Origin of the sequence: Clostridioides sp. ES-S-0010-02 (genome assembly GCA_020641055.1) — a bacterium.
In the GTDB taxonomy this organism is placed as follows: Bacteria; Bacillota; Clostridia; order Peptostreptococcales; family Peptostreptococcaceae; genus Clostridioides.
Genome location: CP067345.1, coordinates 3,253,698 through 3,311,368 on the forward strand (window position 1 = coordinate 3,253,698; position 57,671 = coordinate 3,311,368).

The window sequence follows — 57,671 nt, forward strand, 5'->3', positions numbered from 1 at the left end:
CCTTATACTTATCCTTTCTAATTACCTCTAATCTTTTAAATCTATAATTTTTATATCCTTCTATAATAATCAAGTCCATATCTTCATAAAACTTAATCATTTTATATAGTGGATTTTTATCTTTTAACTCTTCAATATATGCTAACCTCTTATTTGATATTATACAAACTTTCCTCGCACCTGATTTTCTATGTTTATAAGTATCTTTCCCTTCCTCATCTATCTCAAAATCATGGCATGTGTGTTTGATAACTCCAACATTATACCCTTCTTTACTTAATTCTCTTACTATACCTTCAATCAACGTAGTTTTACCTACTCCTGAATAAGAGACAATTGATAATACATTATACATAAAACCATATCCCCTTCATAAAACTATATAACAACAACATCTACTAATTGATTTTCTTTTATTATTTCTCTCTTTTTTATCTTAATCATGCAATTGCTTCTCAATGTTGCAGATAATCTAGCCTTGGCATCTTTTTTATCATTTAATGTAACATATAATTTACCTTCATCTGTATATAATTTTCCACTTACAAATCTATCGTTATTTGAGACTTTGTTAAATTCTCCTTTAAATATAGCTTTTATATAATGATTGCTGTCCTTATATGTTAAATACTCAATCACAGGAACAACTACATTATCAAATACCACAATTGCCGCATGTGGATTGCCAGAAAGCCCAAACAATATTTTTTCTCCCAATGTAGCTACATAACAAGCTCCTCCAGGTTTAATATTTATCTTCCAAAACAATTCTTTTGCTCCTATGTTTCTAAATACATCTGGTATTAAATCTTTATCTCCAACAGATACACCACCTGTAGTAATTAAAAAATCTACAGTTTCTAGCATATCCTTTACTTTTTTTTCTAATTCTTGTATATCATCAGTACAATTACATATTGTATCTGCTTGTATTCCAAGCTTTAAAAGCTTTGAATATAATGTATATCTATTGCTATCATATATTTTGCCATCCTCCAAAGTTTCATTTATATCTTGTAATTCTGTTCCTGTATTTAAAATACCAACTTTTAAATCATCATATACAGTTAATTTAGATATTCCAAGACTCGCTAATACTCCTATACCATCATACCCTATATTTTGATTTTTACTAATAATTAATTGACCTTTTTTTATATCCTCACCTTTAAATATATAATTGTCATATTCCTTTAGTTTTATATTTAAAGTTATCATGTCTTCTCTAGTTGTCACATCTTCTTTCTTTACTACACAGTTTGCTCCCTTTGGAATTTTTCCACCAGTCATTATCTTCACTGCTTCATTTTTATTTAATATACCATCAAACACTTCTCCTGCATATAATGTTCCTATAACCTTTAAATTTTTATTTTCAGAATTTGCATCATATGCATAACCATCATATGGTGACCTGTCAAATGGAGGACTATCAATTGTTGAATATATATCTTCTGCAACTACTTTATTTACTGCTTCTATAAGATTAACTCTCTTAATCCTACTTATTGGTATAACATTTTCTTCAATAATTTTTATGGCATCTGCTAATCCTATCATTTTAAATACACCCCAATATATTTTTTATTTAAAAACATTCTTAATGTAGTATAATTGTAAATTGCAATAAATCATTTTAGCTTATATTTAATTATAACTAATTGTTATCTATAATTGCAGTTTAAATTTAATAAATCTTATAAAATTATCATTAATTGTATTAATTTCAATTTTATACATTTTATAAAAAAAAACTGCTTCAAGTTAGAAATTTACTTCTACCTTAAAACAGACTTGTATGCTTTAAAATTCATTATTCTAATAAAGCTCCTTTTATTATTTTTACAACTTTATCACTCTCAATAGTTTTTATAGACTTTATTTTATTATCTACTATACTTATTGTAAGTATTTCTTTGTCTAATAATTTATTATCTTCTTTTAATCTATAACTCTTCACTACCCTATTTCCTTCATGGTTATATGCTGTTAAATTATAATTGGCATTACCCACGATTTCATTTATCCTAGATTCTTCAACTCCAATATACTCTCCCAAGTCAATGTTTTTATATTCCTCTAAGGATACAGCTGATTTTTCATTATCATTTGTTTCAATCATAATACCATAGCTTTCATCTATAGCTGTTATACTTTGTGATGAAAAGGAATTTGTTTCAACATTAACAACTTTATTTTTATTAATGTTAATGTATAAAGCACTTCCATCTAATTCATTGTTTCCAGTATATTTAGGGTAAACTAATGTCATATAACTTGATGTATTTATATCTTGCATTGTATTTGATTTTTTTAAATTCTTATTTTTTATATAATAAATTGTGTTATAAGGTATTCCCATATTTTTTATAACATATTTATAATCTTTATCCATCATTTCATTAACATCATTTTGAACTTTTGTCATAGTTTTTTGCTGTGTTGCTTTACTTGCTACTTGATTTTTCTCTTTAGTAGTTTCTTTATGACATCCAACAAGTACAATCCCTAAAATAGTTACACAAACTAATGACCTTTTTAACTTCATAAATCAATCCTCCTTTCTTAAATTTTATAATATTTATCTATATCTCATTGTGTGATTATCTTTTTTTTCAATAATTACGTTTATTATTTTATAAAATAATTATATAATATTTATTTAAATTTAATAAGATTAAGAAGCTATCTGTAATTTTTTTGTAACAAAACACATTTTAAAGTTGAATTTTGAAAATTCAATTTACAAGATACTTGTGGTAAATATCCTTATAACATTATACCAAATTATTCCTAAACAATCAAAAACTCCATAAACATTTTAAGGTTTTCTATTTCAAAAAATCACCTTTAACTATTAATTTATCAAATATGTTATAATAGTTTTAGATAATTTAAGGAGGATTAAATAATGGATTTTAAACAACTTGAAGTATTTGTTGCTGTTGCAAAACATCAAAGTTTTTCAAAAGCTGCAAGAGAACTTTTTTTAACTCAACCTACTGTAAGTGCACACATACAAAATTTAGAAAGAGAGTTAGAAACTGTACTTATAAACAGAAGCAACAAAGTTATTACACTCACAAAATCTGGTGAAATTCTTTATGAGCATGCCATATATATATTAAATAACTGCAAACGTGCAATTTATGATATAAAAGAATATTCAGGTAAAATAGAAGGCATTATAGATATAGCATGTAGTTCTATACCTGAAACTTATATTTTACCTGATTTTATGAAGAATTTTTCTATGAGTTATCCAGATGTAAAATTTTCCATAAGCCATTATGATTCTCAATATGCTATATCAGAAATTTTAAATGAACGGATAAGCTTTGGATTAGTTGGTTCTAAAATTAACAATCCTCAAATCGAATATCTAGACTTATTAGATGATGAACTTGTACTTATTACTCCTTCAGATTTTAAAATTGATAACAATAACAATTACATTGATATAGAAGAATTGGCTTCTGTCAATTTTATTATGAGAAAAGAAGGCTCTGGTACTAGAAACTTAATACTAAACACACTTAGCAAAAATAACTTTCCGGTAAACAAATTAAATGTAATAGCTCATGTAGAATCAAATGAAGCCATTAAAGAAATGGTTAGATTAGGCCTTGGTGTATCTTTTATATCATATATTTCAGCTATTGATTATCTAAATGCAGGCAAAATAAAATGCTACAAAGTAAAAGATGTTGATTTTACAAGAAAATTTTTCTTTATTTATTCTAAAAAGAAAACTTTTTCTCCATTGGAAGATAAATTTCTAAACAGACTATGTGAGTACTTTGAAATCATAATATAATAATTTTAATACACGACACTCAAATTTAAATTATAAGCTGTTAAATAATAAAATAATAAATAGAGTAGTATTATACTATGTTCATTTAATTAATGAGCATAGTATAATACTACTCTATTTGCTTATTACTTATTACTTATTACTTATTACTTATTACTTATTACTTATTACTTATACTATTGTATATTAAACTTATAAATTTATATTAAAAAACGATTTATATCCTTTGTACATTTCATATATATCTACTTTAGAAACAATCTCATGCGGTGCATGCATATTTAAAACACCAACACCACAATCTATAACCTCTGCACCTTGATTTGCTAAGATATAGGCTATTGTTCCACCTCCACCTTGGTCCACTTTACCAAGTTCAGCAGTTTGCCATACTACATTACCCTCGTTAAAAATTCTTTTTACTTCTGATATAAACTCAGCATTAGCATCATTACATCCACTCTTACCTCTCGAACCAGTATACTTATTTAAAACTATTCCATTTCCCATATATGCAGAGTTTCTTTTTTCATATGCCTCATCAAAATTTGGGTCATATCCAGCTGCAACATCAGCTGATAATACTTTACTATTTGCTAAAGCTCTTCTTACCTTAATATCACAGTAATCGCCTTCTAAAGCTATTAACTCAGCCACAGTATTTTCAAAAAACTTTGAATGCATACCTGTATTTCCTTGGGAGCCAACTTCTTCTTTGTCTACACATAATGTAACTGAAGTAAATTCTGGTTGTCTAGTCTCTAGTATAGCTTTTACAGCAGCATATGAACATACTCTATCATCATGACCATATCCTAATACCATTGACCTATCAAACCCCAAATCTCTTGCCTTCCCAGCTGGAACTACTTCAATCTCAGCGCTTAATAAATCTTCTTCAACTATACTATATTTTTCATTTAAAATTTTTAATATATTTGCTGTTATAGGTTCTTTTTCTTCGCCATCCAAAGGCATATTTCCAATTAATACATTTAAAGCTTCACCACTGATTCCTTCTGACAATTTCTTTTGCATTTGGTTTCCAGCTAAATGAACTAATAGGTCAGTTACACAAAACACTGGGTCACTGTCTTCTTCACCAATAGATACATCCACCTTTGTACCATCATTTAATATAACTACTCCATGTAAAGCAAGAGGAATAGCTGTCCATTGATATTTTTTAATTCCTCCATAGTAGTGAGTCTTAAAAAAACCTAGATTAGCTTCTTGATACAATGGGTTTGGTTTTAAATCTAATCTTGGAGAATCTATATGACTACCTATAATCTTCATACCTTTTTCTATATAGTTTTTACCTATTACAAAAAGTGCCACTGCTTTTTCTTTATTTATAGCATAAATCTTGTCCCCATGACTTACACTTCCATTTTCCATAGCTTCATCTATTGAAATATAACCATTTTCTTTAGCCAATTTTATAATTTCTTTTACTGAAAGTCTTTCAGTTTTTGATTTACTTAAAAAATCCATATAATTGCGAGCATATTCCATAACCTGTTCAATAGCATTCTCTTTTTTTTCAATTTCCCATGCATTCTTAAATTTATGCTTTAAGTCCATGTTTTCCTCCTATTAAGTTTTAATTTTTATTATTTTTCATATATTGTTCATATTCTTCTGGTGAGACTACTTTAACACTATCAAGTCTTGATTTAAAATGAGCTCTAAAATTTTCTAAATATTCCTTTCTTAAAATCTCCCTTTCTTTGATTTCATCATCAGAAAGAGCTCCCTCTTTATTTTTCTTTGCTAATTCATTAATCCTATCTAATTTCTTCTTGTCAAACATTTTTTCCTCCTAAAAAACTTCTATTTATTAATAAAATAATTTATTACTTTTTATATCTAACTTATTTTTATATTCACAGAAAAACTCTTCTATATTATCACTTATTATAGATATTCCCTTTTCTAACTCTTCCATACTTGGACGAGCTATATTTATTCTAAAAAATCTATCATCCACTAGATTATCAAAAAAATAAGTCCCTGGAAGCATGGATACTCCTTTATTTAACATAAAACTTGTAAAGCTTTGTGATGTATACCCTCTTGGCAATTCTAAAAAAAAGTTTATACCTCCACAAGATTTTCTAACTTTTAATTTACCACTCAATTTATCATTAATCAAGTTTTTTGCTAACTTGTACTTATCAGTATATATCTTCTCTATATGACTTAGATAATTCTTCCAATTGAAATTCTCCATATAGTAATACATTGATTTTTGAATAAGACCTGGTGTTGATATGTCTGATGAATATTTAGCCCACAAAACTTTTTTTAATAATTCATTTGGCATTTCTACAATTCCTATTCTTAAGCCTGGCATAAGTATTTTTGAAAAACTCTTTATATATACTACCCTATTTTTATCATCATAGCTCCTGACTGTCCTATTATCCTCTGAATCAAATATAAAATCACTGATAAAATCATCTTCAATTATATAAAAATCATGCTCTTCTGCCAATTCTATTAGCTTCTTTTTTTTATATGTAGAATAAGATATACCTGTTGGATTTTGAAAATTAGGCATAATATATATAAGTCTTGGTTTTATTTTTTCCAATTTTAATTTTAAAATACCTATATCAATTCCATCATCTAACATAGGTATAGATATTATTTTTGCACCTCTACTTTTAAATACTTCAATTGCTCCATTGTAAGAGGGTTCTTCCATAAAAACAACATCAGAATAACTTATAAGCCCTTTACAAACTATATCTATACCTTGCTGTGCTCCTGAGATTATTTGAATGTTTTCTTTAGTAGTATTTATATTTTCATCACTTAAATACTCTACCATCTTTTCTCTTAACTCCTCAGAGCCTAGCCCTTCATCGTAATCAAATATTGAACTTCCATCTTTAGATAATGCCATGTTTACAGCATTTTTAAATGAATCTATAGGAAACATATCATTAGATGGATTTCCATTATCGAAATGAATTAAATCATCTCTTTGTCTAATATTCTTGTTTTTCCCTTTATCTATACCATTTTTATAAGAATTTGAATTTGATACAAAAGTTCCACTTCCTATAATTTTATATACATATCCTTCATTTTCCAAAAGCTCATATACTTTAACTATAGTAGTATTATTTACATGTAAATAATCTGATAACTTTCTTATTGGTGGAAGTTTTTCATGCTCAACTAGTTCTTTGTTTATTATTAACTGCTTTATATGATTAAATATTTGTATATATTTAGTTGACTTCCTTTCACTTAAATCTATTTTGTATTTTTCCACATTTATCACCGCTTATTGTTTTTATATTTTATTGATGCCTTAGCATATATTTGATATTATTTAGTATGTATATATAATACCAAAATTTTTATAAAAAGGGGAAATATTTATGTTTTACGACTATCACATGCACTCAAGTTTCTCTACTGATGGAAAATCTACAATGGAAGAAATGATAAAAAAATCTATAGACCTTGGTATAAATGAAATTTGTTTCACAGACCATGTCGATTATGATGTTTATGCGGATGATTCTTTTTCGATTGTTTACGAAGATTATTTTAAAAGTCTAGAAACTCTTAAAAATAGATATAAAGATAAAATATCAATAAAAAAAGGGATTGAATTTGGAGTTCAAACTCAATTAATAGATACATATAGAAAAGAAGCTCATCAATATCCATTAGATTTTATAATATGCTCTATTCATGCTATAGATAAAATGGATTTATACCTTGGTAGCTATTTTGAAGGTAAGACTCAACATGAGGTCTATGAGAACTACTACCTTTATTTGTATAATATTGTTAAAAACTACAAGGATTACTCTGTTTTAGGTCATTTAGATTTAATTAAAAGATATGCACCTTATGATACCATCCTAGATGACAGACTATTTTCAGATATAATTGAAGAAACTCTCAAGCAAGCTATCTATGATGGTAAAGGTATCGAAATAAACACATCTTGCTACAGATACAACCTGCCAGATTTAACTCCATCTAGATATATCCTTCAGATGTATAAAGATTTAGGAGGAGAAATCATAACCACAGGCTCAGATTCACATCATGTAAGTCAAGTTGCATATGAATTTGATTACATATATTCATTACTAAAAAACATGGGATTTAAGTATGTATCTAAATTTAATAAAATGAAACCAGAATTTATAAAATTATAAATTTTTACACCTCCTTATGAATATATTTAAAAGATAAGGAGGTGATTTTTTTTGAAAGTACCTTATTTAGTACTATCAACAGTTATTTTATTTATGTCTAACTTTGTCGTAAGAATATTTGGATTTTTATATAAAATATTCTTATCAAGAGCTTTAGGCGAAACAGGTCTAGGTATATATCATATGATTTTTAACTTTTTAATGATTTGTTTAGCTGTTACAACAACTGGAATACCTACTGCACTTAGTTGTCTAGTTGCAAAAAGAAAAGCTTTAAATGATAAGCACAACACTAATGCTTTGTTTATATCAACTTTATACATATCATTTTTTGTAGCATTAATTATATCTATAGTTGCATCTTTCAATAGTTCTTTTTTATCACTTAAGTTTCTAAAAGACCCTAAATTGAACTTATTTATACTAGCAGTTTGTCCTGCCATAGTTATAATAACACTTTCAAATGTACTTAGGGGGTATTACTACGGCATAAAGAACGTAAAAGTTCCTGCTATTGGACAAATTATTGAACAGATGGGTAAAATTCTATTTGTTTTTTTACTCGTTATGTATGTAAATGATAAGTCTATGAATTGTTATATTGCTCTTTTAGGTATATCTATTGGTGAATTGAGTAATATCATATTTATGCTCATATGTTTATGTCGAGATTCTTCATTTGACAATAAATATATTATAAGTATAAAAGATTTTTATAATTCCTCTATGGAAACATTGAAAATGTCCATACCTATAACTTGCAATAGAATGTCAAATATACTTTTACAATCTATTAGCTCTATGATGATACCATCAAGATTAGCATTATCAGGCATGACTTATCAACAATCATTAAGTATGTATGGTGTCGTCAGCGGGATGGTAATGCCATTTATATTTTTACCATTTACTGTTGGCTCAGCACTTATTGTAAATTTGATACCTACTATATCACAAGAAATGGCCTTAAGAAAACGTAAAAGTGTCCTAAAAAAAATAAAGTATTCTGTACTCCTAACTTTATTTGTAGGTATACTATCATCAGTGTTTTTTTATTTCTTTGGAAAAGATTTATGTATACTAGTATTTAAAAATAAACTTGCTGGAGAATATTTAAAAGCTATGTTTTTAGTACCACTATTTATGTCACTAAATCAAACACTATCTGGTATTTTACATTCAATAAGAAAAGAATTAGCTTCAAGTATAAACACTATCATTGGTATGTTAATTCAGCTAGTAGCTCTATATGTATTTCTTCCCATTCCAGGACTTAATATTTATGCATACATATACACAATGACAATAGTATCAATATTTACTTGTTTATTACATACTATAGTACTTTTTAAATCTATAAAATCTATACATTAGTTATAAATAACGTGAAGGCTACCAATGTAAATCATCTACTATTGGTAGCCTTCCTTAAATGATTTTTATTTATAATTTAAACTGTCTATATATCTACCTATCTATCTGTGGCAACCTGAATTTCCACTTCCATGATTAGGTCCACATTGCGAAAAATCACATACTTTAGAGAAAGTATCAACAAGTCTTGGTTGGATTGGGTTTGGTGATGCTAAAACTACTATTTGTTCACTTATTAATGTGCTAACTGTTTCTTGTAAGCAAAGTACTAAATCTATATCATTTGGTATAATTAATTCATACATAGGTTCACAACATTCATTACATTCTAATTTTAATATAGATTTTCCTATACAATCTACAGTTAAGTTAGTTTGGTATTCTTGTCTTAAAGTGACAGCTCTTCCGTCAGCTGGCAAGCATATTGGTGCTGAAAGTGTGTTAAAAGTAAATTCTACAAAATCAACTCTTCTCTTACATCCACCTCCTGCTCTAACTGCTGGGAAAGCTAATGCAACGAATTCTGTACATCCACATCTACCTCTTAGTTCTAATACTAGATTACGAACTGCTACAGTTAAGCCTCTTTGTTTATAAGCTACTGATTTGCCTTTTCCTTGTCTACAACATTCAGCGTTTCTTTCTCCACATACTGCATATTCAAAAGTTGTTTCACAGTTTCTTCCTATTATATCTCCTAATGGATCTAAATCGAAATCTTCTAAAGTTGTCATTCCTGTGTCTATAACTATTCCATCATTACTTAAGCATATTTTATCTATAGTTACACTTGCTCTACCTGCACTTGGAACTGAACCAAATACTTCTACTACTTCTGTTTCAAAAGTTAATGGTTCTCCATTTGGTCCAGTTGCATCTGTAAATGTTTGGAATTGCATAGTATCAAAAATTCTATTAGCTTCTATTGCAAATGGAACTGCATTTGCTACAGAAAAGTTTCTTGGAGATATAGGATTACAGCAGTTTGGTCCACATTTGTTTTCAAAACATTCATCTGAATCCATTTGGCATGGTTCACAATCACATTTACAATTATCATGGCATCCACAATTGTCATCACATGGATTAGGTTTGCATGGATTAGGTTTACATGGATTGCATGGATTAGGTTTACAATCATCATGACAATCACAATTATTATCATTGTTACATCCATTATGATGATGTGATTTTTTGAATCCTCTCATCTCATCTGAACTTATTTCATCTGTATACACTTCTTCTTCATTCATTGTAGACATTGGCTGATTTAGCATTCTTCTTTTATTTTTTTTGTAATCTTGCATTTTTCATTGCCCTCCCTGTAAGCGATTCTTATTAAGTCTTCGGCTTTTTATAGCCTAATTAATACTATGCACTTATAATCCTAATTGTTACTTAGCTTTTTAAATTTATCAATAATTAGGTATATTTGGTAGAAAAATGCATTTTAATAAAAAAAAGTACTACTATTTAAAATAGTAGCACTTTTTTTGTCCCGAAACACCGGTGGCTAAGTAAATTCACACCCTAGGCACTCCCAGGTGGGTGACTTGCCAGTAACCTTTAACGTCCAAACTAAACAGGCATGTTATAATTTACTAGACACGGTCTCCCGTATTTCATTTGTAGGTTGAATTTAAAAAAGCCTTATCGTATGTTTCAGGATTTCATATTATTATTATATAATAAATTTTGAATTTTTTAAAGTGGTTTTATATAGTAATTAAGATAATCTTATTCTAGTATTACTTTTTCTTCCTTTTCTCTTTATGTATTTAGTTAATTATTACTTTCTCTTAGCTTTACTTCTAGTATTTTTTTCATTACGATTATGTTCATGCTTTTGTTCATTAACATCATATAATTCTTCATCATATACTATATTTTCATCATTTTCTGCATACTCATGGTCTGTTTCTTCATCTTCTGTTAATTCTTCTTCATTATCATCTATCTCATCTTCATATGTTGACTCTTCATCTTCTTCATTATTATCTTCATATTCATCTTCTTCATTATTATCTTCATATTCATCATCATCATTATTACTATCATCACCTCTTAAAAGATTTCCTAGCAGTTTAAGATTATTCATACTACCTAGATTATTTATATTTGCCAAAGAACTTAAACTAAATCCACCTTCACCAAAATCATCAGGTAAAAACAATTCTGCAAATAAATCTATCTTTTTTTTCATTCCTATAGCCTTTTCAACAGAATTTTTTCTCTTTTCTGGAAATACATCTATAATTTCTTTTATCATCATATTTTTTTTGTCTTCACTATCCATTTTTCTAAAAAAATCTGTTTCCTCTTCAACATCTACCACATCTATATTGTTAAGTTTCTTTATGCCTCTAACTAAGTCTAAAATACTTTCTATTTTTACTAGTATTTTCCTTTCATCTCTTGACATGTATTTTTTAGTTCTTGTTATTATTTCCATTCCCATTTCTAGGTCTTCTTCACTCAAATCCATAAGTCTTAGACCTCTTTTTATATCATTTGCATCAAACCTTAAAGTTTCATGTATAGCTTTTGATAATTTCTCATTTGAATTTTTTTTGTTTTTTCTGGCTCTATTATTTTTCTTTGATTTATCTTTATCATCAAATATAGAGATATTACCATTACTCAATGCAATCACTCCAATCAAAAATAGTAAGTTATTCAAGACAATTCCCCCTTATATTATATAATTGCCCTATATTAAAGTATGTTTTTCATATTTTAATGTTCCATTTTTAAAGCTCAGTGCATATATATTATCTATAAGAATTTTTATTTATATTATATATCACTCACAATTCACCACTTCAATATTATTTCTATATATAAATAGTATGAATATAATTCAATATATATTTATAGAAAGGGGTTTTTTTATGAAAAAAATAGATACAGATTCATTAGAAAAGATGGCTAAGCAAAAAAATATTGACAAGGATAAGATAGAAAAGATTGCTGATAATTACAAAGGGAAATCAGAAAGTGAACTTATGGAGGAACTTATAAAGATAGGTAAGAACCTAGATGGAAGAGAGGAAGTAGTATCAAAATTCAAAGCATTTTTAGATGACAATCAACGTAAAAAATTAGATACTATAATGGATAAAATATCAGATGCAGAGACTCAAAGAGATACTAAACCTGCTAAAACTAAAAAGACTAAACAACCAACTAAAGGTAAATCAAATACACCTGCACCAAAAAATACACCAAATAATCAACAAAAAAAATCTAAGAGTATATTTAAGAAAACTAAAAAATCCAATCCTCATGAATAAACAAAAATAAACTACTTTTAAGGCTTAAAGTTATTATTTTTAACTAAAATATTTTAATTGCATATTATTTAAACTAAAAATCAGGTAGTGTTTTAAACACTACCTGATTGACTTTAATAACTTTATTTCTTTCTCTCTATAACACTTTCTCTATCAACAATTTGATAAGGTAATTCTATTTTCTTGTTTTCAATTAATTCTTTATTGATTAATTTAATAACCATTCTTATTGCTACTGCTCCCATATCATATAAAGGCTGATAAACTGTAGTAAGCTTAGGCCTATACATCTTAGCTATCTTAACATCATTAAATCCTGCAACTGATATGTCTTCTGGAACCTTATATCCAGCATCACAGATAGCATTTATAGCTCCTATAGCAGCCTCATCACCCGTAACAAAGGCTGCATGAGGTATTATTCCTTCATCTAATAATTCTTTCATACTATGGTATCCACTTTCATAATCAGTTCCACCATATTTGATTAAACTCTTGTCCAACTCTATATTATTACTTGAAAGTGCTTCTTCGTAGCCTGAAAGTCTTTCCATTTCTAAAACAGTATCATCTTTACTTGTCATTATAAAAGCTATCTTTTCATGACCTTTCTTTATAAGATGTTCTGTCATATCAAAAGTAGCTTCTTTATTACTAGTGCTCACTGTGTATATATCATAATTTCTAGCAGTTTTACTTATATATGTTGCTGGTATACCACAATTTTGTATATAGTTGATATGCTCTTGTTCAACTACCCATGAAATCATAACTATACCTTCTACTTGTTTTGCTCTTAATAGATTTATACTCTTTAACTCTTGTTCTTTATCAGAGTATGTATTAGCTAAAAGAATATCATAATCATACATTTTAGCAACTTCTTCTATTCCATTTAATATCTCATTAACAAAAGAATCTGAAACTTCTGGAACTATTACCCCTATTAATTGACTCTTTTTAGTTACTAAGCTTCTTGCAAGTGGATTTGGAATATATCCAGTTTCTTTTATAACCTCTAAAACTTTTTGTTTGACTTCATCAGTCACAGGTTTTGAATCATTTATAACTCTAGATACTGTAGATATTGACACGCCTGCTTGTTTAGCAACATCTTTTATCGTTATATTACTTTTCATTTTCATCCTCCTAATTTTGCTAAATTTATCTAAATCTGAACCAAATTTATACAGGTTCTTATTTTAACTATATTTATATAAGTTCTTATTTTACCATAAAATCAAGTACATTTAAATACATTATATTTTATATTATACCCTATATTCAACAATTTTAATAATATTCATTCTTAATTTAAATTACATTAAAAAATAAAATAAAAAAATGCTGGTATAAAACATACCAGCATTTTTTCACTTTAACAGTTTAGTTTTAGCAGCCGCAGCCACAACCATCATCACCATCAAAGAATCCACCACATGAACAAGTTATTAATAATAGTATTAAGAATGGTATCCATGACATTATATCGATATCTCTCCAACAATCTTCAAAAGCTAAGAATAGGAAGAATAATACGATTATCCACCATCCTCCCCCACCAAAACATCCATCGTTTCCAAAAAATCTATCTAACATAATAAACTCCTCCTTTTTTAATAATTACTACTCTTATTCTAAGCATCCACTACAGCAGCAAAGTATTAATAAAACTATTAGGAATGGAATCCATGCCATTATGTCAAATTCTGCCCAGCTCTCTCCAAAAGCTAAAAATAGGAAGAATAGTACGATTATCCACCATCCTCCTCCACCAAAACATCCATCTTCTCCAAAGAATCTATCTAACATTCCACGTTACCTCCTGTTGATATTTTGTTGAGCTTTTCGCTCCTAACATATACTATGCATTTGGTTTCCATTTTGCTAATGTATTTTTATTATTTTTTTAAAATTTTTTTATCTTAACTAAAAAAGGCAAAACCATAACTTGTATAAGTTACTGGCTCTGCCTATTTAATAATCAATATTTTTTAGCAACAACAACCATCATCGAAGTTAAATAACAACAATACTATTAATATAACCCATATCCATATATTGTCATCGCATAATAAGTCTTCTAAAATGTCTGTACATAATAATAAGAATACTATAACTATTATTATCAACATTTTATTACTAAAAAATCCTTCGCATCCTCCAAAGAAACGTTCCATATTGTCTTCTAATTTTGTCATAACTAATCCTCCTTGAATCATTAAGAGACTAACTTTTGTCTCTTTAATTAAATATATGTAGTAATAGACAGATAAGTTACTTCTAAAAAGTTTTTATTGATTAATTTATTTATTTCTTTTTCTCCCAGTTTATTGTATCTATCAACTTCATCTAAATAATCCTTTTTTTCTTCTGATATAGTATAAATTAAACTTTCTATTGATTTTACTTTGTATTCTTTATATCTTTCTATCAAGAAGGATGTTTTTGAATTTTCTATGCCTTTCTTTACATGCATTAATCTTGATATATAATCGTCCTTTTCATTAGATACATAGCTTTCCTTCTCTGCTACATCTTCAAGAATTAAATTGGTTTCCATTACATAGTCCTCTATTCGTTGCATATCTAAAGTTATTGAATTATAATAAAAATTTACTGCTATAAGTAAAAATATTCCTACAGATGTTAGTAATAAGCCTACATATTTCATAGCATTTCCTCCTAAGTTATATTTGTTATCAATAAAGTTTATTCATCAAATAAGACTTTATTACTACCTTTATAAAATTTTATTATTTTTTACTAATTGCATATTGAAAAATTTTTGATATTATATTAAACTAACATTAAAATTAATTAAAACTGCTGTAGGAGGCTTAAAATGTTTGAAAAAATAAAAGAAATAATAGCAGAACAATTAGGGTTAGACAATTTAGATGAAATAACTATGGAAGCATCTTTAATGGAAGATTTAGAAGCTGATTCATTAGATGCTGTTGAGATTATAATGGCTCTTGAAGATGAATTTGGTATAGAAATACCAGATGAGGAAGCTGAAAACTTTAAATGTATTGGTGATATATGTAAATATATCGAAGAAAATAAATAACATCATTTTGTCTACAAATATAAATAGTCTGTGTATACTTCTACTTAATATTTCTATTAGAAGTTTACACAGACTAATCTACATTTTATTTATAACTATATTAACTATACATTTCTTCTAACTTAATTTATATCCAATCATATAAATTACTCAAATTAAGATTACTTTTCTTCATAAAATGTTACATTCTTTATTACTATATCTATAGTTCCATCTTGATTTTGCTTTACAGTATATTTCATTGGGTCTTCAAAATCAGTTAGGTTCCCTTTTATATCAAAGCCATTATCAGTTTTTATACTTCTCTTTTTGAGCTTTTTCTCAACCCATTTTTTATCTATGCTAAAACCTTCATCAAGACCTTTTTCTTCCATATGCTCTTTAAAACTACCTTTTAATTCTTCATCCTTAATTGAATTATCAACAAAATCATTTATATCAATTTCATGTTTTTCTTTTAATGTATAATTTAATATACTTCTTACATCTTCTGCTTGTTTTATATCATTACTAAGAGCATTAGTTATCCAATTTTCGGCTGTATTTTTAAATACTTTTGTCTTATACTTATCATCATCTATTTTTTTAGCATGCAAAAATTCTGTTACAAACTTTGATTCTGAACCCTCTTTTTCTGCATCTTTGTCTAAGAGTCTTAGATGAAACTCATCATTCATTCCACTTAATCCAATTAAAGCTCCTTGTTTTTGTCTTAAAGTTTCTGGAATACCAATTTCATTTGATACCATTTGAATATTAAATTTATCATCTACAAACTCAATTGAATGAGTATACAATTTTTTATAATCTAATTTCAATATAGCAACACTCTTTTCATCTTTTACAGTATACAAGCAAATTGCCAAATCACAAGATTCTAATGCTACATTAATCTTCATAACATCAAACAGATAAGATGCTATTTCTTTAGAGTTTTTTAAAAATGAACTTTCATCATATATTATTTGTTCACAACAATTTTTAATTAAATTGTCATTATAATCTTTAAAAATCCCTTTTCTTAAATCTTCATCCTTTGAAATTCTCTTTATTGCTTTTTGAAAAAATCCATCTACTTCTTGATTAACTTTACCTTCAAAATCATTTAATATTGGAACATCACTATTCTTATCCAAAACATGTATTATAAATTTATGTATTATCATATATATCACCCCATCTATCTTAATTTCGATATTAACTCTTGCATATCCTTTGGTATATCTGTTTTAAATTTTAAAATTTCTTTTGTTCTTGGTTGTTCAAACTCTAAGCTATATGCATGAAGAGCTTGCCTATTTATAAGATTTCCATCTATATAACCATATAACTCATCACCTATTATTCCATGACCTATATGAGCCATATGAACCCTTATTTGATGTGTTCTACCAGTTTCTAGCTTTACTTCTAGTACAGTTGCATTTTTTAATCTTTCTACTACTTTATAATGAGTAACAGATGCTTGCCCTCTTTCATCTATTACTCTCTTTATTGAATCCTCTTCAGGTCTATAAATTGGTTCATTTATAGTTCCCTCATCTTCATCTATAATCCCATTCACTACTGTTATATATGTTTTTTCAACTTTGTTTTCACTCATTGATGTAGACAAAGTATGGTGGGCATAAGCATTTTTTGCTACTATAACAAGTCCTGAAGTGTTCATATCAAGTCTATTTACAAATCGTATTTTTACATTTTCTTTATGCTTCTCTATATAATAACTAATACCATTTGCTATTGTATTATCATAGTGACTTTTAGTTGGATGAACTACCATAAATGGTGGCTTATTTACCATAATTATATCAAAATCATCATATATTATTTGTAAATTTAAATCTTGTGGCTCAAAATTTGCTTTTTCTTCTTCTATTTTTACCTCTATTAAATCCCCACGAGACACTTTTAAACTTGGCTTTTTATATACACCATTTACTAATACACTTTTTTCTCTTTTCATTTTTGATAGTGACCTAACCGAAAAATTTAGCTTGTCCAGCAAAACTTCTTTTAGAGTCATTTCTTCTTCATTTGTATAGGATATAAGATTATATTTTTGATTTTCTTTTTTAAACAAACTTTTACCTACTTTCTTTTATATCTTCAAAACCATGATATTATATATTTTACACTATTTTTGTTTAATAGATAATAATTATTTTTTAACCATAAAAACCTGTAAGAATAACAAATAGTTACTCTTACAGGTTAAGTTCATGGTTAAATGTTTAATTTTTAAAAATTATAATCTAAAACTATCTTTTAACTATTAAAGTAGTTCCCATTCCACCACCTATACAAAGTGTAGCTAAACCAGTTTTAGCATCTCTTCTCTTCATTTCATATAAAAGTGTAGTAAGTATTCTTGCTCCTGAGCATCCTATTGGATGTCCTATAGCTATTGCTCCACCGTTAACATTAACTTTAGCCATATCTATGTTTAAATCTTTTACTACGGCTATAGATTGAGCAGCAAATGCTTCATTAGCTTCAACTAAATCTATATCTTCAATAGTCATATTAGCAGCTTCTAAAGCTTTTTTAGTTGCTGGAACTGGTCCATAACCCATTATTGTAGGGTCAACACCAGCTGTTCCATAAGAAACTATAGTTGCAAGAGGTTCTATTCCTAATTCTTCAGCTTTTTCTTTAGCCATTACTACTAACATAGCAGCACCATCATTGATTCCTGATGCATTACCAGCAGTAACTGTTCCATCTTTTTTAAATGCAGGTCTTAATTTAGCAAGTTTTTCTATTGTAGTACCAGGTTTAATATACTCATCTTTGTCTACTACAGTGTCACCTTTTCTTCCTTTTATAACCACTGGAACTATTTCTTCGTCAAATTTTCCTTCAGCTTGAGCTTTTTCAGCTTTATTTTGACTTGCAAGGGCTAATTCATCTTGTTCTTCTCTAGTTATATTCCATTGCTCTGCTATATTTTCAGCAGTTATACCCATGTGATAGTTATTGAATATGTCTGATAATCCATCTTTTATCATTGAATCAACAAAAGCAGTATCACCCATTCTTGCACCATATCTAGCACTTGGTACTAAATAAGGAGACATACTCATGTTTTCAGCTCCACCAACTAGCATTATATCAGCGTCCCCTAATGCTATAAGTTGAGATGCCATTGAAACAGATCTTAATCCAGAACCACAAACTATATTTATAGTCATAGCTGGTTTTTCTACTGGTATTCCTGCACCTAATGCTATTTGTCTTGCTATATTTTGACCAAGACCTGCTGTAAGTACTCCTCCTAAAAGTGATTCATCTATCATATCTGGAGTTATATTAGCTCTTTTTATAGCTTCTTTAGCTGCTGTTATACCTAAGTCTACTGCTGAAACTGATTTAAATGCTCCTCCAAAACTTCCTACTGCTGTTCTAGCTGCACTGGCAATTACTACTTCTCTCATATTCATTACCCCCATTAAATTAGATTTTTATCAGATTTTTGAGATTGTTTTTTTTTAGACAATATCAGTTAAATTTTTTAGATTTCAGTTCTTATTTATTATAATCATAGAATCCTATTTTAGTTTTTCTTCCTAATTGATTAGCTCTAACCATTTTAGCTAAAAGTGGATGAGGTCTATATTTAGTGTCTCCAAATTCAGTGTATAAAACGTTCATTATAGCTAAAACAACATCTAATCCTATTAAATCACCTAATGCTAAAGGTCCCATTGGATGGTTTGCACCTAGTTTCATAGCCTCATCTATTTCTTCTTTACTTGCAACACCATCTGCATATATACCAACAGCTTCATTTATCATAGGTATAAGTATTCTGTTTACTACAAATCCAGGAGATTCAGATACATCTACTGGTACTTTATTGATACTCTTAGATAATTCAAATACTGTATCAAAAGTAACTTTTGATGTTAATTGACCGCTTATAACTTCAACTAATTTCATCATAGGAACTGGATTGAAGAAATGCATTCCTATAACTTTATCTGCTCTATTAGTAGAAGAAGCTATTTCTGTTATAGATAATGATGAAGTATTTGTTGCTAAAATAGTATCGTCTTTACATAACTCATCTAATAATTTAAAAACATCTTTCTTTATGTTCATATCTTCTACAGATGCTTCTATTATTAAGTCCATGTCTTTCAAATCTTCATAGTTAGTAGTTGAACTAACATGACTTAATATTTCTGCTTTTGTAGCTTCGTCCATTTTTCCTTTAGTAACCAATTTAGTTAAATTTTTATCTAATAAGCCTAAACATTTATCTATAGCACCTTGAGTTCTACTCTTTAAACATACATCATGACCACAACTTGCAAAAGTTTGTACAATACCACTTCCCATAGTTCCACTACCTATTACAGCTAATTTCATAGTTATAACCTCCTGTTATTTTAGTATTTATATTCTGTTAACTAGATTAAAGTATTTATTCAATCTAGTTAACAGCAAATATATTTTTAATTAGATTTGTTTATCCTTTTATAAAGTTAGCTTCTCTTTTTTCAATAAAAGCTGACATTCCTTCTTTTTGGTCTTTAGTTGAAAAACAAAGTCCAAAGAAATTAGATTCTATATCTATTCCAGTATCTATATCAGTTTGAGCACCAAGTTGTATAGCTTCTTTAGAGTATCTAACTGCAAGTTGAGCATTTTTAGCTATTGTTTTAGCTAGTTTTTCAACTTCTTCCATTAAAGCTTCTGGCTCGACAACTTTATTTACTAGCCCTATTTTTTCAGCTTCATCAGCTTTTATAACTTGACCTGTAAAGATTAATTCTTTTGCTTTTGCCAGTCCAACCAGTCTTGTAAGTCTTTGAGTTCCTCCATACCCTGGAGTTATTCCAAGAGTTACTTCTGGTTGCCCAAATTTAGCTTTAGCAGATGCAATTCTTATATCACAAGCCATTGCTAGTTCGCATCCTCCACCTAAAGCAAATCCATTTACAGCTGCTATTATTACTTTTTTACTATCTTCTATTTCTCTAAAAGCTTTAGCTCCTAGAAGACTAAAATCTTTAGCAGCTACGGCATCTAAATCTTTCATATATGCAATATCTGCTCCAGCTACAAATGCTTTTCCTTCCCCTGTCAGTATTACTACATCAATAGTTTCATCATTATTAATATCAGCAAATACTTCATAAAGTTCTTCTAAAGTTTTTGAATTTATTGCATTAAGGGCTTTAGGTCTATTCATTTTCACTGTACATATATTTTCATTTACTTCAACAGCTATATTCTCATAAACTTTAACATCGCTTGTACTCATAATACCCTCCCCAAGAAATTAGTTAGCTAAAACTTCACCTTTTTCTTTTGCAACACTTAATTGACTTATAAGTTCTGGAAGTACTTTGTGAACATCTCCAACTATACCAACATCAGCATATTTAAATATTGGAGCTTCTGGATTTTTGTTTATAGCAACTATAAACTCAGCATCTTCCATACCAGCTATATGTTGTATTGCTCCAGATATACCACATGCTATATAAAGGTCTGGTCTTACAGTTTTACCAGTTTGACCAACTTGTCTTGCTTTATCTAACCATCCTGCATCTATAGTTGCACGAGAACCAGAAACTTCTCCACCTATAACTTCAGCTAATTCATAAAGTATATCTAAATTTTCTTTTCCGCCCATTCCACGTCCAGCAGAAACTAATATTTTAGCATCTTCTATTTTAACTTGTTTTTTAGCTTCTTTTATTATTTCTACAACTTGAACTAATTTGTCAGCCTCAGTAAATTCTACTTTAAAACGATTAATTACAGCTTCTCTAGTTTCATCAACTTCATTTTTCTTCATAACGCCTGGTCTAACTGTAGACATTTGAGGTCTGAAATCTTTGCAAACTATTGTTGCCATTATATTTCCACCAAAAGCAGGTCTTGTCATTAATAATAATTTTGTATCTTCAGCTACTGCAAGTCCTGTACAGTCAGCAGTAAGTCCTGTATGTACTCTAGCAGATACTCTAGGTGCTAAATCTCTACCTATTGAAGTTGCTCCAAATAATACAACTATTGGGTCCGCTGCTTTTATTGCTTCATATGCAGCCTTTGTATATGGTTCAGTTGTATACACTGCTAAAGCTTCATCATCTACTACTATTACTTCATCAGCTCCATAATGTGCTAATGTATCTATTAAATCTTCTACCTTACTACCTAAAAGTAATGCAGAAACTTTTGTATCATAATCTTTGGCTATTTCTGTTGCCTTTCCTAATAATTCTAAAGAAACAGTTTGAATTACATTTTCTCTTTGTTCTATTACTACTAAAACATTACCCATTCTTTATCCCCCCTTAATTATATGATATATTTTTCTTTTAATTTATCTATAATAATTCCAGCTGATGCTTTTGCATCTTCGTTGTATATTGTACCAGCTGGTTTAACTGATTTCGTAAATGATTTAAATACGCTAGTTGGAGAACCTTTTAGACCTAAGTTAGAAGGGTCAACTTCTATATCTTTTACAGTCCAAGTTTCTACTACATCATTTTCAAAAGAATCATATATTCTTCCAACCTTCATGTATCTTGGTGTGTTCATATCTTTAAGAGTTGTTATAAGGCATGGCATTTTAACTTTTAAGTCATGACAACAATCTTCAAATTGTCTTTTTACTAAAACATATTCGCCTTCAGTTTTTATTTCTTCAGCATATGTTATTGATGGAAGTTTTAAATGTTCAGCTATTTGAGGTCCAACTTGTGCAGTATCACCATCTATAGCCTGTCTTCCAGCTATTATAATATCAAAATCTATATTTTTTAATGCTCCTGCTAATGCTGATGAAGTTGCCCAAGTATCAGCACCTGCAAAGGCTCTATCTGTTAATAATATTCCTCTATCTGCACCCATTGCTAAAGCTTCTTTTAAAGCCATATCTGCTTGAGGAGGTCCCATTGTTATTACAGTTACATGAGCTCCCATTTCTTCTTTTAATCTTATCGCTTCTTCTAAACCTGCTTTATCATCAGGGTTTATTATACTTGGTACTCCATCTCTAATTAAAGTACCTGTATTAGGATCTAGTTTAACTTCTGTTGTATCTGGAACTTGTTTTATACAAACGACTATCTTCATAAATCCTTCCTCCATATCTATTTTAATATCGACCTATTGTGTATATTTTAATATCTCTATTTTAATAATTTTCCTGAAATAACCATTCTTTGAACTTCACTAGTTCCTTCATATATTTCAGTTATCTTAGCATCTCTCATCATTCTTTCTACTGGATAATCACGAGTGTATCCATATCCACCATGAAGTTGTACAGCTTTTGTAGTAACTTCCATAGCTGTTTCTGCTGCAAATAATTTTGCCATTGCTGCTTCTACTCCATAAGGTTTTCCTAAGTCTTTATTTATAGCTGCTTGATATACAAGATGTCTAGCCGCTTGTATTCTAACTTCCATATCAGCTAATTGGAATTGTGTATTTTGGAATTTTGATAGTGGTCTACCAAACTGTACTCTTTCTTTTACATATTTAACTGTTTCATCAAGAGCACCTTGTGCTAAACCTAAAGCTTGTGCTGCAATACCAATTCTACCACCATCAAGAGTAGACATTGCTATCTTAAATCCTTGGCCTTCTTTTCCAAGTAAATTTTCTTTAGGTATTCTACAATCTTCAAATATTAATTCACTAGTAGCTGAACCTCTTATACCCATTTTCTTTTCTTTAACACCAAAGCTAAATCCAGGAGTTCCTTTTTCAACTATAAATGCTGAAATTCCTCTATTACCTTTAGATTTATCAGTCATTGCCATTACTACATATATGTCACCAGCTATTGCATTTGTTATAAATATTTTTGAGCCATTAAGTATGTATTCATCTCCATCTAAAACAGCAGTAGTTTGTTGTCCAGACGCATCTGTACCAGCATTAGGTTCAGTAAGACCAAATGCTCCTAATTTTTCACCACTTGCTAATGGTCTTAAGAATTTTTGTTTTTGTTCTTCATTACCATATTGATATATAGGCCATGAACCAAGAGATGTATGAGCCGATAATATAACTCCTGTAGTTCCACAAACTCTAGACAATTCTTCAACAGCCATTATATAACCTACAGTGTCTCCACCTTCTCCACCATACTCTTTTGGATACGGTATACCCATCATTCCTGCCTTTGCCATTTTTTCCACTGTTTCATAAGGAAATCTTTCTTCTTCATCAAGCTCTGTTGCTAAAGGTTTAACTTCATTTTCAGCGAAGCTTACATATAACTCTTTAAGCATCTGATATTTTTTAGAATTTAAATCCATAATAGCCTCCTCAGTATTTTATAAATATTTTATTTTCATTTATTAATTAAAATCTCGGCAACATCTATAATAAAGTATTTGAGTATACGTCGAGAAATTTATAACCTTAATTAAAGTCCGCCCTATATTTATATGCAATTATATTAACCGATTATGACATTAATTTAATTATAAATTGTTAATTTAAAGTCAACTGTTCTTAAAAAAAATCTCGCTTTTTGGAATTTTGTGAAATTTCAAGCTAGAATAAGACTTCTCTCACAATGGTTATAGATAAAATAATTTGTTTATGATGTTCATTCTAGGGTATATCAATAGTAAATGTTATGTATATTAGTATTTCAACCCATATATAAATTTTTTCTATCATATCAAAATTATTTTAATAGAGCTAAATAATCATATTTTTTCGTGATTATTTTTGTTTTTTAAATATCTTACATTTATAATAGTATCACTCAAAGGATAATTTTTCAATAATTTCTAATTATTTTTTTAACAATATTTACTACATTTTTTCCATTTTTTTGTCATTTTTTTATTATTTTGAAGAAAAATCAGAATTTTTTAACTTTTTTTTGGATTATTAGTTTAAATTAGATTTTTCTCTTAGATTTATAAATATTTTCCACATAAAAATATCCCCACACAGACAGTATACAGGGATATTTTTTTACTAATTCTCATTATATTTTTTACCAATTTTTACAAACATCTACCCATTTCTCACACTTAGAAAATTTCTCCATTTCATCACATGTAAGTTCTATTGCTGAATTACTGCTACCACATGCAGGAAATACTGTATCAAATCTCTTCATTGAATCATCTAGATATACTTTTAAAGGATTTTTTAAACCAAATGGACAAACACCACCAATAGCATGTCCAGTAAAATCTAGAACTTCTTCTGGTGCTAACATTTTAGCTTTACAACTAAACTCATCCTTGTATTTTTTATTATCAATCTTAGCATCTCCAGCTGTAACAATTAAAATTGCATCCTCTCCTATTTTAAATGAAAGAGTCTTAGCGATTCTAGCTGGAATAACTCCTGCTGCTTCTGCCGCAAGTTCTACAGTAGCACTAGATTGTTCAAACTCTAGTATGCTATCTTCCCTTCCAAATTCTTTAAAATACTCTCTTACATTGCTTATTGACATTGAACACCCTCCTAACCTGAATATTTATAAATTTCATACTATTTTAATTATATATGCAATAACTTTATTTTTCAATTTTTTCAAATTACTCCATAACATTAGAATTCCATACATCATTATTTTTTCTAACTACTAGATATAAACCTTTTGCGATAGGCATTTCCACAGTAAATTCGCCCTTATATTCTACACTCATACCAGAGTCATTAAAATACCTGTAGTCAAAGTTTAACCCCTTTGGAATCACAAAATCGACATAACCTTGATTATTCGACTTTATCCCATAGTTTAAGGTTTTTTCAGTTATAGAATTTTTTTCATTAAACAAATCTATATTTACATAATAAGAGCATTTATTCTCTCCTTTTTTACTCTCAATACAATTCTCAAATCTCATTTTTGCACTGTTTAATCTATATCTGTATTTACTATTATTACTTATTTTGAATCTTATAACAGTACCAATTTCTTCACTTCTTCTGCTATCAAAATCAAAAACAATTTCCTCTAAATGATTTATTTCATAATCTTTGACACTTACCATATCTCTATATGCTAATTTATTTATAGCTATGAATAGTGTAAAAACTCCCAAAATAAAAATTGAAACTTTTATAAACTTATTCATTTCTAATCTCCTTATATTTTACGCTATAATATTAATTAAAAACTTTTATAATTAAACTTATTTTTTTTTGAAATCTTAATAGAAAAATACATAGATATTATAAAAATCATTATAGTCAAAAATGTAATACTATATAGATTTATATATCTAGTATTAGTCATATCAGTAATATAATTTGAAAGGTATACGCCTCCTACCTTACTATAATTAACATGCTTTACTTGATATACTATCATACTAACCATTCTTAAAATACTCCCATATACAAAATAAACTAAAATACTTATTATTAATCCACAAATTTTCATTTTGCCATATCCAAATTTAAAAAATAAAGGAAGTACTATTGATAAAATTGCTAAAAATATATTTATAGAAAAGAACACATCATTTAAAACCATGCTTCTAAAAAACACTAATGATGTCAATTTACTTATTAAAGATGCAATTGTTGTTATAAAAATTATTAATCCCGCACCTAATAAATACTTTGAATACACTATATCTTCAATACTAACTGGCATACTTCTTATAAATATTCTTGAATCACTTTCATAATCACATTCAAATGTATTTACAAAAATCAAATAACTTATGACAACACTTACAGTATAATACGAAATTGAATTAAGGAAAAAATAAAAAATAAAAAATAGCAATATGTACTTCAAATTACGAATCCCATCTGAACTAACTCCTACTATTAAATCTTTTCTTATCAAATTGAACATTATTTCACCTCATTTACATAATAATACATTAGTTCTTCTATAGTAGGATTTTTAACTTTATGTTTATCAATTTCTATCAATAAGCTTTTTACTTTTAAGCTATCTCCAACTTTTAGTAGTGCTTCACTATAATATTTATACTCTTTTACACCCACTATATTTTCTTTAATTTCGTCTAATTCTGCTTTATTTGCCCTAATTATTTTATATTCCTGCTCTATCATATCTTTCTTTATTGTAAAAATTTGATTTCCTTTATTTACAAAAATAAGATAATCCGCAATCCTAATTAAATTATCAGTATTGTGAGTTGAAATTATTACACTACTACTTCCATTTTTCACAAAATCTTTTAGATACTGCATTATTTCTTTTCTTACAATTGGGTCTATTCCAGCGGTTGGTTCATCCAAAATAAGTAGTTTTGCATTATGGCTAAGTGCATTTGCTAGCATAAGCTTCTCAGATTGTCCTTTGGATAAATTCTTAATATGTATATTTTCTTCTATTTCAAATTTTTCAAGATATTCATCAAATCTTTCTCTATCAAAATTACTATAAAATAAAGATACTATTCTTCTAAACTCTTTTACCTTCAAATGCGGATAAAATTGTAAAGAATCATATACAAAACCAATATTGTTTTTAAAACTTACTGGAGAGTTGTCAATTGTTTCATTACAAAGTTCAATTTCACCTTCATCAGCATCAATAATCCCCATTATAATTTTTATTAAAGTTGTCTTTCCAGAACCATTTGGTCCTATAACTCCAATAATCTCTCCTTCTTTTAATTCCAAGTTTATATTATTTAATTTAAATTTACCTAATTTTTTTGTGATATTCTTTACCTTAAACACGTCTTCACCTCTTATGTAATTTTTTATACCCCCTATACATATTTTAACACATTCACAACAAGCTAGGTCATTTATAAATTTATAAATTAAGAATTATAAAACTATGTTATAATACAAAGTATGAAGAGGTGAATATATGAAAAGAATTATAACTATAAATGCAAACCAATTAAATAAGTCCCTTGAGACTAAAGAACTCTTAACTAGAAAACTTGTCAACGCTGGCTTTGAGGTGTATTCAGATATTTATCCAGATACAGAACTTATTATATCAATTGGCGGTGATGGCTCTTTTTTAAGAACAGTTAGAGATTTCGATTTTCCTGAAATTCCCATAATGGGTATAAATACGGGACATCTGGGATTTTTTCCTGATATTTTACCAGATAAGATTGATAGCTTTATTGAAGCTTATATAAAAAAGGATTATATTATTCAAGAAATGTCACTTCTTAATGCTGAAGTATATACAACTACTAGTGGCTCTAACATGCTTGCTGTAAATGAAGTTGTTATAAGAGGAGACAAGTCTAGAACTATACATCTTAATCTAAGCCTTGATGATAAACATATACAAAATTTTAGTGGAGATGGTATGATTATTTCTACTTCCACAGGTTCAACCGCCTACAACTATTCTGCTGGTGGTAGTATTGTTGATATAAAACTTGAACTTATGCAGATTACACCTTTACATCCAATAAACACTAATGCATATAGATGTTTTACATCAAGTATAATATGTTCAAACGAATCTGTTATAAAAATTGCACCAGAATACAGATTTGAAGATTCATTATTGATTGTTGTTGATGGGGTTGAACACAGATTTAGACAAATTGAAAATATAAAAGTTAGCATGTCTGATGCAAAAATAAAATTACTTAGGATGTCAAATTACGAATTTTGGCATAGAGTATCTGAAAAATTTTTATAGACTGCACTTAGGAGGATTTTAATATGAAAATAGGAATAATGAGTGATACTCATGGTAGTTTACTTTACTTTGAAAAAGCATTAAATGTATTATCTGATTGTGATATTCTTTTACATGGAGGAGATGTATTATATCATGGTCCTAGAAATGATATTCCAGAAGGATATAACCCTAAAAAATTTATTGAAGTATTAAACAAATTAGAAAATATTATAATTGTTAAAGGTAACTGTGATGCAGATGTCGACCAGATGGTAATAGAACATCCTATTCAAAGTCCTTATGTCATGAGCCAATTTGGAGAAATTAGGATTATATTAAATCATGGTTATACAGAAACAGAAGAAGAAATTATTGATAAATCAAAGAAAATGGGTGCTGACATATTAGTTTTAGGACATACTCATGTAAAGAAACTATATATGGATGACAATTTAATAGTTATAAACCCTGGAAGTACTTCTATCCCCAAAGATGGAAGCCATTCTGTAGCAATTATAGATATTATAAAAACTGATGATGAAGATGAACTTGAACTTGATATCAATTTAATCGATATTAATACTGGAAATATAATCAATATTAACTAAATGTAGTATTCCATAAGAATGTATTAAAAACGTTAAAGGCTAATACTTAAAACATATAGAGTAAATTTAATTACAAAAGTAAAATATATTATAAAAAGACACTTTACACTAAAGTGTCTTTTTATAATATATCATCAGAAAACTGTATAACAACATACGATATTGTAAAGTATCACAAAATTTCTACTAATTATGTTTTAAATAACTTCATCTGTATAACCTACAATATTATAAAGTGTATATTTGCACAAAAACAAGTAAACTAGGCTATTTGCAACTTAATTAGAATTTCAAATACATTAATTCAAACTTCTAATTAAACATAACTTAGTTTACTTGTCTCTATTATATAATATTGCCAATTGATAAAACTACTGTAATCCTAATGCTTCTGTATAAGGATTACTATTTTTTCCTCCACCAACTTGTACAAACTTATTTGCTTTTACTTTCTTTATAAAACTTTGTTGCCCATTACTTAAACTTCCACTTGCAAGAATGACAGGCGATTTTGTTTTTGCTGCCAATACTCCAGCAGCAAGCCCATCAACTAAATCAGCTTCTCTACCACTTCCATCCTTTGCAAAATACATATTACTAACCTTACTTAATTTTCCATAAAATTTTTCTAAAACTTTAGCATTTGTGTCTTTTCTATCTGTTCCAGCTAGTCTTTCTGAATTTACTAGTTGTCCCTCAAGTTTTTTGCTTATATTATATTCTCCACCTATTATGTATGTCTCATTTGAATTTTGTGTTATAAAACTTTTAGCCTCACTTCGTATACTATCTTTACTTGCATATATTATAGCCATATTATCACTTGCAGCTGGACTTGATATAGAAGTTGCATCTGCTAGACCATTATAGCCATTAACTACTGCTATTTTTGAAACGCCTAAATCTCCTGTATCATCCAATTGTTTAGTAAGAAGCAAAGAAGTTTCTTCTCTATCTGCTCCTCCAATTCTGCTTACTAAAACACCTGTATCTTCAAGATATTTTTTTACATTTGATGAAATTGCTCCTTCACTTCCAATTAAAATAATTTCTTCAGGATTAAGTCTTGTTATCTCATCTGCTACATTTTCTGGTACATTATTTTTATTAGTAAGTAGTATTGGAGCATCCAATTTGCTTGCCAAAGGAGTTGAAGCTAGTGCATCTGGTAATGAATTTGAATTTACTAGAAAAACCCTCTCTGAGCCATTATTCCATCCACTTTGAGATATTTTTATAGCTGTATCAAATCTATCTTCCCCAATTAACTTTTCTCCCTTTGGAGATTTTCTGTTTTGAATATAGCTATTCATATTTTCCTGCGAATTTTGATTCTTGCTAGTTGTATCTGCATATACACAGCTAGGCATTAAAAGCCCTAATACAAGTGCAAATACTATTATTTTTTTAGATTTAATTTTCAATATAATTCCCCCTTATTTAAAATATTAATACTTATAGACACTCTGCAATACTTATTTATACCCCAAAGTAAATATAATTACCTTTTATCAAGATAATTATAAAAATAGCTATATCACCTTAAATACAAAACAAACTTATAATCCATTTATTTCATAAAGAATGATATAGCTATTATAACTTTAAACTCTTAATTTTTGAATACTTTTTAACTAAACTCTTTCAGCATATTTTTCAGCTATTCTTATAATTAATTTAGTAGCTTTCTCCATAGAACTAACTGGAATACATTCATTTTTACCATGGAAGTTTAATCCTCCTGTAAATATATTTGGACAAGGTAGTCCTTCAAATGATAGTCTTGCACCATCAGTACCACCTCTTACAGGAACTAAACGTGGCTTTATGCCTACTTCTTCCATTGCCTCTTTAGCTATATCAACGATGAACATAACTGGCTCAATCTTTTCTTTCATATTATAATAAGAATCTTTTAAGTCTAGTTCCACTCTATTATCATATTTCTTATTTATTTTTTCTATATTTTCTATCAATATAGATTTTCTTTGTTCAAATTTTTCTCTACAATGGTCTCTAATAATATAAGCCATGCTTACAGTTTCAACATTTCCATTTATAGTATTTAGATGCCAAAAGCCTTCATAACCTTCTGTTGTTTCTGGTCTTTCATCCGCTGGGAACATTTCTGATATTTCAGCTGCTATATGTATAGCATTGACCATTTTATTCTTAGCTGAACCTGGATGAACGTTTCTACCATGTATAGTAATAGTTGCATTTGCTGCATTGAAGTTTTCACATTCAAGTTCTCCAACTACTCCTCCGTCTAAAGTATATGCATATTTTGCTCCAAATTTTTTAACATCAAATAGATTTGCACCTCTTCCAATTTCCTCATCAGGTGTAAATCCTATTTTTATATCTCCATGCTTAATTTCAGGATGATTGATTAAATATTCTATTGCAGTTACTATTTCGGCTATTCCAGCTTTATCATCAGAACCAAGCAAAGTTGTTCCATCAGTAACTATTAAATCATCTCCTTTAAATTCTACTAATTCTGGAGAATCTTTTATATAGGTAACAACATTTAATTCTTCATTTAAAACTATATCTTTTCCATCATAATTTTTTATTATTCTTGGTTTAATATCTTTTCCACTTATATCTTCAATTGTATCCAAGTGTGATATAAACCCTATAGTATCTACACCTTCAACATTTCCTTTTAAAGTAGCCATTACATAACTGTTTTCATCTAAACTTACTTCATCAATACCAATTGATTTTAACTCTTCAACTATATATTCAGCTAAAACTCTTTGACCTTCTGAAGATGGACAATTTTCACATTGAGAATTCGATGTTGTATCAAATGATACATACTTTAAAAATCTTTCTACTACTTTTTGCTTCATGCATATACCTTCTTTCTTACAATATTAATGGAATTTTTATTTATTAGTGAATAAAATTTTACTACAAAAATATATTAATTATTTATAGTTAAAAGATATCCACCTTCTTAAGTATATCATGCATACATACCAAACCCAAACAAAAAATTACTCCTATTATTCCCTTTACCTGAATTCCAATAAAAATTGCAGCCAGTGTTGCTAATGGATTTAACCCAACATTTACTGATACTAATTTAGGTTCAAGTATTTCTCTTATCAGAGACAAAACAAAAAATATTATAGTCATACTTACAGCTATAAAATAATTTTTTATAAGAAAATAGTACACGATTATTGGAAGGTATATTGTTATTATTCCTAAAAATGGAATTAAGTCCATTAAAGCTCCTACAAAAGCTACTATAAGACCATATTTCAATCCAAATATAGCAAAACTTCCCCATATAGTAAAAAAAGTTATAGCCATAAGTATTGTATAAGCTCTTATATACCCTACAAGAGAAAGACCTGCTTCCTTCTTTACATTCTTTACCTTTTTTCTTACATCACTAGTAAACATATTATAAAAATTATTTTCAATTTTATCTAAATCTTTTGCTATAAAATATGTAGCAATAAACAAAGTAATTATAAATATTATAATATATGGAATAGAAGTAGCCAGTCCAATTATACTTGTAAGGAGATTTTTTGTAATATGCATTACTTCATTACTAAACTTACTTACTAATTGTTCTATATCAAAGTTAGCTATTTCTTGAAATGATTTCATATAGTTATTTACTTTATTTAAAAAATACATAATTGTATTGCTTATATCTTCAGGGTTAGCAGATATATTATTTAGGAATCTCATTAATTCTTTCACTGAATTTATTGCTATTATTGTAGTAACTGTACTTACTACTGCTACTGCAAGAAAACTCAAAACTAATGTAGATACACCCTTATTGATGCTAAACTTATTTTCTAATTTTTGGGATATAGGATTAATCATAAGAGCTATTATTCCACCTAAAAAAAATGGAGCTATGTATGGAAACGCTTTATAAATAAAAATAAACAACAATGTGTATATACAAAAAAAGATAGTGTTATTTTTTAATTTGTATAAAAAATCATTTTCTAATATATTCATCTTAAAAATCTCCTTCCTTCTAATTTATATTTCTATTTTGTCCATTTAATACTAGTTTTATTTGAATATAAAATAAAAATAAGTGCATTAAATATAGAATTTAAATTCTACATTCAATGCACTTATAATAAATTTAAGAACATTATTACATCATGTATATATTCTTATTTTTTTTATTCTGTTTTTTTCTATACTTTCTATACAAAATCTTATATTATCAACTTCAATTACTTCATTTTCTTCTGGCAGTCTGCTTAAATGTCCAATTATAAACCCACCTATAGAATCAAATTCTTCAGATTCTAAGTTTACACCTATAAGTTCATTGACATCACCAATTTTAGTACTTCCATCTACAATATACTCATCTTCTTTTATAACTTGTATTTCATCTTCTTCTTCATCATATTCATCTTCTATATCACCAACAATTACTTCTACTAAATCTTCTATAGTCAAAAGCCCAGATGTCCCACCATATTCATCTACGACTATAGCCATTTGACTTTTTTCAAGTTTCATCTCTTCAAGAAGCTGTGTTATCTTTTTAAACTCATATGTGAAAAATGGTTCTCTCATATAATTTTTAATATCAAATGACTCTATTTCCTCATCTGATAAAAATATAATATCTTTTATATTAAGTATTCCTATAATATCATCTACAGTTTCTTCATATACAGGCATTCTACTTAGTTTTTCTTCTTTAAATACTTGTATGATTTCATCGTAACTATCTTCCATATCTATAGCTACCATATCTATTCTCTGTATCATTGCATTTTTAGCTTGCATATCTCCAAATTCAAATACATTATTTATGATTTCTCTTTCTTCCATTTCAAGGACGCCTTCTTCATGGCTTACATTTACCATAGTTTTTAATTCCTCTTCAGTTATAAATGACTTGGCTCCTTTATGTGTTATACCAAACAATTTAAATATAACATTCGTAATTATATTAAATACCCATACTACTGGTCTTAATACAAATATAATTACTCTTATAGGCTTAGATACCAAAAGAGAAACCTTTTCTGAGTTACTTGCTGCTATAGTCTTTGGAGTAATTTCACCAAATATTAACACTAGTACTGTCATAACAGCTGTAGCAATTGCTACTCCTTTTTCTCCCATCAACCCTATAAACAGTGACGTTGATATGGATGTTGCTGCTATATTTACAACATTATTTCCAACTAATATAGAACTTAAAAGTTTATTTGGGCTTTCTATTAATGAACTTACTAACTTAGCTCCTTTGACTCCTTCATCTTGCATATATCTTATTCTGATTTTACTTAAAGACATTAAAGCTGTCTCTGATGCTGAGAAAAATGCAGACCCCATAAGTAATACTACTAAAATTATAATCTGGACCAAACTATTGGGCGATTCCAACACTTACCACACTCCTACTTACTTGTTTTTTTATATTGACATTAATTATAAATAAATTTAATATTAGTTTTAATTATATCACAATTATATATTTTTTGGAAATGTTAGATAATATATTCAATTAACATATTGTTTCTAACTGTATTCAATTTTTACTTTTGAACCTACACCAGCTTCACTTGATGAAACCAATAACTTAACAGGAACCCTATTTTTAAGTTCTTCGACATGACTTATTATACCCACACTTAGATTATTACTATGCAATCTTTCCAATGATTCTATAACAATCTCCAAAAGTTCACTGTCCAATGAACCAAATCCTTCATCTAAGAAGAAGAATTCAAGCGGTGCACTTCCTTTTAATTGTATTTGAGATGAAAGAGCAAGTGCTAATGATAGTGAAGTTAAAAATGTCTCTCCTCCAGATAGAGTATCAATACTTCTTCTTTCTCCTCCATTAAAATTATCTCTCATTACAAAATTGAGTGTTGAGTCAATTTCAAGTGCATATCTTCCTTTAGTTATTCCTTCTAGTCTTTTTGATGCTTCTAAAGCTATATACTTTAGTTGATTTGTAGAGACATATTCTACAAATTTATTTCCTTGTATACATTTATCTAATTCTTCTAACAAATCTACTTTATGTTCAACCAATCTAAGTTCCTTATTAAAATCATTTATCTTATCTAAAGAATCTTTTAATGTTAGCAACCTATTTTGATTAGCTCCAATGTCTTTGGATATATTTCCTATTTCTACTTTCATATTATAAATATTATCTTTTAATTGTTCAAAGTATTCTTTTTTAATAATTCTTCCATTTAATTTTTCTTTTGATGATTTTATTTTAAATGATAATAACTTTTGTTCTTCTTCATATTCTAATATTTCTTCAATCAATTTTTTTACTTCTTCACTTTCTAATAACGCTCTTTTTACTGCGTATATACTTTCAAACTTATTTTCTGCTAGCAGTTTATTTAATATTATTTTTTGTTCTTTATATTGTTCTTTAGCAGTTTTAAGTCTTCCATCTATATTGTGCTTTTCAGCAAGATTTTTTTCATATTCTGACCTTTGTTCTTCTAGCTTTACTTTACTAGACTCTTCTTGTTCTAGTATCTTGCATATACGTTCTTCAACACTATGTAAAAGATTTTCAGCTAAATCACCTTTTGTTATGTTAATTACTTCTTTATACTTACTGTCTCTATTCACTTTTTTTTCTACATATAACTCTCTAGCTTTTATTAACTCTAATTCTATTTCATGTAACTTACTTTCTTGTTCTCTTATTTTAATATCTAATAAATCTCTGTTTTTTAATAAGTTTGAGTATCCAGTATTTAATAATTCTAATTTTTTTTCATTTTCTCTTATTTCTTCTACTTTTGATGATAGATTTGAGACTTTAGTAATTGTTTTTAATCCTAAATACTCTTGTTTTAATTTCTTACATTTATGTTCCAGGTTTTCAATTTCGATATTTAAGTCTTTTATTAATTTCTTATAGTTATTCAGACTTTCATTTATCTTTAATTCTTCTTTTTCAATTCTATTTTTTTCTTCTTTTGCCAATGTTATTTTATTTTCGGTGCTTTCCTTCTCTTTTTCCCACTCTTGAATATTAGACTTAAGTACAGCTAATTTTCTTTGTTCATCATCAAGTCTTTTAAATAATTGACTTGATGGAATTTCCCCAAGCTTTCCTTTTACATCTTCCAATTCTTTAGTTTTCATTTTTTCTACAGACACATAACCACTTACTTTAGAATTTAATTCTTCAATATTGTGTCTTATGCTTACTTTTTCTTTTTCCAATTTATCCAATTTGTCTTTGACAAAAACTATATTTTCATCATAATTAGTTATATTATGATTTTCATGGTGCTTTGAACCACAAACTGGGCATGGCACATTTTCTTTTAATTCACGTCTAAGTTCAGAAGCCAAATTCAAGTATTTCAGTTCTTCCAACTCTTTCTCAAGGTCTTCTCTATTTTTTCTATTATTCTCAAGCTTTTCATTTACTAGACTTAGCTCTCTCTCAATATTAAATTTCTTTTCTAAAACTACCTTTAATTCATCTTGTATATTATTTTTCTTACTTTCATTTTCTTTGGTATTATTTGCCTTATTTCTTAATTCAGTTACATATTCAGATTTTAAAAGCAAATCTTCACTTTTACCAGGACATTTCTTAAGAAGAACATCTAAATGAAGAGACAAACTTTCTAGGTTATGGTTGATATCATTTTTATCTCTATCAATATATCTAACTTTTAAATTTATATCTTCTGTATCCTTAGATATTTCTCCTAGCTTATTTATTTTTTGAGTTTTCTCTTCTAGTACTTTATTATAATCTTTCTCATATTCATATGCTAAAAATATTTTTTGTTTTAATTCTGCACTTATATTTACTTTATCTATTTTTCCTTCAACTTCTTTTACAGACTTAATAACTGCTTCTTTTCTAGATTCAGAATCTTTTTTTAGTTTTTCTAACTCCATTTTGTTTTTACTTAAATCAAGGCCATTTTCTTTTAATTCTTTTAATTCCTTATCTAGTAAAACTAATTCTTCTTCTAGTTTTATTGCTTGTTGTAACTTTATTTTTTCCTCACTTAACTTAGGAACTTCTTCATTTTTAATTCGACTTATTTTTTCATATCTATGCTTTGTAACTTCAAGTTCTTGATTTAAAATTACTAATTTTTTATCTAAATTATCTACTGTGAAACTGTCCTCTTTTATTCTTTTTTCTAAATTTTGAACTGTGCCTATATATGGGTCCACTCTTCTTGCATTATTATCATTTTCTACAAGATTAGTTTTTTCTTTTATCTCATTGCTTTTTAGATTAAGTTCATTTTTTCTAAGCTCATTTTTCTCTAGTTTCAATTGTTCCTCATATATTACTTTACTCTCTTCATAAGATTTTTGAGCTAAATCTAAAGTTTTATTTTTATCTTTTTCTAGTTTTTTTAACTCTATTAGTTCTTGATTGATATTATTATACACTTCTTCCGTAATTCCATCGTATTGACTTAATTTTGATTTCAAGTCTTTTAACTTTTGCAAATGTAAATTTTTTCTCTTTTTTACCTTATCTCCAAGACTTCTTCCATACTTTTCAAGATTGAAAATTCTCTCTAACATGTCTCTTCTATCTGCACGTGATAATCTCAAAAACTCATTGAATTTGTCTTGTGGTAAAACTACTGACCTCGTAAAATCGTTTGATGTTAGTCCTACAACTTGAGCCACTTTTTCATTTACTTCAACAACTTTATCAGCCAAAACATTTTTTGTATTATCATTTAACACCTCTACTAATCTAGCGCCAGAAGTTTTTGTTCCTGTTTTACTTCTTACAATAGTTCTATCTACAATGTATCTTCTTCTTGTATTTTTGCTTCCTATCTCAAATTCATATGATATAATTGCTTTGTCACATACACTGTTTATATATTCTTTTGTATTTCTAGATATATTTCCATACATAGCAATGGTTATGGCATCTAAAATTGTAGATTTCCCACTTCCAGTAGTCCCAAATATTCCAAACAAACCTCTTTCAATTAGCTTTTCAAAGTCTATAACTTGTTTATCAATATAACTATTAAGTCCAGTCAGTTCTAATCTAATTGGTCTCATCTGTTGATTCACCTTCTTCACTTATTATATCTAGAAATAAATCCATAAGTTCTCCTTTTGGTTCTACTCCTCTACTAAAGGAATAAAATTCTTTGAATAATTCTGCCATAGACTTTTCTTTTATATCTACACTTTCTTGTTCATAACAAGATGTTATTATCGGTTTTATCTCTATTATGTCTTTTAATAATTCTTTCATTTTTTTAATTTCACTTTGAGATATTATCTCATCAGTATTTATTTCAAAGTATGACCAAATATCTCTACCTTGATTTTTCTCACATATATCTAAAGCTTCATCTATACCATTACATTTAAATACTTCTATTGGCTTGTAATTATTAAAATAAATTTCCTCGATATTTGGTTTTTCTCCTGCTTTTATATCCACTATATACGCACCTTTAGTATATGCTCTTTCATCTTTGCTGTATTGAAGCGGAGAACCAGAATAATATGCATTTAAACGTTCAGAAGCTTTTTGTTGTTTGTGCAAATGTCCTAATGCAGTATATTGAGCTTTTTCTGGTAAGTCTTTTTTTTCAACCAGAAAGCTTCCCCCTAGTTGTATTGGTCTCTCTGATTCTGTACTCTCTCCACCTATTACAAATATATGTGATACTGCTATATTTATAGTATCGCTTCTAAAATTTTCTCCTAAACTTCTAAATATATCACCTACTTTTTCAGAGTAAGTCTTTTGCTTTTCCAAATCATCTTCACTTGAAAAAACCTCATTTAATCTTTTTTCACTTGGATAAGGTAATGTAGCAATTACAATACTTTCTCCATTTATATTTAGTGTTGTGCATCCTTGTACAGCCTCTATTATTTCAAACTTTTCATACTTAGCTCTTTCTGTAGAACTTGATGGATAACCAAATATAAGTATACCCTGTTCATGTGCTAAAGGTGTTATTGCAGAAAGTCTCTCTGGATTATCATGATTCCCAGAAATTATTATTACACATCTTTGTCCATTATTAGCAAGTCTTGAAACAGTTCTATAAAACAGTTTTTCTGCTTGAGCTGGTGGATTAGAATTATCATATATATCACCAGCAATTATTACCATATCAACTTCATTTGATTCTACTATTTGTATGAAGTCCTCACAAAATTTTGCCTGCTCTTCAATTCTAGAGTGGCCTTCTAGGTATTTCCCTAAATGCCAATCTGATGTATGAATGAATCTCATTTTTTCCCTCCCCATTTATATTTATGTCTAATTTATATCAAAATAATTAATAACAAACAGCCTCATCAATTCCAAATAAATATATACATTTTTCTTTTACTGATTTTCCAGTTAAAGTTTCAATAACATCTGCATATAAATCTAATTGTCTCTTATATTTCTCTATTATCTGATTTATATTTTCTTCATTTACAAAATCTGTTTTATAATCTACTAAAACTATCTGATTATCTTCTTCAAAATAAGCATCAACTATACCTCTTAACATGACACTTTCTTTGTCATAAATTTTCTTATCATCATTTTTTATCAATTCTTCATAAAGATATATATCTTTCATATTTACTTGTGCATAAATTGACTTTTCTCTATTTATAAGTTCAGCATTTAACATCCTTTTTCCTATATTAGATGTAAAAAATTTATATATTTTATAAGGATTTACTATACTAGCTTGCTTTTCTGTTATTATACCCTTTGAAATAAAACTTTTTATTTGCATCTTTATATCACTTATGTTGTTTACCTTCTTTAAATCTAAAACTTCCATAACTAAGTGAATTATTGTACCTCTTTCTGCTCCATTTATTTTTTCTTTTTCTTCATCATTTTGAATAAATAGAGGTTTTTTTAAGGTTATTTTTTGTTCGAATATAGTATTTATCAACTCTTCTTCATAATTATTTTGTATCTTTTTTATTTCTGTAACTGATATACTAGCAGGTTTTTTTGTACTAAATTCATATGGATATATATAGTCTAACTTTTCTTCTATTTCAGCATAATAATCGCTATCAGGCTCATCTACATCTATTTTTTCAAGAATTTTTTCAATACTTTCTTTTTCTTCATCATTTTTCTTTTGTATTAAAATATCATCCTTATTCCATAACTTTCCATACCATTTTGAATTATGTTCAACATTAAATGGTACATCTAATCCCATATCTTCCAATAAATTAGATAAATCTTTATGTTTTAATACACAAGGCATTATCCAATCTAAGAAATTCTTACTTTTTAGTATTTCATATTGTGATATTGTATCTAAATTTTCAATTCCATTGGACCATTTTTTCATGCTATCTTGTACATTTCTAGTAGAGCCTGTTATAATCAGTTTCTCTTTTGCCCTCGTAAATGCAACATATAAGACTCTCATCTCTTCTGATAAATTTTCTATATTTATTTTGCTTTTTAGTGCTTCTTTAGCTATACTTGGAAAAGAAATTCGTCTCTCATAATCCACAAACTGAGGTCCATATCCTAAGTTATGATGATATAAAATACTCTTTTTAAAATCTTGAGTATTGAAATTTTTTCCCATAGCAGAACATATAACTATTGGAAATTCTAGACCTTTACTCTTATGGATACTCATTATTCTAACAACATTTGCATTTTCTCCAAGTGTTTTTGCACTCCCCATATCAGAGCTAGATTTTTTTAATTTCTCTATAAAATTTACAAAGTTGAATATTCCCTTAAAGCTAGTCTCTTCAAATTGTTTTGCTCTCTCAAAAAGTACTTTCAAGTTGGCTTGTCTTTGACTTCCACCTGGTAATGCTCCAACATAAGCATAGTATCCAGTTTTTGTATATAAATACCATATAAATTCATCTGTACTCATGTACATTGATTTTTCTTTGAATTCTTTTAGTTTAATCAGAAAGTCTTTGCTTTTATTTATACATTCTTCACTTGGTACAAAATCCGACTTATTTTCATTCTGTGATTCTGTAAATTCATCATACTCTGATGTACTTTCTAAAACTTCATAAAAAGTTTTATCTTTATTTTGAATTCTAATATCAATTAAATCTTCTGGTGTAAATCCAAATATAGGTGACTTTAACACAGCTATAAGTGGTATATCTTGCATTGGATTATCTATTATCTGAAGTAATGATAGTATTGTTTTTATTTCAATTGTATCAAAATATCCAACTCCAACATCAGCATAAGTAGGTATATCCATATTCATCAACTCATCTGCAAACACAGGTGCCCATGCAGATGTAGCTCTTAAAAGAATCACTATATCCTTAAATTCCACAGGTCTATAGGCATCAATTCCTTTATCATAGACTTTTTGAATCTTTCCATCTTCATTGGCTCTCATTAAATCCTTAATAATCTTTCCAACCATTCTAGCTTCAAGTTGTATATTGTCTAGTTCTTCATCTTCTTCTACTTCATTTTCTTCATTATTAACATTATTATCTTTATTATTTATAATATCATTACTAGGTTTAGTATTTTTTTGTATAAGGTGTATTTCTGTTGCTCCGCCAACAATAGAGTTCTCATCTAAATCTGATTTAAAATCTGCACCCAAATTAAGTCTTTCTTTTTCTGTATATTCAATCTCTCCTATATTCTCATTCATTATATTTTCAAATATATAATTTACAGAGTCTACAACTTCTTCTCTACTTCTAAAGTTTTTATAAAGCATTATTTTTCTGTGAGAACTTCCTTTTTCATCTTTATAGCTATTGTACTTTTGTAAAAACAACTCTGGTTTTGCTTGTCTAAATCTATAGATACTCTGCTTTACGTCACCAACCATAAATCTATTTGGAGTATCTATGTTTGCTACAGTTTTGAGCAGTACTTCTTGTACAAGATTGCTATCTTGATATTCATCTATAAATATTTCATAGAAATTATCTCTATACCCCATAGCTATATCAGAAGGTACGATATTTCCATTCTCATCTATATTCGTAAGTATATTTAAGGCAAAATGCTCTATATCATTAAAATCTATTATTCCTTTTTCACTTTTTTTATTGCTGTATTCTTCTTCAAATCTTAGAACAATATTGGATATTGGTTTAACTATATTATAAAGATACTTAATTTCGTCTTTAATAGATTCGCTATCTTTATTAAATGTAGCATTTATTATACTTTCTAAAGATTTTTTAATTTTATCTCTTATTGCTTTTGCTTTTTCTTTTGATTCTTTTATATATGAAGGAGCATCTTTTGGTATCCTTTTTATACCTTTTACATAGTTTTCAAAAGACATACTTGACATCTTCTTATGTGCCTCATTCCATGATTTATTACATGCTTCTGAAATATCAACCACTCTCTTATACTCAATCGAAAGCTTCTCTGTAAAAGTTTCTAGCTCTTCTATTGACTTAACTTCTTTTAAGGCCTTTTCCATATTTGAGCAAATTCCATCAATTTCTATTTTTACAGTGTCTAATATAGCTCTAGCCCAAATAGATTCTGAAAAATCAAAGTCCTCATCAATGTTAAATCTCTCTGCTGAATCAACAAGCCATTTTTTAGGCTCAGGAGAAGCCATTGCAAATGAATATATTCCTAAAATAATATCCTGAACCTCTTTATCTCCGCCTCTTTCTGCATAACTTTCAACTAAATTTAAAAAACCCTCTTCTCTTTCTTCATATAATTTTTCAAATACTTCTTCTATTGCCTCTTGTTTCAAAATAGCGCATTCAGTTTGGTCTCCTATTCTAAAATTAGGGTCTAGGTTTATTCTATGGAAGTTTGATTTTATAACATCTAAACAAAATGAGTGTATTGTTGTAATACTTGACTTATTTAATAAGACAAGTTGATTTTGTAAATGTTTATTTTCTGGATTTTCATCTAATGCTTTTCCTATAGCATCACCTATTCTCTCTCTCATTTCTGATGCAGCCGCATTAGTAAATGTAACTACTAATAATTTATCTATATCAATTGGATTTTCTCTACTTGTTATCATTTGAATTATACGTTCAACCAGTACTGCTGTTTTTCCCGACCCAGCAGCAGCTGCAACAAGTAAGTTACAGTCTCTACTTTCTATAACTTCTGTTTGCTCTTTTGTCCATTTAGGAGAACTCATCAATCAACATCTCCTTCCATCATTTTTATTATCTCTTCATTACTCTTATTATTTAAAATTTTATATTTATTATCTTTCATAGTTGAATCAAATTGACATATAGCTGAATAATCACAAAAATCACATGATGTTCCCTCTTTATGTTTATATGGAGATATCTTTATTTCACCACTCAACATTTCTTCACATAAATCCTTTATCGAATGTTTTACATATTTTCTAAGTAACCTAAAATCTTCATAACTTACTGTAGATGTGCTTTTACCTACATTTCCATCCTTTGTAAGACCTACTGGTATTACTAATGAATTTTTTCTTTTTCCATCTATCAATGACTTATCCATCTCTTTTATTATATGAGAATCTTTTACCACAAGCCCTTTCATTCTAAGCTCTTTTAATATTGCTTCTTGAATTTCAGCGTCATCTTTATCTTCATTAAACTTTGCTATTGGGTTATTTATTCTACAATATAATATTGCTGCTGGATTTAAATTTATATCTTCTTCTTCTTTTACACTTTCAAGGATTGCATCAAGATATACAAGTAATTGTAATTGTAGGCCATAGTATATCTCTGTTAAACTTATAGCTTTATTACCTGATTTATAATCTACTATTCTTATATATTTGTTTTCACCTTCTTCAAACTCATCTACTCTATCTATTTGACCGATTAAATTTACTTCTTCTCCATTATTCAAAACTATTTTTATAGGAGGGTATTTACCGTCTTTACCAAATTTAACTTCATAATCTACAGGTTCAAATGAACCTTGTTTTATCTGTTGGCTAATTATATTTATAGCTGTTGTAAGCATATTCTTCAATCTATACGCAAGATATTTATATCTTTCAGAACTATTTAATATATATCCTGGTATCTTTGAGATTATTTCATCAACTATAATACCTACCTTTAATTCTATATATTCTTCATCAATATCTTTCCACAATAAATTATCTTGTGATAGTTCTTTTGAAAATCTATCTAAAATATTATGAACAAAGGTTCCTAAATCTGGTGGTGTAAATGAATACTCTTTACGCTTTCTGGCTTTAAGGCCATATTGTATAAAATAAGCAAATGGACACTCTGCATATTTTTCAAGCCTAGACACACTAAGAGAATTACTTTTATATAATGACCTTATTTTTTTCTCTTCAATCCTATGAACTTGATTGGTATAACTAAGACCTTTTATAACTTTTTTTGTTATAGAACTATATAGTTCATCCTTTAGATAGTATCTATATATATCTAACCAGATACTATTCATTTCTTCTTTGCTATACTCATCACTATCGTAGTTTTTTATTACACTTATAAGCTCGTTAAATGTAGGTGATTTTACAGTTATTTTTTTAAGTATATCTTCATTAGTTCTTTTATCTTCTTCTATCAAATAACTTTTATTTTCTACATTTGGGAATATTTTCTTCAATCTTGATATAATTATTGAAGGTCTAAGTGTCTTACCCTCATGGTCAGATATAGGATATGTTATAATTAGATTTTCAGATGTTGAAGTAAGGGCTTTATATACTAAAAATTGTTCTTCAAAACTTCTAGTTTTACTATCTATGTCAACTTCAATACCTTTATTTCCAAGACTCTCCCTATCATTATCACTTAATATTCCACTATCTTTTGTAATTAAAGGAAATACACCATCTGTAGTTCCTATTAAGTATAAGTATTTTGTATTTGGATTTTTCATTCTGTCCACACTACTTACAAGTACTTGGTCTATACTAGGAGGAACTAGCCCTAACTCATACTCATCAAAACCAAGAGTTATTAATTTTATAAATTTTTCTAAGGATATTATTTCTTCACCCATAAGTTCCACCATTTGGTCTAAAACATCTACTACTATATCCCAAACTTGTGAATACTGATTAGCAACATCGAGTTCTCCTTTATCCTTAAAATTTACTATTAAACTCTCTATAGTTTCTGGCATATTTATATCTAGTAAAAACTCATATATATACTTGCAAATTTCTTTTACTCTGTTTTTTCCCTTTAATTTTTCTTGTAAATTTATTATTGGCTCTAATACTCTATTTTTTATTTTATTTATTTTATCTTTTAATTCTACCTCAAATTCACTTTCTTCATTAGTAAGACTTTGTGTTATTCTATAATCCCACTTTTCATCAAACCATTTCTTACCTTTAATCCCATTGGCTAGTACATAATTTTCTAGTAAATTTATATCATCATTATCAATTCCTATAAGACCACTCTTTAAATACCTAAACATAGTTTCATATCCATATCGTCTGTTTTTCATTTCTAGAGCCGAAATAATTAATATAACTATTGGATTACTTTTTGCTTCTCTCTTTTTATCTATAAAGTTAGGTATGTTATACTCATTAAATATAGAATGTACCAAAAAATCATATCTATTTAAGTCTCTTGTAGCAAGAGTTATATCTCTATATCTAACATTTTTGTCTCTAACCAAATGTACAATTTCTTTAGCTATTTCTTCTACCTCTGAATATAGATTATTAAATTCTTTTATTTTTATATTTTTAGTTGGATTTATATATGTTTTATATGGATAAGCATTATAAAACTTTTCTAAATGTTGTAACTCTTGAATTCCTTCAAATCTTTTTATAGTGCCTGTATTTAAATTTACTTGTGGTAATATTTTTATTCCTTCTTCATTACATAATTGAGTTAATTTTGAATAAGTAAACTTAGTTCTAGAAAATACATCTGCTTTGCTATATCCAATATAATTAACATTATCTACAGTCAAAGATATATTAACATCTTTAGCTTTATTTAATATACTTTTTATAACATTGTATTGATTTGGTGTAAAACCTGTAAACTCATCTATATAAACATAAGCTCCTTCTAAATAGTTACTCAATTCTATTTTGCCTGATAATGAAGTCAACATATCTTGAGCATCTATATAATTTTCATGTAATTTTCCTTCAAAAGAATTATATATCTTACTTATATCTTTTAACTTTAAACTTAATGTCTCATTTTCTAATTCTCCAGATATATTTTCTAACATTTCAGGACTTATATTGTACTGTTTCATTTCTGATATCATATCTGTAATTGAACTTACAAAACCAGATTGCGACTTTGATTTTGAAAATACATTTAACTCTTCACTTACATCTTCTATCGCTCGATACACCATCATTGCTTTTCCACTAGAATTTATATTTACATCTGTTAATCCTCCTGTTTGAGAAAAAACTATGTTACTCAGTGTTTTAAAACTAAGCACTCTAACTCTTAAGTACTTGTCCTTTTCTCTTCCTAAAAATAGTTTGCTTACTCTATTTTCAGCTTCAAATGTATACTGTTCTGGAACTAAAAGTATAACAGATGTCATTTCATTTTTTTGAGATTCTTTTTTAATTTCATCTAATATATATGTAGATTTTCCACTTCCACATCTACCTAATATAAACCTAAGTCCCATAAATTTCCGCCTCCAAAATACTATAATCTATTTCTTTGTCATTGCATAATTTATTAAACTCACAATACTTACAATGACTTTTATTTCTATAGCACATACGTTCTTCTTTATTATATACCTTTTCTATATCATTGTATAGATTGTGTTCGTATGTATGTTCTTCATAATTAGTACTTTTTATCATGTTTATATAGTTTTGAATCTTATTTCTATTTGCTTCATGTTTTTCTTCATCATATGAGATATTAATTGGCAAATCATCAAATTCAGGTTGGTAATATTTCATACTTATATCTTTAACATTTACTTCTATTTTTAAAACTTTTGGTATAACTTCTTTTGCCAAAAACATATAAACTATTGTTTGAATCCTACTTTCCACATTTTTATAGTTAATCTTTTTAGACTCAGTTTTCCAGTCCCATATCTCTATATTGCCTTTTCCAACTACAATTAAATCATACTTTGCTTGTAATATGTCCCCATTTAAATTCATCCTTACTTCATATTCTGGTAAATACATTTTTTCTTTTTCGATAGGAACAATTTTTTTTATATTCTCAATCCATTTTGAAAATCTTTTACTATTTTTATCATCTTCATTAAAATAGATTCCAAGTGGTATATTACTAAAGTATCTTTCACAAATTAAATGAAAGTCTCTTCCAGTTTTTAAACTATCATAATATTCTCTACTACCTATATCATCATTTTTCCAATTTATTTTATCAATATACTTATATTTAAATTTTAGTGGGCACGACTTATATGTGTTAATTGAATTTTGACTATAAGAAAAATATTTTAATTTATCATTCAATCATATCACTTCTCTCTTAACTTTATTTTTTAATAACTATTTATTATATATTAATTTGGCATTCTTTCAACAGTATATAAGCTAAACTCATCATATATTAACTGATATTTCTTTCAATAATATATCAACTTAACTCATCTATATGTTAATTTGACCTTTTCTCAATAATATATTGATTCAACCTTCTTAAATAAACACAAGGATTCTGTTCTTTTCTTTTATTACCTATATCATTTTCATCTCTATAAGCACTCCCTGAAAGTACTAACATCTCCTTTGCCCTAGTGATTCCTACATATAAAAGTCTAATCTTCTCATTTATAGAATCAATTTTAGTTTGATAAGCGTAATCAGTTGAAATACTACCTTTTAATATAGCTTCAATTTCTGACTTAATAATAGCCATTGGATTTTTGTATTTTTCTTTTAAGTACCATTTATCACTCTGAAATTTCTGAGTAATATTGTCAGGGAAATTATATTCAACAAGACCTAATAAAAACACACAATCCCATTCCATCCCCTTTGATTTATGATAATTACATAGTGTTATGCTACCAGGTTCTGGCTCATATCCATTTATCTCATAAACTACATCTATTATGTGATTAAACACCTTATTTTTAACATCAAATAGAACATTGTAAACATCTTCTAAGTCCATATATATATTTTCCGAAACTAAATACTTTATATAAAAAGATATATAATCTAATACTGCTTTATCCTCTTTTTCTAAGTTGAGTTTTTTACCAATGAACAGTATCAGCAGGTCTAACCTTATTATTGGGTATTCTAATATCTGTTTTATAATATCTATACCATATTTAAAACTTGTATATATATCGCTTTCTTCATTAATTTCTAGTGATTCAAATTTATCTTTATTAAATTTCAAATCATATATAATTTCTTCTGTTGTATATTTTTTTAATCTGTCTAAAAAATTCTTTTCTTCTATCTCATTGTCTGTATTTATAAAAACTTTATCAAGTACGATTATTAACTTTTCTATATCATCGCAGTTTAGCATAAAATCTATAATAGAAGCTATGCTATTTATAACCTTTCTTTTACTTAAAGAATTTGGACCCAATTCTTCAAAGGTTAGACTATACTCTCTAAGTTCCTTAGCAACTTGTGTAACTTGTTCATTAAATGGAACTAGTATTCCTATACTCTTATCTGGATATTTCTTTTTTATACCTTTAACATATTTAGCAGTTTGTTCTATTTCATTTTTCCAACTATTATACCATTTTACATTTATATTATAATGCTCTGGCTTAGGGTTTTCTTTATATCCAACTCCAGTTGGAACAGTTTTTATTTGCATATCCTCAAGAGCATATCTGCATTCCTCTTGTTTAAATTCTTTTGTGACATATTCTACAAGTGAATTTGCTAAATCTAGTATATCTTTTGAACTTCTATTTGACATATCCATCCTATAACAACACTTTGCATTTTTTATAAATTCTTTAAAAAACCTGGGGTCTGATGATGAAAATGTACCTGTTATACTCTGATTTATATCTCCCACTCTAACTAAATTATTATTTTCACTTGATATAATTTTTATTATATTCCCTTGTATTTCATTTGAATCTTGACATTCATCTTCAAAAATATATTTATATCTAGTTTGGAATTTTTTTCTAAGTCCTTCATCTAAGCATAAGGTTTTTTCTGCTAGAATTAATATATCATCATAATCTAGTAAGCCATTTTGCTTTAATTTTCTATCATACAATTTGTATATTGGCAAAATCACTTTAAACATGCCTTTGTGTCCTCTTGATAGTATCTCTTCAAGCTTATCTGGAGAAATTCCCTTGTATTTAAGTTCACTTATAGCATTTCCTACAAATTCAAAAAAACCTCTCTCCCAAGCTTCAAGAGTTATCTCTTTCCATCTCTCATCTTTTTGCTCCTTTAGAAACCACCTAAATGCTCTTTCTCCTCCATCAAATCTAAATTTATTTATACATTCATTTAATATAATACTTTTTTGTAAATCATCAGCTATATTAAAATCTTCACTCAACATTACTATTTCAGGTTTTTCCTTTATTATTTTTACAGCTAGACTATGTATAGTCATTACTTCATATGAGTTAATATCGTCTATTTTGTTTTCTTCAAGTATTTTTTTTATTCTACCTTTAAAATTATTTACAGCACTATTCATATATGTAAGAACTAATATTTTACCACCTTTATGTTTCTGTTCAAGGAGTAGTTTAGCTACTAAATTGGTTATTATAAATGTCTTGCCAGCCCCAGGAACTGCTGGAACTGCCATAGTTCCATCCTCATAATTTATTATTGGTATTTGGTCTTCTCTATAGTTTATATTAATCATAAATTTTATCTCCTTTATGTGAGAGTTTCAAAAGTATACTATATAGCATACTTTCTTGAATATAACCATTAATTGTGTATTCACTCTTATATGCATAAACTTTCTTTGCACTTAACAATAAATTATATATTGTATTATATAGATAATATTTCTTGTAGTACTCTTCCATTTCATTTGTATAAATTTTTTTCTCTTCAAAAGATTTTCTAAGTACAATTAAATTACTTATATCTTTTTCTATTTTCATATTCCAAGAATTACTTCCTATATCTACCAATATCTGGACACTTCTATCTATATTTGATGATATATATGAATAAGGAGTTGTTATTACTATTTTATCTTTGCTTTTTAACTCTTCTATATCAATAACAGAATAATAATCATTTATTGTCGTCTTTAAAGCTTCTATAAAAATCTTTTCTTCTTTCAATCCAAGTAGGTTTGCACTTTCACTAAATGATTCACTTTCAGTTATTATCTGTTTACATAGACCAACATTCTTTTTACCATCTTTTAAATTTAACATTTTATCTATATAAAATTGAATTAAAAATTCATGTATTTTTATATCACTTTTCTTTTTTTCTTCAATATACTGTAAAATATCACGATATTGATTATATCCTCCTATTTTATCAACTTCTAAATACCTTGTTTCTTTAAAAATCTTAAATGCTTTTATTCTGTTTATGTCTAAAAGAGTCTCTAAAAAACTTATATATTCTTCATCTTTTATAAAGTCTAAATATCCATAAAATATGCAAGTTGCAACCACTAAAGCATTTCCATATGGGTAATCTATAGCTTTTTTATCTTTTTTAGTGTTAAAAACATCTATATTTTTTTCTTTCAAAGAATCTCTAATTTGATACTCCAATATTGTATTGTTTATAGGTGATATAATTGCTATATCTTTTGGAGATACTCCACTTTCTATAAGTGTTACAACCTTTTCGCTCACTAAATCTAACATTTCATTATATAGTTGACTTGATTGATTTAATTCTATACTTGAGGGTAATAAATATAAATCTTCTATTTTTATATTACTTTTTTCAAAGTTAATTTCTTCTTTAAATTTAATTTTAGATATTATCTTTTCATTTATATAACCCATGTCAATATTATTAAATACAGAATAATCTTTACTAAAATCAAAGAATATATAGCTTTCTAATGCATTGCTTGACACCTTTTCAATAAAATCTACTTCTGCATTACTTGAATTTTCAAGACTATCAACTACTATATATCTCAATTCTTTAAGTAAATTTTTTAAATAAAACTCATCATTAAGAAGGTAATTATTATATAGATATACACTCAGTGCATTATCTAACATTGAATTTGAAAGCAGTGTATTTATATAATATGATATAATTTCATCCATCTGAGTATATGAAAATCTATATATACTATTTCTATTTTTCTTTGATGAATATATTTTTTCTCCAATAAAATCAAAGTCAATTAAATTAAATGCGGACTTACTTATATTTGTAATTATACTTTTTGCGATTGATTTATTCGTTCCTGTGATATCTTCGAAATATCCTTCTTTCACTCTTTTTTCCTTAACTTTTTTAATTATTAAATATTCACTTAAACTATTTGATATAAATGTTGGAGATATAGATTTTTTATTTATTCCTTCACATTTCTCTATTATAAGTGCCCAATATTTTAATAATTCTTTTTTTACAAATCCTATATATGTTGTTATTTTTAATTCTTCACTATAATCTAATTCTAATGACCTCTCATATCTTATTCTAGTATTGTTATTTGGTACTAATAAAATAATACTTCTTGAGTTATTTTCAGTTCTATTCAATAATTCCTTATATTTGCCTAAGGATTCATTTTCATCTTTTTTTAGACTGCTTTTTTTTAATAAATATTCCACATAATCACCTTCCTTAATTAAATTAAGTGTATATTATCTAATTATATCATATTGTGCATTTTTCAAAATACAATCAAATTATTGCATTTAACTACAAAAAAGACCATATATACACTGTTATGCATTTGTATATGCAACAATGTATATATAGTCTTTATATATTTACACACCCATACTTCAAATTATAGCTTTAATATAAACTCACAATCATAAATTTATATTAAACTTTAATTACTCTATTTTTAATTACTTTAATGATTCTTCTATTCCTTTAGCTATTTGTGTGCCCATTTCTTTTACTTTTGCAGGTGAATTTATTAACTTCATATCACTCTCATTATCCAAAAATGCACATTCTACAAGTACAGCTGGCATGTCATTGGTTCTTAAAACGTATAAATAATCTTTTGTAGGGTCACTAGTAAGTACTCTTGTTTTTATACCTCTATTTGTAAGTTTAAATTTCTCTAAAATTCGATTTAATATGTTTGTAGCCACAGTCTTAGAAGTTCCTCCATTTTTATCTTTAAGCTTGTAAAACACTTCTACCCCATGACCTTTTCTATTATTATCACCATTGTAATGTATACTTGTAAATAAGTCTGGTTTAAGTGAGTTAGATAAAGCAGTTCTACTTCCAAGTGATAAAGTCTTATCTGTATCTCTAGTCATAATTACATTTATTCCTTTTGAACGTAAATATTCAGTAGTTGCAAGTGAAGTATTTAAATTGTAATCTTTTTCAATCATTCCTCCAAATGAATTTCCAGGTGCTGAACCACCATGTCCTGGGTCAATCATAACTGTCTTTGCTCCATTACTAGTTCCTGGGTCTGTCGGTGTTGTATTATGCTTAGATAATGATGATGCTATAGAATTCATTACCTTAGAAGTTAATCCGCCTCCTATCTTATACACTTTATTAGCAGATTTAGCTTCTAAATTATCCTTATGATATGCAGATACATATGTTTTTGGTGTTATAAGTATTGGAGATTTTAAACTAGCAGCCAATGGTCCTGCTGCTAAAGCATCAACAAGTACATCTGACTTAGCAACTAGAACAGCTTCTAATTCATCCTCTGTATAGAATGTTTTTATTACATTTGCATTTGTTTCATGTCTATCTGCTCCATATACTCTATTTTTAGTAACACTATCTTTAGTTATATCATTTATTTTATTGATAACATTTGTTGATAACATTTGAGGACCACCTATAAAGTAAGCATTTTGTAAATCCTCACTTTGTAACCACTTATACGTATCGTTTGTAAGACTGTCTTTATCACTTAATATAATTGGTTGCTTATCTTGACCTGCTTTTGCTGCAATAGTAAGTGCATCTACTTCTCCACCATTTGCATTTGTTATATATACTTTATCTACATCATGATTTTTATCTATTTCTTTTGCTATCAATAAAGATGTCTCATATCTATTAGAACCATTCAAACGTGTTTGACTAGCACTTACAGTTGATTTTATTTGATTAGCAGTAGTTTTAGAAATAGAATTCTCATCTCCAATTATAATTATATCTTTAGGATTTAGACGCTTTAATTCTGCTTTTACACTATCAGACACATTATTTTTTTCAACCAAAAGTATTGGTGCATTATATGTAGTTGCTAGTGGAGTTGATATAATACCATCTATGCTTACATCTCCATTTATTATAACTACTTTATCTGAACCATTTTTCCATCCCTCTTTACTTATTTTAACAGCTGTTTCATATCTATCACTTCCTGTAAGTTCTGTGATAGGTGCAGAAGTCTTTCTCAAATATTTATTTACATCTTTTCTTGAAGTTATATCTTCAATTATACATTCCTGTGTTACATTGTAGTCTTTTAGATTTAATCCCATAGCTTCTAATTCTTGTCTGTCTAAAGTCTTAGGATTAGTTGCGCTATTTATTGTTATCCCTTGTAACTCCCAAACATTTAGATACTCTGGGTCTTTATTATAATTTATAGTTCCTTCATATACCCCAGTTGATTGATTGTAGTTCAGAGTTGTATCTAGTGGCATATCATAACATTTATATTTTAATGTAATGCTATCAGCATCTGGTTTTTCTTTAAATTTTATACTTACTTTTGATGTACTTCCTAAAACTATACTTTTTTTCTCCAAATTTATGTTTAAGTTAGCATTATTTTCCATAGCATTAGACTCAGTAGCAAATGCCATTGTAGGTGCAACAATTGCCATTGAAAGAACTCCTGTTGTTATTAATCTCGTATTTTTTTTCATATTAATCTCCTTACTTAACATAGATTTTCACCTTGCTTTTTTTATCTTTTAATTTTTTAAAACACAGCAAAGTGTGCTTATCTAAATTTGCAAAAATTTATTAAAAATTAAATTACAAAAAATAAACAATTACAAAAAATAAACATAATTAAATATATTTGCTCATTTCCACTATATCATTTATTACTAAAAAAATCTATAAATGACAAATAAAAACATATAATGATTATATTTTGTAGAGTTTTATATCAAATTTTTATAAGTCAATAAAATTAATTTTTCAAAGTTGCATTCTAAATGTTACATATATATTTTAATAAATAAACATCATATAAATATTATTCAAGTCCTCGACCTATTAATACCTAGAAGTTAAATACATCTCTATAATTACACCTGAGACTTAGCAACCAAAACTTCAACACAAAAAGACTATGTATACACTATTTGCACTTATATCTGCAACAACTTATACATAGTCTTTATTACTAACAGAATTATATTTTTATTTTATGGATTTAAACTAAATCTAAAGTCATAAATTAATTTATGCTGAGTTTTTTAAGTATTTTCATTATGTACTATTTTAATGACTCTTCTATACCTTTACCTATTTGTGTACCCATGTCCTTTACTTTTGATGATGAATTCAATAAACTCATATCCTTCTCATTATCTAAAAATGCACATTCTACAAGTACAGCTGGCATATCATTAGTTCTTAAAACATACAAGTAATCCTTTGTAGGGTCAGTTGATAGTGTTCTTGTTTTTATACCTCTATTTTTAAGATTAAACTTCTCTAAAATTCTATTTAATATGTTTGTAGCTACAGTTTTAGTAGTTCCACCATTTTTGTCTGCAAGTTTATAAAATACTTCTACTCCATTTCCAGTTGTATCAGATGCATTATAGTGTATACTTGTAAATAAATCTGGTCTTAAAGAGTTAGATAGGGCAGTTCTATTTCCAAGTGATAAAGTCTTATCTGTATCTCTTGTCATAATTACATTTATTCCTTTTGAACGTAAATACTCAGTTGTTGCAAGTGAAGTATTTAAAGTATAATCTTTTTCTCTAATTCCACCTAATGGTTTACCTGTTGTTCCAGTATCCGAGCCACCATGACCTGGGTCAATCATAACTGTCTTTGCTCCATTACTAGTTCCTGGGTCTGTTGGTGTTGTATTATGCTTAGATAATGATGATGCTATAGAATTCATTACCTTAGAAGTTAATCCGCCTCCTATCTTATACACTTTATTAGCAGATTTAGCTTCTAAATTATCCTTATGATATGCAGATACATATGTTTTTGGTGTTATAAGTATTGGAGATTTTAAACTAGCAGCCAATGGCCCTGCTGCTAAAGCATCAACAAGTACATCTGACTTAGCAACTAGAACAGCTTCTAATTCATCCTCTGTATAGAATGTTTTTATTACATTTGCATTTGTTTCATGTCTATCTGCTCCATATACTCTATTTTTAGTAACACTATCTTTAGTTATATCATTTATTTTATTGATAACATTTGTTGATAACATTTGAGGACCACCTATAAAGTAAGCACTTTGTAAATCCTCACTTTGTAGCCACTTATATGTATCATTTGTAAGACTGTCTTTATCACTTAATATAATTGGTTGCTTATCTTGACCTGCTTTTGCTGCAATAGTAAGTGCATCTACTTCTCCACCATTTGCATTTGTTATATATACTTTATCTACATCATGATTTTTATCTATTTCTTTTGCTATCAATAAAGATGTCTCATATCTATTAGAACCATTCAAACGTGTTTGACTAGCACTTACAGTTGATTTTATTTGATTAGCAGTAGTTTTAGAAATAGAATTATCATCTCCAATTATAATTATATCTTTAGGATTTAGACGCTTTAATTCTGCTTTTACACTGGCTGGTACACTGTTTTTTTCAACTAAAAGTATTGGTGCATTATATGTAGTAGCTAATGGAGTTGATATAATACCGTCGATGCTTACATCTCCACTTATTATAATTACTTTATCTGAACCATTTTTCCAGCCTTCTTTACTTATCTTAACTGCTGTTTCATACCTATCACTTCCTGTAAGTTCTGTTATAGGAGCAGAAGTTTTTCTCATATATTTACTTACATCTTTTCTTGAAGTTATGTCTTCAATTATACATTCCTGTGTTACATCATAATCTTTTAAATTTAATCCCATAGCTTCTAATTCTTGTTTATCTAAAGTCTTAGGATTAGTTGTGCTATTTATTGTTATACCCTGTAATTCCCATACATTTAAATATTCTGGGTCTTTATTGTAGTTGATTGTTCCTTCATATAATCCAGTTGATTGATTGTAGTTCAGAGTTGTATCTAGTGGCATGTCATAACATTTATATTTTAAAGTAATGCTATCAGCATCTGGCTTTTCTTTAAACTTCACACTTACTTTTGATGTACTTCCTAAAACTATACTTTTTTTCTCCAAATTTATATTTAAGTTAGCATTATTTTCCATAGCATTAGACTCAGTAGCAAATGCCATTGTAGGTGCAACAATTGCCATTGAAAGAATTCCTGTTGTTATCAATCTTGCATTTTTTTTCATATTAATCTCCTTATTTAACACAAATTTCTATTTTATTTATTTTTTATCCTACTTACTGTTAAAATTACTTTTAAAACATATGTCAAAGTGTATCTCCCAAAAATTTTAAAGAAAGTTATAAAAATAAACTTACAAAAAAACAAAAAAAATTAAATATTTAAATATTTAATTATATTCACTATATCATTTATTGCCAAAAAAATCTATAAAAGACAAATAAAAACATATAATAATTAGATTTTTATAAAATTTTATGCAAAAAAAATTACGTGGCTACGTCCTACTCTCCCAGGCAGTTTCCCACCAAGTACCATCAGCGCTAGAGAGCTTAACTTCTGTGTTCGGAATGGGAACAGGTGTATCCTCTCTGCTATTGTAACCACATAATCTTTTGGAGCGGGTGAAGGGGATCGAACCCTCACAGCTGGCTTGGAAGGCCAGAACTCTACCATTGAGCTACACCCGCATTAAATTTTTATAGCTAGTAAAACTAGTTTTTTAAAGTTAACACTCTAAAAACTACATATATATTTTAATTAATGAACATCAAATAAATATTGGTCAAGTCCTCGACCTATTAGTATCGATAAGCTAAATACATTGCTGCACTTACACCTTCGACCTATCAACCAGATAGTCTTTCTGGGGTCTTACCCTTGCGGTGGGAAATCTTATCTTGAAGTTGGCTTCGCGCTTAGATGCTTTCAGCGCTTATCCATTCCGTACATAGCTACCCAGCCATGCCCTTGGCAGAACAACTGGTACACCAGAGGTACGTCCATCCCGGTCCTCTCGTACTAAGGACAGGTCTCCTCAAATTTCCTACGCCTGCGACGGATAGGGACCGAACTGTCTCACGACGTTCTGAACCCAGCTCGCGTACCACTTTAATGGGCGAACAGCCCAACCCTTGGGACCTACTACAGCCCCAGGATGTGATGAGCCGACATCGAGGTGCCAAACCTCCCCGTCGATGTGGACTCTTGGGGGAGATAAGCCTGTTATCCCCAGGGTAGCTTTTATCCGTTGAGCGATGGCCCTTCCACGCAGAACCACCGGATCACTAAGTCCGATTTTCATCCTTGCTCGACCTGTATGTCTTGCAATCAAGCTCTCTTTTGCCTTTACACTCTACGTACGATTTCCGACCG

45 protein-coding genes, 1 tRNA gene, 2 rRNA genes and 1 other RNA gene (2 of these 49 cut by a window edge) are annotated in these 57,671 nt (G+C 28.0%); 7 read left to right on the forward strand and 42 right to left on the reverse strand.

What is annotated here, in order from left to right; genetic code table 11:
* The 3 genes from mobB to JJC01_15225 all read right to left on the reverse strand — a co-directional run.
* Window positions 1-355, reverse strand: partial view of a molybdopterin-guanine dinucleotide biosynthesis protein B gene (gene mobB, locus JJC01_15215; GenBank protein ID UDN57512.1) — the 5' portion only. Its footprint begins 179 nt before the window's first position; the window shows 355 of its 534 coding nt (coding positions 1-355); it begins with the start codon at window positions 353-355; its stop codon lies off the left edge, out of view.
* A gap of 23 nt (window positions 356-378) precedes the next feature.
* Window positions 379-1,560, reverse strand: a complete 1,182-nt coding sequence (locus JJC01_15220) for a molybdopterin molybdotransferase MoeA (protein ID UDN57513.1) — start codon at window positions 1,558-1,560, stop codon at window positions 379-381.
* 253 nt (window positions 1,561-1,813) lie between these two features.
* Window positions 1,814-2,548 (reverse strand): hypothetical protein, encoded by a 735-nt coding sequence (locus JJC01_15225; GenBank protein ID UDN57514.1) that lies wholly within the window; start codon window positions 2,546-2,548, stop codon window positions 1,814-1,816.
* Window positions 2,549-2,911: 363 nt separating this feature from the next.
* On the opposite strand from JJC01_15225, the gene JJC01_15230 reads away from it, so the two are divergent.
* The gene (locus JJC01_15230) at window positions 2,912-3,817 is read left to right on the forward strand and encodes a LysR family transcriptional regulator (GenBank protein ID UDN57515.1); all 906 of its coding nucleotides are present in this window, start codon (window positions 2,912-2,914) and stop codon (window positions 3,815-3,817) included.
* 192 nt (window positions 3,818-4,009) lie between these two features.
* Here the strand turns inward: JJC01_15230 and JJC01_15235 are convergent, their stop codons facing one another.
* Genes JJC01_15235 through JJC01_15245 form a run of 3 tightly spaced genes read right to left on the reverse strand, consistent with a single transcriptional unit; the run spans window position 4,010 to window position 7,106 of the window.
* The gene (locus JJC01_15235; GenBank protein ID UDN57516.1) at window positions 4,010-5,404 is read right to left on the reverse strand and encodes an aminopeptidase; all 1,395 of its coding nucleotides are present in this window, start codon (window positions 5,402-5,404) and stop codon (window positions 4,010-4,012) included.
* A 19-nt stretch (window positions 5,405-5,423) separates the two neighbouring features.
* Entirely contained in the window at window positions 5,424-5,633 is a 210-nt protein-coding gene (locus JJC01_15240) for a DUF896 domain-containing protein (GenBank protein UDN57517.1), read from the reverse strand.
* A gap of 27 nt (window positions 5,634-5,660) precedes the next feature.
* A complete protein-coding gene (locus JJC01_15245; protein ID UDN57518.1) occupies window positions 5,661-7,106 on the reverse strand; it encodes a PLP-dependent aminotransferase family protein in 1,446 nt (481 codons plus the stop codon).
* A 109-nt stretch (window positions 7,107-7,215) separates the two neighbouring features.
* Here JJC01_15245 and JJC01_15250 point away from each other — a divergent pair, with 109 nt between their 5' ends.
* Window positions 7,216-8,010, forward strand: coding sequence for a histidinol-phosphatase HisJ family protein (locus JJC01_15250; protein ID UDN57519.1), 795 nt, complete (start codon window positions 7,216-7,218; stop codon window positions 8,008-8,010).
* Between the two features lie 51 nt (window positions 8,011-8,061).
* Window positions 8,062-9,384 carry a polysaccharide biosynthesis protein gene (locus tag JJC01_15255; protein ID UDN57520.1) on the forward strand — a complete coding sequence of 441 codons (1,323 nt, stop codon included), beginning with the start codon at window positions 8,062-8,064 and terminating at the stop codon, window positions 9,382-9,384.
* Between the two features lie 101 nt (window positions 9,385-9,485).
* Here the strand turns inward: JJC01_15255 and JJC01_15260 are convergent, their stop codons facing one another.
* From JJC01_15260 to JJC01_15270, 3 genes are all read right to left on the reverse strand, one after another.
* The gene (locus tag JJC01_15260) at window positions 9,486-10,691 is read right to left on the reverse strand and encodes a hypothetical protein (GenBank protein UDN57521.1); all 1,206 of its coding nucleotides are present in this window, start codon (window positions 10,689-10,691) and stop codon (window positions 9,486-9,488) included.
* A gap of 184 nt (window positions 10,692-10,875) precedes the next feature.
* A non-coding RNA gene (gene ssrS / locus JJC01_15265) (6S RNA) lies at window positions 10,876-11,056 on the reverse strand.
* 117 nt (window positions 11,057-11,173) lie between these two features.
* The gene (locus tag JJC01_15270) at window positions 11,174-12,064 is read right to left on the reverse strand and encodes a hypothetical protein (protein UDN57522.1); all 891 of its coding nucleotides are present in this window, start codon (window positions 12,062-12,064) and stop codon (window positions 11,174-11,176) included.
* A 211-nt stretch (window positions 12,065-12,275) separates the two neighbouring features.
* Between JJC01_15270 and JJC01_15275 the strand changes: the two genes are divergently transcribed.
* Window positions 12,276-12,677: a hypothetical protein gene (locus JJC01_15275; GenBank protein ID UDN57523.1), complete on the forward strand. Its 402-nt coding sequence runs from the start codon at window positions 12,276-12,278 to the stop codon at window positions 12,675-12,677.
* A gap of 122 nt (window positions 12,678-12,799) precedes the next feature.
* Here the strand turns inward: JJC01_15275 and ccpA are convergent, their stop codons facing one another.
* The 5 genes from ccpA to JJC01_15300 all read right to left on the reverse strand — a co-directional run bounded on the left by ccpA (window position 12,800) and on the right by JJC01_15300 (window position 15,351).
* Window positions 12,800-13,816: a LacI family transcriptional regulator CcpA gene (gene ccpA, locus JJC01_15280; protein UDN57524.1), complete on the reverse strand. Its 1,017-nt coding sequence runs from the start codon at window positions 13,814-13,816 to the stop codon at window positions 12,800-12,802.
* A 253-nt stretch (window positions 13,817-14,069) separates the two neighbouring features.
* Entirely contained in the window at window positions 14,070-14,276 is a 207-nt protein-coding gene (locus JJC01_15285) for a hypothetical protein (protein ID UDN57525.1), read from the reverse strand.
* Window positions 14,277-14,309: 33 nt separating this feature from the next.
* Window positions 14,310-14,489, reverse strand: coding sequence for a hypothetical protein (locus tag JJC01_15290; GenBank protein UDN57526.1), 180 nt, complete (start codon window positions 14,487-14,489; stop codon window positions 14,310-14,312).
* Window positions 14,490-14,671: 182 nt separating this feature from the next.
* Window positions 14,672-14,878, reverse strand: a complete 207-nt coding sequence (locus tag JJC01_15295) for a hypothetical protein (GenBank protein UDN57527.1) — start codon at window positions 14,876-14,878, stop codon at window positions 14,672-14,674.
* Between the two features lie 47 nt (window positions 14,879-14,925).
* Window positions 14,926-15,351: a hypothetical protein gene (locus tag JJC01_15300; GenBank protein ID UDN57528.1), complete on the reverse strand. Its 426-nt coding sequence runs from the start codon at window positions 15,349-15,351 to the stop codon at window positions 14,926-14,928.
* 171 nt (window positions 15,352-15,522) lie between these two features.
* Here JJC01_15300 and acpP point away from each other — a divergent pair, with 171 nt between their 5' ends.
* Window positions 15,523-15,750, forward strand: coding sequence for an acyl carrier protein (gene acpP / locus JJC01_15305; protein UDN57529.1), 228 nt, complete (start codon window positions 15,523-15,525; stop codon window positions 15,748-15,750).
* Window positions 15,751-15,911: 161 nt separating this feature from the next.
* On the opposite strand, the gene JJC01_15310 is transcribed toward acpP, so the two are convergent.
* From JJC01_15310 to JJC01_15365, 12 genes are all read right to left on the reverse strand, one after another.
* Entirely contained in the window at window positions 15,912-16,916 is a 1,005-nt protein-coding gene (locus JJC01_15310) for a nucleoid-associated protein (GenBank protein UDN57530.1), read from the reverse strand.
* Window positions 16,917-16,930: 14 nt separating this feature from the next.
* Window positions 16,931-17,833 (reverse strand): RluA family pseudouridine synthase, encoded by a 903-nt coding sequence (locus tag JJC01_15315; GenBank protein ID UDN57531.1) that lies wholly within the window; start codon window positions 17,831-17,833, stop codon window positions 16,931-16,933.
* A gap of 178 nt (window positions 17,834-18,011) precedes the next feature.
* Window positions 18,012-19,187, reverse strand: coding sequence for an acetyl-CoA C-acetyltransferase (locus JJC01_15320; protein ID UDN57532.1), 1,176 nt, complete (start codon window positions 19,185-19,187; stop codon window positions 18,012-18,014).
* Window positions 19,188-19,278: 91 nt separating this feature from the next.
* Window positions 19,279-20,124: a 3-hydroxybutyryl-CoA dehydrogenase gene (locus tag JJC01_15325; GenBank protein ID UDN57533.1), complete on the reverse strand. Its 846-nt coding sequence runs from the start codon at window positions 20,122-20,124 to the stop codon at window positions 19,279-19,281.
* Between the two features lie 100 nt (window positions 20,125-20,224).
* Window positions 20,225-21,022 carry an enoyl-CoA hydratase/isomerase family protein gene (locus JJC01_15330; protein UDN57534.1) on the reverse strand — a complete coding sequence of 266 codons (798 nt, stop codon included), beginning with the start codon at window positions 21,020-21,022 and terminating at the stop codon, window positions 20,225-20,227.
* Between the two features lie 18 nt (window positions 21,023-21,040).
* Window positions 21,041-22,051 carry an electron transfer flavoprotein subunit alpha/FixB family protein gene (locus tag JJC01_15335; protein ID UDN57535.1) on the reverse strand — a complete coding sequence of 337 codons (1,011 nt, stop codon included), beginning with the start codon at window positions 22,049-22,051 and terminating at the stop codon, window positions 21,041-21,043.
* Between the two features lie 17 nt (window positions 22,052-22,068).
* On the reverse strand, window positions 22,069-22,851 hold the full coding sequence (locus JJC01_15340) for an electron transfer flavoprotein subunit beta/FixA family protein (GenBank protein ID UDN57536.1): 783 nt from the start codon (window positions 22,849-22,851) through the stop codon (window positions 22,069-22,071).
* Window positions 22,852-22,907: 56 nt separating this feature from the next.
* Complete coding sequence (locus JJC01_15345) at window positions 22,908-24,044, reverse strand: acyl-CoA dehydrogenase (GenBank protein ID UDN57537.1); 1,137 nt, start codon at window positions 24,042-24,044, stop codon at window positions 22,908-22,910.
* A 695-nt stretch (window positions 24,045-24,739) separates the two neighbouring features.
* Window positions 24,740-25,207 (reverse strand): YbaK/EbsC family protein, encoded by a 468-nt coding sequence (locus JJC01_15350; GenBank protein UDN57538.1) that lies wholly within the window; start codon window positions 25,205-25,207, stop codon window positions 24,740-24,742.
* An 85-nt stretch (window positions 25,208-25,292) separates the two neighbouring features.
* Complete coding sequence (locus tag JJC01_15355; protein UDN57539.1) at window positions 25,293-25,835, reverse strand: hypothetical protein; 543 nt, start codon at window positions 25,833-25,835, stop codon at window positions 25,293-25,295.
* A 35-nt stretch (window positions 25,836-25,870) separates the two neighbouring features.
* On the reverse strand, window positions 25,871-26,566 hold the full coding sequence (locus JJC01_15360; protein UDN57540.1) for an ABC-2 transporter permease: 696 nt from the start codon (window positions 26,564-26,566) through the stop codon (window positions 25,871-25,873).
* A complete protein-coding gene (locus JJC01_15365; GenBank protein UDN57541.1) occupies window positions 26,566-27,426 on the reverse strand; it encodes an ABC transporter ATP-binding protein in 861 nt (286 codons plus the stop codon). Before JJC01_15365 ends, JJC01_15360 begins: the two co-directional genes overlap by 1 nt.
* 136 nt (window positions 27,427-27,562) lie before the next feature.
* Here JJC01_15365 and JJC01_15370 point away from each other — a divergent pair, with 136 nt between their 5' ends.
* Together JJC01_15370 and yfcE are read left to right on the forward strand one after the other, a co-directional pair.
* Window positions 27,563-28,363, forward strand: coding sequence for an NAD(+)/NADH kinase (locus JJC01_15370; GenBank protein ID UDN57542.1), 801 nt, complete (start codon window positions 27,563-27,565; stop codon window positions 28,361-28,363).
* A 23-nt stretch (window positions 28,364-28,386) separates the two neighbouring features.
* Window positions 28,387-28,953, forward strand: coding sequence for a phosphodiesterase (yfcE, locus tag JJC01_15375; GenBank protein ID UDN57543.1), 567 nt, complete (start codon window positions 28,387-28,389; stop codon window positions 28,951-28,953).
* 371 nt (window positions 28,954-29,324) lie between these two features.
* On the opposite strand, the gene JJC01_15380 is transcribed toward yfcE, so the two are convergent.
* From JJC01_15380 to JJC01_15455, 16 genes are all read right to left on the reverse strand, one after another.
* Window positions 29,325-30,377, reverse strand: coding sequence for a cell wall-binding repeat-containing protein (locus JJC01_15380; protein UDN57544.1), 1,053 nt, complete (start codon window positions 30,375-30,377; stop codon window positions 29,325-29,327).
* 210 nt (window positions 30,378-30,587) lie between these two features.
* Entirely contained in the window at window positions 30,588-31,814 is a 1,227-nt protein-coding gene (pepT, locus tag JJC01_15385; GenBank protein UDN57545.1) for a peptidase T, read from the reverse strand.
* Window positions 31,815-31,902: 88 nt separating this feature from the next.
* On the reverse strand, window positions 31,903-32,955 hold the full coding sequence (gene ytvI / locus JJC01_15390) for a sporulation integral membrane protein YtvI (protein UDN57546.1): 1,053 nt from the start codon (window positions 32,953-32,955) through the stop codon (window positions 31,903-31,905).
* A 150-nt stretch (window positions 32,956-33,105) separates the two neighbouring features.
* On the reverse strand, window positions 33,106-34,359 hold the full coding sequence (locus JJC01_15395) for an HlyC/CorC family transporter (GenBank protein ID UDN57547.1): 1,254 nt from the start codon (window positions 34,357-34,359) through the stop codon (window positions 33,106-33,108).
* Window positions 34,360-34,491: 132 nt separating this feature from the next.
* Window positions 34,492-38,019: an AAA family ATPase gene (locus JJC01_15400; protein UDN57548.1), complete on the reverse strand. Its 3,528-nt coding sequence runs from the start codon at window positions 38,017-38,019 to the stop codon at window positions 34,492-34,494.
* Window positions 38,006-39,217 (reverse strand): exonuclease subunit SbcD, encoded by a 1,212-nt coding sequence (gene sbcD, locus JJC01_15405; GenBank protein ID UDN57549.1) that lies wholly within the window; start codon window positions 39,215-39,217, stop codon window positions 38,006-38,008. Before sbcD ends, JJC01_15400 begins: the two co-directional genes overlap by 14 nt.
* Before the next feature lie 46 nt (window positions 39,218-39,263).
* Window positions 39,264-43,091 (reverse strand): helicase-exonuclease AddAB subunit AddA, encoded by a 3,828-nt coding sequence (gene addA, locus JJC01_15410; GenBank protein UDN57550.1) that lies wholly within the window; start codon window positions 43,089-43,091, stop codon window positions 39,264-39,266.
* Complete coding sequence (gene addB, locus JJC01_15415) at window positions 43,091-46,561, reverse strand: helicase-exonuclease AddAB subunit AddB (GenBank protein UDN57551.1); 3,471 nt, start codon at window positions 46,559-46,561, stop codon at window positions 43,091-43,093. Before addB ends, addA begins: the two co-directional genes overlap by 1 nt.
* Window positions 46,551-47,381, reverse strand: a complete 831-nt coding sequence (locus JJC01_15420) for a PD-(D/E)XK nuclease family protein (protein UDN57552.1) — start codon at window positions 47,379-47,381, stop codon at window positions 46,551-46,553. Before JJC01_15420 ends, addB begins: the two co-directional genes overlap by 11 nt.
* Before the next feature lie 145 nt (window positions 47,382-47,526).
* Complete coding sequence (locus tag JJC01_15425) at window positions 47,527-49,746, reverse strand: ATP-dependent helicase (protein ID UDN57553.1); 2,220 nt, start codon at window positions 49,744-49,746, stop codon at window positions 47,527-47,529.
* Window positions 49,739-51,655, reverse strand: coding sequence for a hypothetical protein (locus JJC01_15430; GenBank protein ID UDN57554.1), 1,917 nt, complete (start codon window positions 51,653-51,655; stop codon window positions 49,739-49,741). Before JJC01_15430 ends, JJC01_15425 begins: the two co-directional genes overlap by 8 nt.
* A 246-nt stretch (window positions 51,656-51,901) precedes the next feature.
* Window positions 51,902-53,917 (reverse strand): N-acetylmuramoyl-L-alanine amidase, encoded by a 2,016-nt coding sequence (locus JJC01_15435; protein UDN57555.1) that lies wholly within the window; start codon window positions 53,915-53,917, stop codon window positions 51,902-51,904.
* Between the two features lie 581 nt (window positions 53,918-54,498).
* Window positions 54,499-56,520: an N-acetylmuramoyl-L-alanine amidase gene (locus JJC01_15440; protein ID UDN57556.1), complete on the reverse strand. Its 2,022-nt coding sequence runs from the start codon at window positions 56,518-56,520 to the stop codon at window positions 54,499-54,501.
* Window positions 56,521-56,787: 267 nt separating this feature from the next.
* Window positions 56,788-56,904: ribosomal RNA gene (gene rrf / locus JJC01_15445) — 5S ribosomal RNA — on the reverse strand.
* A gap of 8 nt (window positions 56,905-56,912) precedes the next feature.
* Window positions 56,913-56,986, reverse strand: a tRNA-Gly gene (locus JJC01_15450).
* Window positions 56,987-57,077: 91 nt separating this feature from the next.
* Window positions 57,078-57,671 (reverse strand): 23S ribosomal RNA (locus tag JJC01_15455); it runs 2,303 nt beyond the window's last position.

Excerpts from the sequence above, each read along its gene's own strand:
- JJC01_15340 (UDN57536.1), bottom strand. The coding sequence starts at position 22,851 with ATGAAGATAGTCGTTTGTATAAAACAAGTTCCAGATACAACAGAAGTT.
- JJC01_15345 (UDN57537.1), bottom strand. The coding sequence starts at position 24,044 with ATGGATTTAAATTCTAAAAAATATCAGATGCTTAAAGAGTTATATGTA.
- JJC01_15335 (UDN57535.1), bottom strand. The coding sequence starts at position 22,051 with ATGGGTAATGTTTTAGTAGTAATAGAACAAAGAGAAAATGTAATTCAA.
- JJC01_15235 (UDN57516.1), bottom strand. The coding sequence starts at position 5,404 with ATGGACTTAAAGCATAAATTTAAGAATGCATGGGAAATTGAAAAAAAA.
- JJC01_15350 (UDN57538.1), bottom strand. The coding sequence starts at position 25,207 with ATGTCAATAAGCAATGTAAGAGAGTATTTTAAAGAATTTGGAAGGGAA.
- JJC01_15440 (UDN57556.1), bottom strand. The coding sequence starts at position 56,520 with ATGAAAAAAAATGCAAGATTGATAACAACAGGAATTCTTTCAATGGCA.
- JJC01_15230 (UDN57515.1), top strand. The coding sequence starts at position 2,912 with ATGGATTTTAAACAACTTGAAGTATTTGTTGCTGTTGCAAAACATCAA.
- JJC01_15435 (UDN57555.1), bottom strand. The coding sequence starts at position 53,917 with ATGAAAAAAAATACGAGATTAATAACAACAGGAGTTCTTTCAATGGCA.
- ccpA (UDN57524.1), bottom strand. The coding sequence starts at position 13,816 with ATGAAAAGTAATATAACGATAAAAGATGTTGCTAAACAAGCAGGCGTG.
- JJC01_15330 (UDN57534.1), bottom strand. The coding sequence starts at position 21,022 with ATGAGTACAAGCGATGTTAAAGTTTATGAGAATATAGCTGTTGAAGTA.
- JJC01_15355 (UDN57539.1), bottom strand. The coding sequence starts at position 25,835 with ATGAATAAGTTTATAAAAGTTTCAATTTTTATTTTGGGAGTTTTTACA.
- addA (UDN57550.1), bottom strand. The coding sequence starts at position 43,091 with ATGAGTTCTCCTAAATGGACAAAAGAGCAAACAGAAGTTATAGAAAGT.
- JJC01_15300 (UDN57528.1), bottom strand. The coding sequence starts at position 15,351 with ATGAAATATGTAGGCTTATTACTAACATCTGTAGGAATATTTTTACTT.
- sbcD (UDN57549.1), bottom strand. The coding sequence starts at position 39,217 with ATGAGATTCATTCATACATCAGATTGGCATTTAGGGAAATACCTAGAA.
- ytvI (UDN57546.1), bottom strand. The coding sequence starts at position 32,955 with ATGAATATATTAGAAAATGATTTTTTATACAAATTAAAAAATAACACT.
- pepT (UDN57545.1), bottom strand. The coding sequence starts at position 31,814 with ATGAAGCAAAAAGTAGTAGAAAGATTTTTAAAGTATGTATCATTTGAT.
- JJC01_15240 (UDN57517.1), bottom strand. The coding sequence starts at position 5,633 with ATGTTTGACAAGAAGAAATTAGATAGGATTAATGAATTAGCAAAGAAA.
- JJC01_15285 (UDN57525.1), bottom strand. The coding sequence starts at position 14,276 with ATGTTAGATAGATTTTTTGGAAACGATGGATGTTTTGGTGGGGGAGGA.
- JJC01_15225 (UDN57514.1), bottom strand. The coding sequence starts at position 2,548 with ATGAAGTTAAAAAGGTCATTAGTTTGTGTAACTATTTTAGGGATTGTA.
- JJC01_15310 (UDN57530.1), bottom strand. The coding sequence starts at position 16,916 with ATGATAATACATAAATTTATAATACATGTTTTGGATAAGAATAGTGAT.
- JJC01_15260 (UDN57521.1), bottom strand. The coding sequence starts at position 10,691 with ATGCAAGATTACAAAAAAAATAAAAGAAGAATGCTAAATCAGCCAATG.
- JJC01_15425 (UDN57553.1), bottom strand. The coding sequence starts at position 49,746 with ATGATTAATATAAACTATAGAGAAGACCAAATACCAATAATAAATTAT.
- JJC01_15370 (UDN57542.1), top strand. The coding sequence starts at position 27,563 with ATGAAAAGAATTATAACTATAAATGCAAACCAATTAAATAAGTCCCTT.
- addB (UDN57551.1), bottom strand. The coding sequence starts at position 46,561 with ATGGGACTTAGGTTTATATTAGGTAGATGTGGAAGTGGAAAATCTACA.
- JJC01_15275 (UDN57523.1), top strand. The coding sequence starts at position 12,276 with ATGAAAAAAATAGATACAGATTCATTAGAAAAGATGGCTAAGCAAAAA.
- JJC01_15320 (UDN57532.1), bottom strand. The coding sequence starts at position 19,187 with ATGAGAGAAGTAGTAATTGCCAGTGCAGCTAGAACAGCAGTAGGAAGT.
- acpP (UDN57529.1), top strand. The coding sequence starts at position 15,523 with ATGTTTGAAAAAATAAAAGAAATAATAGCAGAACAATTAGGGTTAGAC.
- JJC01_15325 (UDN57533.1), bottom strand. The coding sequence starts at position 20,124 with ATGAAATTAGCTGTAATAGGTAGTGGAACTATGGGAAGTGGTATTGTA.
- JJC01_15290 (UDN57526.1), bottom strand. The coding sequence starts at position 14,489 with ATGTTAGATAGATTCTTTGGAGAAGATGGATGTTTTGGTGGAGGAGGA.
- yfcE (UDN57543.1), top strand. The coding sequence starts at position 28,387 with ATGAAAATAGGAATAATGAGTGATACTCATGGTAGTTTACTTTACTTT.
- JJC01_15400 (UDN57548.1), bottom strand. The coding sequence starts at position 38,019 with ATGAGACCAATTAGATTAGAACTGACTGGACTTAATAGTTATATTGAT.
- JJC01_15250 (UDN57519.1), top strand. The coding sequence starts at position 7,216 with ATGTTTTACGACTATCACATGCACTCAAGTTTCTCTACTGATGGAAAA.
- JJC01_15220 (UDN57513.1), bottom strand. The coding sequence starts at position 1,560 with ATGATAGGATTAGCAGATGCCATAAAAATTATTGAAGAAAATGTTATA.
- JJC01_15295 (UDN57527.1), bottom strand. The coding sequence starts at position 14,878 with ATGACAAAATTAGAAGACAATATGGAACGTTTCTTTGGAGGATGCGAA.
- JJC01_15360 (UDN57540.1), bottom strand. The coding sequence starts at position 26,566 with ATGTTCAATTTGATAAGAAAAGATTTAATAGTAGGAGTTAGTTCAGAT.